General features: G+C 33.2%; 56 protein-coding genes (2 of these 56 cut by a window edge). 33 read left to right on the top strand and 23 right to left on the bottom strand.

Translation table 11 applies throughout. From position 1 onward, the window contains the following. On the bottom strand, positions 1–802 hold the 5' portion of the coding sequence (locus NNH57_RS25015; protein WP_074406068.1) for a PQQ-dependent sugar dehydrogenase. The gene continues 329 nt to the left of window position 1, outside the view; only the first 802 of its 1,131 coding nucleotides appear in the window; it begins with the start codon at positions 800–802; its stop codon lies off the left edge, out of view. A gap of 273 nt (positions 803–1,075) precedes the next feature. Next, positions 1,076–1,711: a LysE family translocator gene (locus NNH57_RS25010; protein ID WP_074406069.1), complete on the bottom strand. Its 636-nt coding sequence runs from the start codon at positions 1,709–1,711 to the stop codon at positions 1,076–1,078. Between the two features lie 122 nt (positions 1,712–1,833). On the opposite strand from NNH57_RS25010, the gene NNH57_RS25005 reads away from it, so the two are divergent. Next, a complete protein-coding gene (locus NNH57_RS25005; protein WP_159099170.1) occupies positions 1,834–2,286 on the top strand; it encodes an Lrp/AsnC family transcriptional regulator in 453 nt (150 codons plus the stop codon). Here the strand turns inward: NNH57_RS25005 and NNH57_RS25000 are convergent. From NNH57_RS25000 to NNH57_RS24990, 3 genes are all read right to left on the bottom strand, one after another. Next, a complete protein-coding gene (locus NNH57_RS25000; RefSeq protein ID WP_108807492.1) occupies positions 2,283–4,667 on the bottom strand; it encodes a TonB-dependent receptor in 2,385 nt (794 codons plus the stop codon). The two genes, NNH57_RS25005 and NNH57_RS25000, sit on opposite strands and share 4 nt — an antisense overlap. Positions 4,668–4,815: 148 nt before the next feature. Continuing rightward, complete coding sequence (locus NNH57_RS24995; RefSeq protein WP_108807493.1) at positions 4,816–5,958, bottom strand: helix-turn-helix domain-containing protein; 1,143 nt, start codon at positions 5,956–5,958, stop codon at positions 4,816–4,818. 93 nt (positions 5,959–6,051) lie between these two features. Next, positions 6,052–6,612, bottom strand: a complete 561-nt coding sequence (locus NNH57_RS24990; RefSeq protein WP_074406073.1) for a Crp/Fnr family transcriptional regulator — start codon at positions 6,610–6,612, stop codon at positions 6,052–6,054. A gap of 332 nt (positions 6,613–6,944) precedes the next feature. On the opposite strand from NNH57_RS24990, the gene NNH57_RS24985 reads away from it, so the two are divergent. The 3 genes from NNH57_RS24985 to NNH57_RS24975 are packed head-to-tail and all read left to right on the top strand — an operon-like array spanning position 6,945 to position 8,944. Continuing rightward, positions 6,945–7,847, top strand: a complete 903-nt coding sequence (locus tag NNH57_RS24985) for a GlcNAc-transferase family protein (protein WP_132066033.1) — start codon at positions 6,945–6,947, stop codon at positions 7,845–7,847. Then, positions 7,828–8,424, top strand: a complete 597-nt coding sequence (locus NNH57_RS24980; RefSeq protein WP_074406075.1) for a 2OG-Fe(II) oxygenase — start codon at positions 7,828–7,830, stop codon at positions 8,422–8,424. Before NNH57_RS24985 ends, NNH57_RS24980 begins: the two co-directional genes overlap by 20 nt. 22 nt (positions 8,425–8,446) lie before the next feature. Beyond that, entirely contained in the window at positions 8,447–8,944 is a 498-nt protein-coding gene (locus NNH57_RS24975) for a hypothetical protein (RefSeq protein WP_254504280.1), read from the top strand. A 191-nt stretch (positions 8,945–9,135) separates the two neighbouring features. Here the strand turns inward: NNH57_RS24975 and NNH57_RS24970 are convergent, their stop codons facing one another. The 5 genes from NNH57_RS24970 to NNH57_RS24950 form a co-directional block, all read right to left on the bottom strand. Beyond that, positions 9,136–9,771: a hypothetical protein gene (locus tag NNH57_RS24970; protein WP_165944059.1), complete on the bottom strand. Its 636-nt coding sequence runs from the start codon at positions 9,769–9,771 to the stop codon at positions 9,136–9,138. A gap of 16 nt (positions 9,772–9,787) precedes the next feature. Then, on the bottom strand, positions 9,788–10,297 hold the full coding sequence (locus NNH57_RS24965) for a DinB family protein (RefSeq protein ID WP_074406078.1): 510 nt from the start codon (positions 10,295–10,297) through the stop codon (positions 9,788–9,790). 18 nt (positions 10,298–10,315) lie between these two features. After that, complete coding sequence (locus NNH57_RS24960) at positions 10,316–11,314, bottom strand: NAD(P)-dependent alcohol dehydrogenase (RefSeq protein WP_234423331.1); 999 nt, start codon at positions 11,312–11,314, stop codon at positions 10,316–10,318. A 249-nt stretch (positions 11,315–11,563) separates the two neighbouring features. After that, a complete protein-coding gene (locus tag NNH57_RS24955) occupies positions 11,564–13,390 on the bottom strand; it encodes a serine hydrolase (protein ID WP_159099171.1) in 1,827 nt (608 codons plus the stop codon). A 132-nt stretch (positions 13,391–13,522) separates the two neighbouring features. After that, a complete protein-coding gene (locus NNH57_RS24950) occupies positions 13,523–13,966 on the bottom strand; it encodes a GNAT family N-acetyltransferase (protein WP_074406080.1) in 444 nt (147 codons plus the stop codon). 475 nt (positions 13,967–14,441) lie between these two features. Between NNH57_RS24950 and NNH57_RS24945 the strand changes: the two genes are divergently transcribed. Both NNH57_RS24945 and NNH57_RS24940 read left to right on the top strand, forming a co-directional pair. Then, positions 14,442–14,681, top strand: coding sequence for a hypothetical protein (locus NNH57_RS24945; RefSeq protein ID WP_108807496.1), 240 nt, complete (start codon positions 14,442–14,444; stop codon positions 14,679–14,681). Positions 14,682–14,769: 88 nt separating this feature from the next. Then, positions 14,770–15,441: a DUF2293 domain-containing protein gene (locus NNH57_RS24940; RefSeq protein WP_074406082.1), complete on the top strand. Its 672-nt coding sequence runs from the start codon at positions 14,770–14,772 to the stop codon at positions 15,439–15,441. Positions 15,442–15,534: 93 nt separating this feature from the next. Here the strand turns inward: NNH57_RS24940 and NNH57_RS24935 are convergent, their stop codons facing one another. Further along, entirely contained in the window at positions 15,535–16,041 is a 507-nt protein-coding gene (locus tag NNH57_RS24935) for a hypothetical protein (RefSeq protein WP_108807497.1), read from the bottom strand. 572 nt (positions 16,042–16,613) lie between these two features. On the opposite strand from NNH57_RS24935, the gene NNH57_RS24930 reads away from it, so the two are divergent. Further along, positions 16,614–17,063, top strand: a complete 450-nt coding sequence (locus NNH57_RS24930) for a hypothetical protein (protein ID WP_074406084.1) — start codon at positions 16,614–16,616, stop codon at positions 17,061–17,063. A 45-nt stretch (positions 17,064–17,108) separates the two neighbouring features. Here NNH57_RS24930 and NNH57_RS24925 read toward each other — a convergent pair whose 3' ends face one another. Beyond that, positions 17,109–17,789: a sterol desaturase family protein gene (locus NNH57_RS24925; protein WP_159099172.1), complete on the bottom strand. Its 681-nt coding sequence runs from the start codon at positions 17,787–17,789 to the stop codon at positions 17,109–17,111. Positions 17,790–18,128: 339 nt separating this feature from the next. Here NNH57_RS24925 and NNH57_RS24920 point away from each other — a divergent pair, with 339 nt between their 5' ends. Continuing rightward, positions 18,129–18,308, top strand: a complete 180-nt coding sequence (locus tag NNH57_RS24920; RefSeq protein ID WP_132066037.1) for a hypothetical protein — start codon at positions 18,129–18,131, stop codon at positions 18,306–18,308. Positions 18,309–18,370: 62 nt separating this feature from the next. On the opposite strand, the gene NNH57_RS24915 is transcribed toward NNH57_RS24920, so the two are convergent. Continuing rightward, complete coding sequence (locus NNH57_RS24915; protein ID WP_159099173.1) at positions 18,371–19,216, bottom strand: CPBP family intramembrane glutamic endopeptidase; 846 nt, start codon at positions 19,214–19,216, stop codon at positions 18,371–18,373. 210 nt (positions 19,217–19,426) lie between these two features. Here NNH57_RS24915 and NNH57_RS24910 point away from each other — a divergent pair, with 210 nt between their 5' ends. Further along, positions 19,427–19,750: a hypothetical protein gene (locus NNH57_RS24910; RefSeq protein WP_108807500.1), complete on the top strand. Its 324-nt coding sequence runs from the start codon at positions 19,427–19,429 to the stop codon at positions 19,748–19,750. 74 nt (positions 19,751–19,824) lie between these two features. Here the strand turns inward: NNH57_RS24910 and NNH57_RS24905 are convergent, their stop codons facing one another. After that, complete coding sequence (locus tag NNH57_RS24905) at positions 19,825–20,391, bottom strand: hypothetical protein (RefSeq protein WP_074406102.1); 567 nt, start codon at positions 20,389–20,391, stop codon at positions 19,825–19,827. A 446-nt stretch (positions 20,392–20,837) separates the two neighbouring features. On the opposite strand from NNH57_RS24905, the gene NNH57_RS24900 reads away from it, so the two are divergent. Beyond that, positions 20,838–22,103 carry an NADase-type glycan-binding domain-containing protein gene (locus NNH57_RS24900; protein WP_108807501.1) on the top strand — a complete coding sequence of 422 codons (1,266 nt, stop codon included), beginning with the start codon at positions 20,838–20,840 and terminating at the stop codon, positions 22,101–22,103. A gap of 63 nt (positions 22,104–22,166) precedes the next feature. Here NNH57_RS24900 and NNH57_RS24895 read toward each other — a convergent pair whose 3' ends face one another. After that, entirely contained in the window at positions 22,167–23,522 is a 1,356-nt protein-coding gene (locus NNH57_RS24895; RefSeq protein WP_074406104.1) for a glycoside hydrolase family 113, read from the bottom strand. A 236-nt stretch (positions 23,523–23,758) separates the two neighbouring features. Between NNH57_RS24895 and NNH57_RS24890 the strand changes: the two genes are divergently transcribed. The 7 genes from NNH57_RS24890 to NNH57_RS24860 all read left to right on the top strand — a co-directional run bounded on the left by NNH57_RS24890 (position 23,759) and on the right by NNH57_RS24860 (position 28,500). After that, positions 23,759–23,980, top strand: a complete 222-nt coding sequence (locus NNH57_RS24890) for a (4Fe-4S)-binding protein (RefSeq protein ID WP_175392664.1) — start codon at positions 23,759–23,761, stop codon at positions 23,978–23,980. Between the two features lie 427 nt (positions 23,981–24,407). Then, positions 24,408–24,980, top strand: coding sequence for a hypothetical protein (locus NNH57_RS24885; RefSeq protein ID WP_074406105.1), 573 nt, complete (start codon positions 24,408–24,410; stop codon positions 24,978–24,980). 340 nt (positions 24,981–25,320) lie between these two features. Next, entirely contained in the window at positions 25,321–26,421 is a 1,101-nt protein-coding gene (locus NNH57_RS24880; RefSeq protein ID WP_132066039.1) for a helix-turn-helix domain-containing protein, read from the top strand. Between the two features lie 88 nt (positions 26,422–26,509). After that, complete coding sequence (locus NNH57_RS24875; protein WP_074406107.1) at positions 26,510–27,262, top strand: type 1 glutamine amidotransferase domain-containing protein; 753 nt, start codon at positions 26,510–26,512, stop codon at positions 27,260–27,262. 18 nt (positions 27,263–27,280) lie between these two features. After that, the gene (locus NNH57_RS24870) at positions 27,281–27,700 is read left to right on the top strand and encodes a nuclear transport factor 2 family protein (RefSeq protein WP_074406108.1); all 420 of its coding nucleotides are present in this window, start codon (positions 27,281–27,283) and stop codon (positions 27,698–27,700) included. A gap of 3 nt (positions 27,701–27,703) precedes the next feature. After that, complete coding sequence (locus NNH57_RS24865) at positions 27,704–28,156, top strand: YybH family protein (RefSeq protein ID WP_074406109.1); 453 nt, start codon at positions 27,704–27,706, stop codon at positions 28,154–28,156. 152 nt (positions 28,157–28,308) lie between these two features. Continuing rightward, positions 28,309–28,500 (top strand): cold-shock protein, encoded by a 192-nt coding sequence (locus NNH57_RS24860; RefSeq protein ID WP_074406110.1) that lies wholly within the window; start codon positions 28,309–28,311, stop codon positions 28,498–28,500. 86 nt (positions 28,501–28,586) lie between these two features. Here the strand turns inward: NNH57_RS24860 and NNH57_RS24855 are convergent, their stop codons facing one another. Then, positions 28,587–29,936, bottom strand: a complete 1,350-nt coding sequence (locus tag NNH57_RS24855) for a DUF5995 family protein (RefSeq protein ID WP_074406111.1) — start codon at positions 29,934–29,936, stop codon at positions 28,587–28,589. A gap of 303 nt (positions 29,937–30,239) precedes the next feature. On the opposite strand from NNH57_RS24855, the gene NNH57_RS24850 reads away from it, so the two are divergent. From NNH57_RS24850 to NNH57_RS24840, 3 genes are all read left to right on the top strand, one after another. After that, positions 30,240–30,995 (top strand): AraC family transcriptional regulator, encoded by a 756-nt coding sequence (locus NNH57_RS24850; protein ID WP_108807502.1) that lies wholly within the window; start codon positions 30,240–30,242, stop codon positions 30,993–30,995. A 56-nt stretch (positions 30,996–31,051) separates the two neighbouring features. Then, a complete protein-coding gene (locus tag NNH57_RS24845) occupies positions 31,052–32,353 on the top strand; it encodes an aspartate aminotransferase family protein (protein ID WP_108807503.1) in 1,302 nt (433 codons plus the stop codon). Positions 32,354–32,504: 151 nt separating this feature from the next. Next, positions 32,505–34,205, top strand: a complete 1,701-nt coding sequence (locus tag NNH57_RS24840; protein WP_108807504.1) for a patatin-like phospholipase family protein — start codon at positions 32,505–32,507, stop codon at positions 34,203–34,205. A 72-nt stretch (positions 34,206–34,277) separates the two neighbouring features. On the opposite strand, the gene NNH57_RS24835 is transcribed toward NNH57_RS24840, so the two are convergent. Both NNH57_RS24835 and NNH57_RS24830 read right to left on the bottom strand, forming a co-directional pair. Further along, on the bottom strand, positions 34,278–34,982 hold the full coding sequence (locus NNH57_RS24835; protein WP_074406115.1) for a LytR/AlgR family response regulator transcription factor: 705 nt from the start codon (positions 34,980–34,982) through the stop codon (positions 34,278–34,280). Then, positions 34,979–36,040 carry a sensor histidine kinase gene (locus NNH57_RS24830; protein ID WP_082994730.1) on the bottom strand — a complete coding sequence of 354 codons (1,062 nt, stop codon included), beginning with the start codon at positions 36,038–36,040 and terminating at the stop codon, positions 34,979–34,981. The genes NNH57_RS24835 and NNH57_RS24830 overlap by 4 nt, the downstream gene beginning before the upstream one ends. Positions 36,041–36,276: 236 nt before the next feature. Here NNH57_RS24830 and NNH57_RS24825 point away from each other — a divergent pair, with 236 nt between their 5' ends. The 11 genes from NNH57_RS24825 (at position 36,277) to NNH57_RS24775 (ending at position 50,082) form a co-directional block, all read left to right on the top strand. Next, complete coding sequence (locus NNH57_RS24825; protein WP_234423332.1) at positions 36,277–38,661, top strand: TonB-dependent receptor; 2,385 nt, start codon at positions 36,277–36,279, stop codon at positions 38,659–38,661. Between the two features lie 12 nt (positions 38,662–38,673). Then, on the top strand, positions 38,674–39,471 hold the full coding sequence (locus NNH57_RS24820) for a DUF6503 family protein (RefSeq protein ID WP_074406117.1): 798 nt from the start codon (positions 38,674–38,676) through the stop codon (positions 39,469–39,471). A 335-nt stretch (positions 39,472–39,806) separates the two neighbouring features. After that, positions 39,807–39,983, top strand: a complete 177-nt coding sequence (locus NNH57_RS24815) for a hypothetical protein (RefSeq protein ID WP_159025710.1) — start codon at positions 39,807–39,809, stop codon at positions 39,981–39,983. Positions 39,984–40,189: 206 nt separating this feature from the next. Beyond that, the gene (locus NNH57_RS24810) at positions 40,190–41,296 is read left to right on the top strand and encodes a type 1 glutamine amidotransferase domain-containing protein (RefSeq protein WP_074406118.1); all 1,107 of its coding nucleotides are present in this window, start codon (positions 40,190–40,192) and stop codon (positions 41,294–41,296) included. A 107-nt stretch (positions 41,297–41,403) separates the two neighbouring features. Next, the gene (locus tag NNH57_RS24805; RefSeq protein ID WP_132066041.1) at positions 41,404–42,453 is read left to right on the top strand and encodes a helix-turn-helix domain-containing protein; all 1,050 of its coding nucleotides are present in this window, start codon (positions 41,404–41,406) and stop codon (positions 42,451–42,453) included. 147 nt (positions 42,454–42,600) lie between these two features. Further along, positions 42,601–43,872, top strand: coding sequence for an amidohydrolase family protein (locus NNH57_RS24800; protein WP_108807506.1), 1,272 nt, complete (start codon positions 42,601–42,603; stop codon positions 43,870–43,872). A 219-nt stretch (positions 43,873–44,091) separates the two neighbouring features. Continuing rightward, positions 44,092–44,970: a sensor histidine kinase gene (locus NNH57_RS24795; protein ID WP_159099174.1), complete on the top strand. Its 879-nt coding sequence runs from the start codon at positions 44,092–44,094 to the stop codon at positions 44,968–44,970. Next, positions 44,945–45,655, top strand: coding sequence for a LytR/AlgR family response regulator transcription factor (locus tag NNH57_RS24790; RefSeq protein ID WP_074406122.1), 711 nt, complete (start codon positions 44,945–44,947; stop codon positions 45,653–45,655). Before NNH57_RS24795 ends, NNH57_RS24790 begins: the two co-directional genes overlap by 26 nt. A gap of 306 nt (positions 45,656–45,961) precedes the next feature. Beyond that, complete coding sequence (locus tag NNH57_RS24785; protein ID WP_108807507.1) at positions 45,962–47,941, top strand: LodA/GoxA family CTQ-dependent oxidase; 1,980 nt, start codon at positions 45,962–45,964, stop codon at positions 47,939–47,941. Continuing rightward, a complete protein-coding gene (locus NNH57_RS24780) occupies positions 47,928–49,034 on the top strand; it encodes an NAD(P)/FAD-dependent oxidoreductase (protein WP_074406125.1) in 1,107 nt (368 codons plus the stop codon). Before NNH57_RS24785 ends, NNH57_RS24780 begins: the two co-directional genes overlap by 14 nt. A gap of 256 nt (positions 49,035–49,290) precedes the next feature. Beyond that, positions 49,291–50,082, top strand: a complete 792-nt coding sequence (locus NNH57_RS24775) for an EndoS/ChiA family endoglycosidase (RefSeq protein WP_074406126.1) — start codon at positions 49,291–49,293, stop codon at positions 50,080–50,082. Between the two features lie 155 nt (positions 50,083–50,237). Here NNH57_RS24775 and NNH57_RS24770 read toward each other — a convergent pair whose 3' ends face one another. The 3 genes from NNH57_RS24770 to NNH57_RS24760 all read right to left on the bottom strand — a co-directional run bounded on the left by NNH57_RS24770 (position 50,238) and on the right by NNH57_RS24760 (position 52,942). Continuing rightward, positions 50,238–51,110, bottom strand: coding sequence for a tetratricopeptide repeat protein (locus tag NNH57_RS24770; protein ID WP_082994732.1), 873 nt, complete (start codon positions 51,108–51,110; stop codon positions 50,238–50,240). Between the two features lie 106 nt (positions 51,111–51,216). Beyond that, the gene (locus tag NNH57_RS24765; protein WP_108807508.1) at positions 51,217–51,912 is read right to left on the bottom strand and encodes a LytR/AlgR family response regulator transcription factor; all 696 of its coding nucleotides are present in this window, start codon (positions 51,910–51,912) and stop codon (positions 51,217–51,219) included. 1 nt (position 51,913) lies between these two features. Then, positions 51,914–52,942, bottom strand: coding sequence for a sensor histidine kinase (locus tag NNH57_RS24760; RefSeq protein ID WP_074406129.1), 1,029 nt, complete (start codon positions 52,940–52,942; stop codon positions 51,914–51,916). 351 nt (positions 52,943–53,293) lie between these two features. Between NNH57_RS24760 and NNH57_RS24755 the strand changes: the two genes are divergently transcribed. Continuing rightward, positions 53,294–53,476, top strand: a complete 183-nt coding sequence (locus NNH57_RS24755; RefSeq protein WP_132066256.1) for a hypothetical protein — start codon at positions 53,294–53,296, stop codon at positions 53,474–53,476. Between the two features lie 114 nt (positions 53,477–53,590). Here NNH57_RS24755 and NNH57_RS24750 read toward each other — a convergent pair whose 3' ends face one another. After that, positions 53,591–55,825, bottom strand: coding sequence for an NAD(P)-binding protein (locus NNH57_RS24750; RefSeq protein ID WP_108807510.1), 2,235 nt, complete (start codon positions 55,823–55,825; stop codon positions 53,591–53,593). 13 nt (positions 55,826–55,838) lie between these two features. Beyond that, on the bottom strand, positions 55,839–56,699 hold the full coding sequence (locus NNH57_RS24745; RefSeq protein ID WP_108807511.1) for a hypothetical protein: 861 nt from the start codon (positions 56,697–56,699) through the stop codon (positions 55,839–55,841). Between the two features lie 137 nt (positions 56,700–56,836). Between NNH57_RS24745 and NNH57_RS24740 the strand changes: the two genes are divergently transcribed. Beyond that, positions 56,837–57,671, top strand: partial view of a sensor histidine kinase gene (locus NNH57_RS24740; RefSeq protein WP_108807512.1) — the 5' portion only. 1,202 nt of this gene lie beyond the right edge of the window; only the first 835 of its 2,037 coding nucleotides appear in the window; it begins with the start codon at positions 56,837–56,839; its stop codon lies off the right edge, out of view.

Raw genomic sequence — 57,671 nt, 5'->3', positions numbered from 1 at the left:
CGGCAAAAGTCTGTTCGTTGGGAGTATCGATTTTACCTTTTACAGCAGGCCATCCATAATTTTTCCCAGATTGTATGATATTTACTTCATCATCAGAACTGGGTCCGTGCTCAGAGCTATACAGCTTGCCATTAGGATGCAATACCAGTCCTTGTGCATTTCTATGCCCTAAGCTATAAACATAACTGTTTGTGAAAGGGTTGTCAGAGGGAATAGAGCCATCTAAATTTAATCTTAGGACTTTACCTCCCAGAGAATTCATGTCTTGAGAAAGGTTGGTGTTACCGGCATCACCTGTGGTCATAAATAAATGCATATCTGGCGCGATTAATAAACGAGAGCCATCGTGATTAGAGTTGGCAGGGATTTGATCGATAAGTACAGTTTCGTTAGACAAGGTGTTATTTGCATATGTAAATTGAACCAATCGTTCCAATAAACCACTTCCCCCGTTATAGGTGTATGCCACATATACATATGGATTGGTATCGAAGTTAGGGTGAAGTACCATTCCCAATAATCCACTTTCTCCAACTTGTGATACATTAGGGATCGTAAATACCAGTTGTTGCTCTCCGTTATCGGGGTTTATTCTACTAATTTTTCCATTACGTTCGGTAACCCATAAGAAATTATCAGGACCCCAAATTAGCTCCCAGGGAACGCTTAAGGTTTCTACCAATGTTTTTGTTGCTTCTACTGGTTCACCTGTACCAGGATTTGTAGCATCATCATCTCCTGAACAAAACCATAACAAAAATGAAATTAATACAATACTTGTTAATTTTGATATTCGCTTCATAATATTTCTTTATAAGTTAACAACTGAATCTTATATAAGGTAATGATTTTCAATGATTTACGTAATGATTGATAGTTGTGATTTCACCTATCAATTATTCTACATGTTCTTATGAGAAAACAACATAACCAACTTTATTCTCAAAAGCCAATTACTTTCTCTTAATTATACAACGGTTAACTTACACGATACCCTACTTTTTTTTCAATTTTAAGTGTTTTTTAAGAATAGTTTACATTCTGTTATGAAAGGTTTTAACACTTATCTGAAGTATTATTTTTTACTTAAGGCTAATTTGATTCCTAGTAAAATAAAGAGAACTCCCGTAGTTTTATCCATCCAAAACTTCACTTTACTGTTCTCTCTGATCTTGTTTGCCAGCTTGGCAGAAAAGAATGCCAGCATCATGCACCATATTGTGCCTGTAGTTACAAAAGTTAACCCCAGAATTAAGAAAGGGATGGCACTTTTGGCATATTCGGGATTAATGAATTGTGGTAAGAATGCCAAAAAAAAGAGAGCAACTTTAGGATTAAGTAGATTGGTTAAAACACCTGACATATATACTTTTATGTAATTTTTGGTTGCTTCTTTTTCTTTAATTACTTCAGCAATAGCTGTTGATTTTGTTAATAATGATTTAATTCCCAAATATACAAGGTAAGCAGCACCGGCATATTTAACGATACTAAATGCAGTAGCAGATTTTGCTAATAGAATGGATAACCCAAGTGCTGCAAAAAGACAATGCAAAAGAGCTCCCGAAGAAATCCCAAAAGCAGAGACCACTCCAGATTTTTTTCCTTGTGAAATGCTACGTCCTAAAATATACATAGTATCTGCTCCAGGTGTGAGGTTAAGCAGTATTCCTGCTAAAATAAAGGTTCCAAAATTAAGAATGCCAAACATAGAATTGTATTAGATTTTGATTCAAAATTATACGAAACAAAGGAGACCGAGAAAACAAATCATTGGCTTATCTTTGTTTTTTCTGGAGAATGTATCTTAATTATGACTAAAAACCAATGATTATGGTGAAAGACGATTTAGACTGGAAGATTTTGGAGCTGTTACAGGAAAATGCACGCTTGCCATTTGCACACATAGGTAGAGTAGTGGGGCTTTCTCCATCTGCCGTGGCAGAGCGTGTACAACGTTTGGAAGATACAGAAGTGATCACAGGATATACGACACAGGTAAACCCTTCTAAACTGGGATGGTCTCTTTCTGCATTCATTATGATGAGTGTAAATAGAATCAATTTTAAGTCTTTTACCGATGCACTGGATGCGGATGCGTATCCTGAAATGGTAGAATGCACCAGAGTCACCGGTAAAGACTGTTTAATCATGAAGTTTCATGTAAAGGACAGTAAACATCTTGAAGAAGTCATCAATCGTTTAGCGCAACATGGAGATCCAACAACATTATTGATTTTGAATGAGTTGATGAAAAATGGTGCGATAGGAAGATGTACCCATTAGTTACTTCTGTTTCTTTCCTCATCATTTCCAAAACCTCTTTGCTTCCCTTTTATCTTATTATTTCCAAATGTGTAGGATAGTGATATTCTGGCAAATCGAGGACTATAATTTTGGGCATATACCGTTTCTATGCCATTTACTACAGAGGCTAGCCTACTATAACTTGATGTATCTAATATGTCATTCAGTAATATCGACAGCTGTAGTTTATCTTTAAACATACTTTGTTTTACTCCTAGATTTAGGTTGTAGGTTTCACTAATATCAAACAAGTTAGCTTTATGTGGTGAATTATATACAAAGTTAAGCTGCAATTTGGTGTTTTTACCTAATGTAAATGTATTATTTGTAGAAAAATAAAGTTGAAATCCATCCTCGGCATTAGCATTTATAGCATCATCAATCACGGTTTTGTATCCAAGAACATATACCTGATTCTGACTTTTCCACCAGCGCAGTTTGCTAAATGAGAAGGTTTCACCAATTCCCCAATTATAACTTTTATAATAGTTTTCTCGTATTACTGCCTGTACTTCGGTCTCCTGATCTGCTGTAAAAATTGTACCAAAACCATCAGTGGTAATAGTAAGGAAAGCATTGGTAGTTAATGTATTGTTGTAGGTGTGATTAAATTCGAAACTATCTGTAAATGAGGGTTGTAAAAAAGGATTTCCTTCAGAAAAACTATTGCTGTTCACATAAATTCTGAATGGATTTAAATTTCTAAAACCTGGTCGGTTAATCCGTCTTCCGTAATTAAGCGAAAATACGTTATTATCATTTTTTTGATATGATATATATGCTGTCGGAAAAAACTTTAAGTATTCGTTTGTATTGGTTTGATTTAAGGTTTCTGAAAACCCTTCGGTAAATGTATTTTCTACTCGTAACCCCAGTTGAAACTCCCATTTGTCATTAATCTTCTTAGAAGTATTTACATATAACGCCTGAATATTTTCTGTGTATTCAAACTGATTGGAAGATATAGGGTCAAAAACCGGAGTACCTGTCTCTGTAGTAAAGTTTTGCAATCCATTTACGGTTTTGATAAAACTAAGCTTACCACCATATGATAAATTAACAGAAGGAAAAGGGTGCTCGACATCTATTTTTGCACTAAAATTATCTATACGTTGATCCGATAAGTTCATAGCTGCATAGTTGATCCCAACAAATTCACCGTTTGGTAAGAACGTATTTACTACATTGTCCTGTTTCAGATTATTGTCATAATCAAAATAATCAATATCAAAAGAAATCTTTCTGTCCAGGGTATCTAATGTAGTAATCATATGTAGGTTATACAGGTGGCTATTTACCTTTCTATCAAAAAAACCTGTATTATCCAATATAGAATCTAGTTGGTTGGTTGCATTAAAAATTTGAGTAGTGGATTGTACAGTATTATCAGGAGTGTTTTGATTACCCAGGTATTGTGCTCCTATGATAATATTATCTGTAATGTCATAATCTATTGATAAACGTCCTGATATATTGTCTTTGTTTGCTTTATTATCCATATCCAGCACCCATGGGCCATTAGGGTAATACACATCTACTTCTTCGATTTCTCTATTATTTCCTTTAGTACCATTGGCAGTTGCAGAAAATCGCAATTTGTTTTTGTTATAAAAAAAGTTGTTACGAAGTGTAGTAAAATGATATGCATTCTGATTGTAGGCCAGGGTAGTGGTGTTTTTCCAGGAGTTACGTACTCCTTTTTTATACACAATATTAATGAGTCCACCATTCCCTGCAGCTTCATATTTGGCTGGTGGGTTCGTAATGATTTCTATTTTCTTAATATCACTTGCTGCTATACCATTTAAAAAGTCTATCAATTCTTCTCCAGATAACTGCAATATCCTTCCGTCTACCATTACACGTGATGCACCTCTGCCAATCATACTCAAGGTATTATTCTGAACCGTAACCCCCGGTGCTATCTTAAGGGCGTCTAAAGCATCTCCGCCACTGGCTGCAATACTATTTTCTACATTAAACACCAAACGATCGGGTTTACGTTCAATTACTTTTTTGGTTTTGGTAATTACCACTTCGTCAAGACTGGTAGTGCTGCTCTCAAGGGTTATAGTACCTAAATCTACAATGTTGTTTAATACAATGTCTTTTTGCCATTCGGTATATCCCATAAAACGTATTGCCAGAGTATAAGTTCCTTCTTTTGCCATTAGGGTGAAATTTCCATTTTCGTCGGTAATTGCACCCGTGATTACTGTACCATCAGATCCTGGTGTAGATAAAATAACATTAGCAAAAGCTATGGTTTCTGTTTTACTAATTACTTTTCCTTTGATTTCTAGTTGAGAAAAGCATAAGAAAGGACATAAAAACAATAAAGAAATAAAAATAGATCGCATCACAATTTTATATTTAAGATTAATTATGAAGCAAATATCATTTTTGAATACAACCTGTGCGACCGATTAAAATAATCGAACGCTTTTGATCACCAAAAATGAGTTCGACTTTTTACAGGCAAACGTTCGACTTTTTGCAAAAGACTGATTATGAGTTGTTTTTTCTGTACTGAGTAGGGGTGACGCCAGCGTATTTTTTAAAAGAAGTATTGAAAGAAGATTTAGAATTAAAACCTACTTCATACAAGATTTCGAGAACAGTTACTTGTTTTTTAGTAGGATTTTTTAAAATATTCATCGCGTGTTGTATGCGATATTCATTTACAAAATCAAAAAAATGCTGATCCAGGTGATGATTGATCAGAATCGATACTTCTCTAACGGGTAGTTGAAGATCATCGGCCAGGTTTTGTATCGTAAGTGTGGGATTCAGATACGGTTTTTTATCGACCATATGCGCTTTTAATTGCTGTATTTGATCCTGAATCCCTTTATCATCGGGTAGGTTGATCACAGTTTCGTTTTTTGTGATCATATTTCCTACCGGAAGTAATTTAGAATCAATTCCTCTAAAAATTCCTGGATCATACAATGCTTTTAAAATTAACCAACATATAAAACATAGTACCAGAAACACAACAATGATTCTGGCGATATTTATGGTTTGAAAATCATCATTGAAATACTTAAATATCGTTTTAGAAGTAGTGACCACAAAGATAATAGCAGAAATAACGTTTAACTGAAACAACCATTTATGTTTTGCTGTGGTTGCATTAGAGTAATTCTCCAACATTACTCTTTTTGATCTTTTTAGGATAACAAAAATGGCAATGATATAGGTAATAACTTGGATATGACCGATAATTAAGGAGAATAAAGATTCTGGAGTATCTATATAATTATTCAAAAATGAATACCTGGCTTCTGGGCTTGCTAAATAAAACCTAGGTAAAAATACTATGGTACTCATTACAAATGGAAGGCCATGTAACAGATGTTTTGGTTTCAGCTTAAAATCAACATAGATAACCGATAAGACAAACAGATAAAGCACTGGGCTAGAAAAAAGAGGTAGATCCATACGTATCATTTCTAGTGTTAAAGGCATATCTATAAACCGATGATAGAAAAAAGAGCTGATATCGATAGCTACAAGAATGAGAAAAGCAGCAATAAGTCGATTACTGGTTTTGTTTTTGGTTTTTACGGTTAGTAAGAAGATGGCAAAAAGCGATGATATAAAAACAATCATCAGGCTTATAATGCTAAGAATAGCGTAGTTATCCATTTAATAATTTAATTCTTGCGTTTACCTTTGATGATATATAGGTTTTGAGAACCATACGGGATTCTCATAATTTCATCAAATATACTAACTATATTAAGATATCTCATGTAGTGCTCTATTAAGACTGCGTAGTGTTATTCCTAAATAATCGGCTATATCTTGTTTAGAAAAAGCCATAGCTTCATCAGAAGAAAATTTCATTAATTTTTTAAGGTTATATGCAATAGGATATGATTGCTGTTGAGAGGCTCTAATCGCGGTATCTCTTACTTTATTGGCTAGTGCTTTTAATAACAATACATTAAGTTCAGGGTGATTTTCCAGTAGCGTATAAAAATCTTTAACATCAATCTGGTATCCAGTAACCTCTGTTATCGTTTCTGCATTGCAAAAGCTAATAACATCATTTAAGATTTCTAATTCTCCAAGGATTTCACCAGTGCTAAAAAACTCCTGGATAAAATCTCTACCATTATCTTCGTTTACATAACATTTTACCACGCCACTTTTTATAATGAATATAGAAGGAACATATTTTCCTTGAATAATAATTTTTTCTTTTGAAATAAATCTCTTCTCCTTTACCATGGTATTTGCCGAAGATTCTGATAGTTGCGAAAAGAAATTTAATAATTCTTGATTGATCCTAATCATTTGAAAAATGCTTATACAAATAGTTTTTTGAGTTAAAAAAATGAAGCACTTGCAATATACTAAAGAACTAGTATGATTAGATAGATATTTTGATTCAATTATAGATTCTGCATCAGGTTACAAAAGTCGGGTTAACCCATCTTAATAAGAGTATATCGCTACTTTAGTCTCTCCCAGGTTTACCCCATTAAACCATACCCAAAAAGGGTAAATCCCTGACTATTAATAGGTAAATCCCCCTTTTTTGAGAGGAGAACCCATTGTATCTTGATAAAAATTTAGTTGTACAGATAAGTATAGCGATACAACATACAACTAAAAAGAAAATAATAATGCTCGAAAAGATATACATACAAATACCAGCATACCGTGATAAAGAGCTGTCTAACACAGTGATTGATCTTAACAAAAAGGCTAAACACCCCGAGAGACTAAGAATCGTAATTGCATGGCAACATGGAAATAAAGAACAACTTAAAAAAGAAGTTTTTGACTACAGTAATGTCGAAATTCTTGATATTCATTATAAAGACAGTAAAGGGTGTAACTGGGCACGTAATTTACTTCAGAAACAATGGAAAAATGAAGCCTATACCTTATACCTGGATTCTCATCATAGGTTTGTAAAAAACTGGGATGAGGAAACTATAAAAATGTTTAAAGCCTTAAAAGATGAAGGTATAAAAAAACCAATTATCACGGCATACCTTCCTTCTTATGATCCCGAAAATGAACCCGACGGAAGAATGAAATACCCACTTAAAATCTATCCTTTAGAGCGGGATAAAGGGCTTCTTACGAAGTTAACAAGTTATCCTATTCCTCATTGGAAAAAAATTAAGAAACCACTTGTTGCACAATTTATCTCATTACACTTTTTGTTTGCCGATGGCTTCTTTAATAAAGAAATTCATTTTGATCCAGAGATCTACTTTTTTGGAGACGAGGTATTAACCAGTCTTAGGGCGTATACATATGGATATGATTTGTTTCACCCTCATGTTATTTTAGGGTGGCATTTATACGATAGAAAAACAAGAACACCCCATTGGGATGATCATACCTCATGGTATAAACAGGAGGAGATATCTTATAATAAAATGAAAATAATCTATACAACAAACATGACTTCTAATACTATACTTGGTCCTGAGAGGAAAGTGATTGAATATGAAAAACATATTGATCTTAAGTTGTATGATAATGGTATAGAAAATGAAGCAATCTGTAGCTGAAATATTAGAAAAAGATAAAATTGTATGTATTGATGATTTTGTACCTGCATCGATGTGTACGACAATATTAGAAGAACTCGAATATTCTTTTTGGAAACATAGTACGGTAATAGACCCAAGGATACATAAGAGTCATCTTAGCAATACCCGGATTAGTAAAAGTGCAGACCAGGAGTTATTTACAGATACACTTATAGGGGTGGTAAAGAAAATAGAGGAAGATATTACAGCATTATTTGATGTAAACTTAAATAAATTAGAGCAATGGCAAGCCACAAAATATGCCAAACACGGTAAGTTTGATTATCACTATGATAGTGGGGCCTGGGGCGAGCATTATGCAGGAGAACGAAAGAAAACCTATTTGTTATACCTCAATAGACCTAAAAAAGGAGGAGCTACACATTTCAAAAATTTAGATATCAAAGTCAAACCAAAACAAGGAAGGTTATTGGTCTGGGATAATTTACTGCCAGACGGAAATTGTAATTATAATATGTTGCATGCAGGATTACCCATTGTTAATGGTAAAAAAACAACATTGGTTACCTGGGAAAGACAAAAAGCAATACGATAAAAACTCTAAAATTGAAACGCATATGACAAAAAAAATCAAAAACTTAAAAGCTGAAGGTTCTAAACTATCTCATATACGAGATAAGAACCTTATTGTTTCTGTAAAGAACCAGGAGAAAATTATAAAGGATGTTATAAAAAAGCATGGACCCATTATAGATCTTGAAAAAGATCCACAATTACTAATTGATATTCTGGTTAAGTTTAAACCTCAATTTTATGGACCTGATGGAGGGTTACCACCGGGAGGAGTACCAGATCCACCGCCACCTCCAGGTCCAGATTCTTACAGAGCAATTGAAAATGTTCATCTTATGAAAGAAATTTTAAAACTGAATAAGAAAATGAGTAGTATAAAAAAAACGACTCAAGTAAGCTTTAACCTGGATTGTGCAGTAGATTTTCTAATGTATAATTCGGATTTGCTATGTATTAACCTGAGTTCGATTAATCTGAAATGCGTCAGTTTAAGTGAAATTCTGTTAAGAATTTTGTATCGAAAACAAGCATTTCAATGTTAAAAACCTATTCTCGATACAAATTTTACTCATTCTAATCGTAAAATTCACTCGAATTGACAGTTTTTATGCCCCTGAAATATTAATCAGATTATTAGTGTCAGACCGAGCTTTTCTAAACCTATATAACCATCAAAATAAGTAAACAAACCTTCAGAAAGGCCCGGTTTGATCAATTCATTTTAAAAAATGTATTATTGCAAGGTATTCTCTTTGGGGTAATACATTCTTTTTCTTTTTAGCCCTATGATTAATCCAACTATACCAACCAGAAAGCAAACTCCTGCCCAAAAGAAAGGATCATAACCGTCAACTAGTATTCTATAGATAAAAGTGAATAGAAATAAGATAATCCCAGTTATTTCCCAGGTTTTATCTTTTTCAAATCTTTTCTTTTTATCAAATATAGGAGGGAGGTTGATTATAACCTTAAGCTCATTCCAATCCCATATAATCAGTAGCATATTTGCGAATAGCATTAATCCTGTAACCACAGGAGTATAGGCAAAGTAATAGGATAAAGTAATTATAAATATATTGGCGATTATAGGTAGATTAAGTAGCGCTCCCAGTTTAGCATACCTTTGGGTCATGAGTAAACATCCCGCGATGAGTTGGCCAATGCCAATAAATTTCCAATATACCCCAGATTGATACATGGTTTCAAAAAAATGCCAGGCAGTATCAATAGGTTCCGATGCTCCACTTACCGATGTAAATCGTTTCCCTTTGATTTTGATAAGACTAGCAAAAACAAATGCCCCACCGATCATATATCGGGTATAAATGATAAAAATCTGTACCCATAGTTTTTCCTTAATGCTATTCATGATTCATTATTTTGTTTTATTTCATCTTTAATTCTTCAATAGCAGCTATGTGGTGATCATCATGCTCTGCAACAAAAAGAAATAAATCCATAGTACGCATTGGTGTTTTTAACCTGGGGTGCAATGCATGTTTATAGATTTCTTTTTCGGTAAGTTGATAAAGTTGGTTTACAGTTATCGAACGAATATCAGAGAACTCACTAAGCAAATCATTACTATCTCTAAGGTTATGTTGTGCAAAATCCGTTTTTTTGTTTTGCAGATCGGCAGGTCTCAATTCTATTTTACCGGTTAAAATATCATTGAGTCTTCCTTGCCAGATAGGTTCTAAATCGATCAGGTGACCCATGTTTTCCTGGATAGACCATTTTCCGTTTTTTTTATGAGTTAGCTTTTCTTTTGTGACAGAGTTTATAGTATCCCTAAGGATAGAGGGAGCTTCTTCGAGTCTTTTGAGTAGTAAAGGGAAGATGTTTTCTTCGAAAGAGAAGTCAAACTTTCGATCAAACCATTTTTCTCGTTTCATAGATTTATTCTTTTTAATTTAAGCTTCAGATGTAATGATAATTTTTCCCAGAACAAGTCCTTCTCCAAAATACTGAAATGCTGCTATGCCCTGGGATAGTGGATAACATCTATCAATAACAGGTACTACTTTTCCAGCATCACGTAGTGCCAGCATATGACCGATATCTTCTTTATTTTGTTTATGCATCAGGAGTCCCATTTTCTTACTAGTGGTTTTTGAGATCAGAGGACCGCAAAAGAGAACCTGTAAAAGTCTACGCATAGAACCACCTGCCATAACATAAGCTCCTTTAGGTTTTAATATACGCTTGAAATCAAAAATCGAACGACGTCCCACAATATCAAAAATCAAGTCGTATTGCTGCTTGTCTTTAGTAAAATCTTCTTTGGTATAATCAATAACATGATCTGCGCCGACCGATCTCATCAGATCTAGTTTTCTCCCACTATCTACACCAGTTACTTCGGCACCCAATGATTTGGCAATCTGTATTGCAAATGTACCTGCACCGCCACCAGCGCCATTAATCAAAACTTGTTGTCCGGGTTTAATCTCTCCGTTGTAGTGAAGTCCTTGTAGCGCAACAACACCTGCCTGAGGTATGGCAGATGCTTCTTCGAATGTCATATGCTCAGGTTTTGACAATAATAGATCTTCGTGAACACATACATATTCTGCAAAACCTCCCCACTGTTCGAATATATCTGCAAACACAGCATCACCAGGTCGAAATTTACTAATGCCTTTACCAATACTAACAACTTGTCCGGCAATATCAGAACCTAGAATATGATATTTAGGTTTTAGAAGCCCCCAGATACGAGCAAAGAAAGGTTTTCCTCTCAGGAGTTCCCAATCTGATGAGTTGATAGCAGTTGCACGAATTTTGACCAGCACTTCATTTTCTTTGGGAATAGGTATTGGAATTTCTTTAAAAGTAAGTACATCAGATGAACCGTATTTATAATACATCAGAGCTTTCATTTGAGCATCCTTTTCTATACTATACCCCATACGTATTTATGATTTATGATTTATGATTGGTGTGTATGTATAGGACGATTACCTCTGGATATTGTTACAATACTACTTTTGATACTCACAATTAGTCTTTGACAACACTTCGACACTTCGACAGGCTCAGTGTGACAGCTCACTAATGACAGCTCAGTGTGATATGTTTTTGATTGTACTTGTCGGTTAGTTTAAAAACAAGCTGCCATTATTTCAAAAATAATATTGTAATATGTTGAATCATGATATTTATTCGGCCTGGTTTTGTTTTTTCTGCTCTATTTTCTCGATCATGTTTAAGGCATTTGTATTTTTCTCATTGAGGCTATACGATTTTTTATAATTTTCAATAGCCAGATCAAGGTCTCCGATCTTCATACAGGCTTCAGCATAACTGTCATATACATTAAAACTTTCTGGATAGAGTAGCATATTAACTTTAAATATATTTTGCGCTAATTTTAAGTTTTCGGTACCCATAAAACGATATCCTAATCGGTTTAGGTTATTTTCTGAAACCGCAGGATCATCCGCATTGGTTTTCATTATTTCCTGATATGCTTTCAGACCTTCTTCAAAATTACCTTCTTCAAGGAATTCAAAAGGAATTTTCTCATCCTCTTTCATCAATACCAAAGTAGATTCCACTGTTTTTTTCATAGGATGTATGAGTAACATATTCAATTGTCCACTTTCTGCATCGGTTGTAAACTGAACAGGTTGATTGTTTTCTCTACTAATATACGTGCTATCAGATACCTTAAATAAAGCTACTGGTTCTGCGCCCAGATCTTTTCTGAATAGTTGATTGTTAGCCTGGTATATCTTGATGAGGTTATCATTTTTTAAACGATATCGACCACTAATTTCCTCTAGCTGAGCAGCATTCATTTCCATTTTTTCATATGTTGGTACAAAACCATCCCACGAATAGGAAAGTGCTACCGATCGAATCAATTCTGAAATAAAATCAGGATGATTAGAGTTGGTTAATACAACTACTCCGTACCCTTTATCTTTATGCGCTATCATTTCACTAGAAAACCCTTCGTCCCAGCCTCCGTGGCCAAAATAGATTTCGTCTTCCATTTTATTTATAAAGATGCCTAATCCACTAAAATCTTCTACAAACGGAGTTAGCATTTTGGTAGTCATATTCTGGGATAATGCAGCTTTACTTTCTCCTTTTAATGTCTGTTGTATATTAACTGCAAATTTAGCCAGGTCTTCTGCGGTAGTCCATAGTCCTGCTGCGGCCATTTCTGGATAAGTATGTCGTTTCCCTTTGGTCATAGAACCATCAGGTAGGTAACCGGTTGCAGCCATTTTTAATTGTTCACTTTGTAAGGGTTGATCATATGTACTATTACTCATTTGTAAAGGTTGCAATACCAATTCATTCATAAGTTGCGGAAATGGCTTTTGAGCTACATCGATCATCATTTGTTGCATCACTGTATATCCTCCTCCAGAGTACCGAAAACTCTTTTCCGGGATTTTATTTACAAAGATAGCTCCAGAATTGGCTGGAGATTCCCCGTTTAAAACTTGTACTAGTGTAGGTACAGGCAGATCAGGGCTATACCCTAAAAAACCATGTACGGTTAATCCTCCAGAATGATTAAGAAGGTGCTTAAGGGCAACTTTCTTTTCTTTGGTAAATTCACTGTCTGGTAATTTCCAGGATTGTAAATAAGTATTTACATCTTTGTCGAGATCAATTTTACCTTGTTCTACAAGTGTTAATGACCCATATGCTGCTACGGGTTTACTAATAGATCCAGCTTGAAAAAGTGTTTGATCGGTAACAGGTGATTTATTTTCCTTGTCTGTGATACCATAGCTCTTTATCCAATCGATTTTGTAGTCTTTAATAACAGCAATGCTCACTCCCGGAACTCCGTAATGTTTCATACGTTCTTCTATAGTCCATGTCGAATCCCCCTTGATATATACGGGATGACTAAGATTGGTTTCTACCAATTTTACATGATCTGGTGCAACGACTGCTTCTGGAGTAGTAGAACAAGAAATAAAAAAAGAAAGAACAGGGAAAAGGAATACGAGTTTTTTCATGATGATTTTGATTGTTGTGTGGTTTGACTGATGATTGTATTTGACTCGGTTAAAGTTAGTAAAAATAGTATAGGTAGTTGGTATGATAATCATACATTTCCTTAAAGCAAGATTTAGAGCGAAGAGGGAGTGTTACTCATATTTTTTTAGATCAAAATTAATAAGCACAATGGGATCTTTGTCTTCTATTCCTCCTGCAGCGCCATATGCTTTTCTTGCAGCGATATTAGAATGTTCTGTTGCCAGCCAGGCTTCCTCACAATCTAATTGTTTTGCATAATCACATAAATACCTGGTGACTTTGCGTCCGATACCTCTATTATGATATTCATCCAGTACAGAGACTTCATCGATAAAGAATACAGGATCTTTGTCGGGATGAACATAATGAAACCCCGAGGCCATTCCTACAATTTGTGCACCATCATAGGCTAATACCATGTGGTGTCTGGGATCCTTTAAAAATTCTTTGGCTCGATTTGTTTTTATAGGGTAATCAAATAAGGCATCTCCTACCTGCACCATTGCAGAGAGATCAGCTTCGGTAGCCAGTTTTAGTGCTATGTGTTCTACCATGTTGACAATATATGTAGCAACCAATGTACCATTTTTTTAAGTACAGGTGCTTCTTTTTTTCTTACAAATCAAAAACTTAACATTGGGTATTTCTTGTTACTTATGTTATAACACGTATAGACCAATAAATGAGTTCCCTCATCAAAAAGAGGAGTTCCCTCATTTATGATTTTATTGCCATAAGCCGTGTGGTATTTTTAAGTATAACTTAAACCTGGATTATACAGTAGAAAATCTATTACGCTTTGAAACTACTTCAAAATAGTTCTACTGCATAATTAGGGTTAAAACAACTCACCATGAAAAATTCAACACACTACAGTAGTACAATTCATCGATATCTTTTCTCAATACTATGTATGTATAGGATATGAGTACGTAATCATATCACCGTAATATAGTTTAGCATAACAATCTCACTGTTACAGAAAGGGAAAGGATTGTTATTAGGTATAACATATAAAGAGAAACGTATATGGATTGTATGATCAAACATATCAAAATCATAGAACGAATGGATCAACTTATTCGTTTACAAGCCACCGGATCACCAGAAAAATTTGCACAACAATTACGGATTTCAAGAACTAAACTTTATCGAATGATTAAACTCATGAGAGCATTCAACGCTCCGATCGAATATGATACAGCTATTCAAAGTTATGTATATACAGAAGTAGTTGGGTTTACTTTTGGGTTTTATAGCAGAAGATGAAAATGAGTATGTATCAATATACGTGATGTTTTAGGATGAATTCAATACTAAAAAATGTATTTTCGCCTTCTTTTAAAACAATTGATATTTGGCTACAACCTCTCAGAATATATTTCTAACGAAGAAAGAAAAACTTCGATGTATACAATGTGGTAAACGCATTCTTGTAGGAAAATCATTTGTCGCAGAAAGCGAAAAACACAAAGGAACCTGTTTTAGCTGTTCTCCGTTTGGTGGGTATGTATTGTTACCGCCAGGAGATGCTGCAATGACCCGTAGATCTAAGAAACATTCTACCTTATGCGGAGTGGTATGGGCATGGAATCAACGTCGTAAACGCTATGAGCGACAAGGACAATTGGTGGAAGAAATGGCAATAGAGAAAGCAAAAATAGAATGTCAGAAAGATCAGGATATTCGCGCAGAAAAAAATAGAAAAGCAGCTATAGTGCGAGAACAACAGGACAAAGAATATATTATTAATTTTGCCATTGCTATTAGAAGACGGTACCCCAATTGTCCTGTAAAACGGGAGTTTGATATTGCAAAACATGCATGTGAGAAATATAGTGGTAGAGTAGGACGTACAGCAAATGCTAAGGGATTTGATGATAAAATGATTGATCTTGCAGTAGAAGCTCATATACGACATGCCGAAACTAATTATGACGATCAATTTGGTAAAGGGAAACGTAAAAAAGAAATCCGAAAAGAAGTACGATCAGATATCAATCAGGTATTAAAACATTGGAAAAAGTAATGTTCAAAAAAGAGGCATGATTACAGAATCAAATAAAAAAAAGCAGACTTCGTATAGAAGCCTGCTTCTTTAATTATGTATACTGTAAATTCTCTATCGGTATACTGTGTAAGCTATTACACAAGAATTGCTTTCTCTTTCATTACATGTCCAGAATACAATGTTGGCACTAATAAAAGCAGCTCCGGTAGAACTGGTTAATTGGTCTACGTGTGCCTGTAGATCATCTTGATAGTGATCTAAATTGATATCTCCATCACCGTCAACATAATAGATCATACTTTTGTAATGCGTAGAAACAGCTCCTGTTGGTGGCCATACACGAGGATACGTAGTACATTCTTTTACATAACGTTCGAACTCTGATGAAGCATCTTCGCTACATCCTTCATCTCCGCTAAGTGTACAATTAGCCTTAGCTTGAGTAGGAACAAGTTTACCTAATTCCTGTTCTGTAGCCTGACGATATTCTACAGTACCCACTAGTTCTAAATAAGGATTAGTCTTTACAATTTGTAGTTCTTCTGTATCAGTTTCGCAAGAGGTAAGTAGTACTAGGAATACTAATAGGCTTGATAAGATTTTTGAGTGTAATTTCATTTTATATTTTTATTGGTTAATGCTTCTACTAAATAACTAATTATCTGTCTGATAAGATTCGGTTTGTATTTTAAGAATATGTAAAGAAATCAATTCAATTTACAGGGAAATTTCACCTATTTGTAATGATAAATTAACAAGTAAATAATGTACTGTATTTTGAAGAAAATATTTAGACTAAACATTTGATGGCCAGCAGTAGTACTATATAAAGTTGTGTTTATACAGAAACGGTAGGGTTTATTTTTTGGTTTTATATTAGAAGACACAAATAATTATAATGAGTATAAATAAGAGTAAATATGCAGCTCGTTTTTTCAGATTGCAGATTAATTATTATATTATGGCTGTTGTATATTTAGGGAACACTATAAAAAGAATTACTACGGGTATGTTATTTCAATAATTGGAAGCAATACGTATTTCGAAATGCTTAGCACAGCAAGGCTGTTGAGCCCTTCCTTCGCATAGAATGATAAGGATTTTTATCAAAAAGAGTATCTAAACACACAACTGGCACAACAACTTATATAATGTGACGTTTAAAGGGGCTTAAAATATATACACATAGTATGGGATATATAAAGGATTCTCCTTTCTACAAGGATGCGATACACGAATTTAATTTTTCTAGCGGTAATTATTACCTATTTGATACTTTTGTAGTTGCAGAGATTAACGAAGGAGTACTATTTACCTGGGAGGATCATGCCAAACCCATTACCGAAGAGTTTGCTCATCTGTATGATAATAACGGAGAAGATATTGTATATATATCTAATCGTGTGAATTTATATTCTGTGAAACCTAGTGATTGGGTTAAGTTTTTTAGAAATGGATATAAACTAAGAGGGTATGGGGTGGTAAGTTATACCTCGAGAGGAATTTTTAATTCTTTGATAGAAAAGCTCTTTATGAGGAATAGCTTCCAGAGTTTTGATAACCTTAGTGATGCCATTTCCTGGGCAAAACAACTTGCTCAAAATACAGAAATGGATTCTGAAAATGAGAAAAGCGCATAAGTATATACTTTCTTTTTTCATTAAAGGAATATTGGAATTGATAAATTAGTTACGATCTGCACTATAATAGGTGCCAAAAATCCTATCCCAGATCACAGTATAAAATCCAAAATTGTATTTGGAGTATTCGTGATGATTTCTATGAAAAATATTATTACCAAATAGTACAACTCGGGTATTCGAAGATGTGTTTAGATGTGATACTACTCCGATCAACCAATTAAAGAATAGAAAGAAAATAAAACTATAGAAATTAAGAGAGATTACCAATGGAAGCAGGGTTAGTATACCACCAAAAAGAATAGCTTCCAGAGGATGCATCACATAGAGACTAATCTCATTAAAACTATAGTGCTCATGATGTTTTTCATGTGCTAACGTAAATGGCCATACATAGTGAGAGGCATAATGAAATATGTACATTACAAAATCAACAACCACAAAGAGTAGTACAAAATCCCGTATAAGATTAGTATCGGTAAACGTAATGTTGGAGTTGATAAACAGCAGGTATCCAGGAATTGCAACCAGTACATTAATCACCATAATTGCAATAGATAGCGTAACATCTTTCTTTTCGATGGGTAATTTTTGATGTCGATAAAAAGAAGACCAAAGATAGCTAATCAGTATGGTACATAAGAACATGATTACATTAGCTATAAGTAGAATCCCCCAGAAATAGAAGGGATTATACAGTTCATGAAGATGATCTATAGTTTGCAATAGTATTGATTGTAGTTGATATACAAATCTAATGGTTTTTTTCTTTATTAATGTCCGGGCTTCGGCTTCGTGTTTCCTGAGCCTAGTCGAAGGGCTCAGCCCTCGAAACGAATAAAACAACGAATCCCGAACCCTGAGCATAGTCGAAGGGTGAGCTGTCAAACTGAACTGTCACACTGAGCTTGTCGAAGTGCTGTCGAAGTGGCGCCGAAGGGTGAGAGCCCAGTATAAAGAACCAGACAATTTTATTATCAAAAAATGACATGGATCATTATTCTTAAACCAGGTGTGTTGTATTTTTGTCAAAAACAAAGAAGATAAATAAAAACAATATCGATTATGGAATTTATGGAAATCAAAGATAACCAGGGAACTATTCATTATATCAATCCAAGTCATATTTCGGCTATTTGCGAAATAGATGGTCAGTGCAAAATTAACTTGATGGGACAAGATTATATGTTTACTCAGGACACTTTAAAAGAGTTCAAGCTGCATCTTACTTCTTTTAAACATTAGTAAACCAACCGAACCCTGAACTGTCACACTGAGCTTGTCGAAGTGGTGCCGAATGGTGAGTACTACAATTTTGAACCCTGAGGCACTCGAAGGGTGAGATACCTAAGTATAATCATAAACACATAAATCAGTGCGGTAAACATAAGGTTAAAAACAACGATATCAATCCCTTTTGTTGTTGTGGGTTGAAATATCATCGTACTTGCTGTAAGAGACATATGCATAAGAATTATGATCCATAAACTTTGGGTGTGATCATATACCCAGACCATCAAAATCCTAAAAGCAGGTAAATGTGTAACGAGTTTTATGATCAGTAAGATAGCTAATGGAACATCTCCGTCGGGATCTTTGTCCATAAAAAGAGGCAAATGCCATATTCCCCATATCACACCAACGATTAACCCTGTAGTGAGTATATTGAAACGCGCCCTCAATTTTGGTACAGCAAACCCTGTCCAGCCAATTTCTTCAAAAAAACCGGCTACGATGCCACCTAGAATTCCTCCAAGAATTAAAAAGAGAAGATCATCGGTAGAAAGAAGGATAGGAGAAAATTTAGAAGAAAATGAAGAGAGTAGTATATAGGTAAGCCCAAAAAGTAGCGGAGCAGAAAAAAGAGCTATGACATACCATCGGGTACCTACTTTCCATTTACCCATTCGAGTTTTTAGTTGTTTAAAACTGGCTTTACCATTTTCAAAGTAGTTAACTAACAACCCTGCTATAAAAGGCCCTGCACACATAGCCAAGAATAGTAATGGAATTTGACTATCCGGTACTTCTTTCTTTCCGGTAAATCCGTCAATACCCATAATAAAAACAAGGCCAGTCCACGAAATCAAAAATGTGAGTAGAAAGTATACCAACAAAAGATATTTTGCACGTATACCTGAGTTGTTTTTCATGCTAACCATAGTTTTATGTTGAGTCTCTTAGATTAACCCACTTATCGAAGTATTTATAGTACTAAAATAATGAATCTTTTATTATATTTTCAACTTTTAGGAGTATACTCGTGTCATATAATTTTCTTAGGTTTGATCATATTTACAACTACACTAGGCCATAGTCTTTGATTTATGTATAGATTACTAAATAATAAGAATATATAAAAGATGAGTTTAATAGGAACTGCTGTATACTCTAAAACCCCTTTTGGTATTGAAGCTATTTGGTGTCATACTAAAAATGATGTGGTGACTTCTGGTACAGGTAAGGGAAAGAAAAAGGATGATCTCAATACAACTCAACAGTTTGAAGGTGATTATGAGGTCACTTATTTTGATGATAATGCAGTATCGTTAGGTACGTATCAACTCACGATACGGTATGAACAAAATGCTTATCATTTAAAATGGATAGAGGATATGAAAGTGGTTTATGTTGGAGTTGGAGTAGAATTAGATAACAAATTACATTTTGGATATCGTGATGCTTAATAGAAAAACCCTATACATCAAACAGATATATAGGGCTTGTCATGTGTTGTCTTATAGCAAGATCAAGATGAATCTTAATTGCCGAGAATAACAGTATACGTGATATTAGCTACTTTCCAACCTCTTCCGCAACCATTAGACGCATTAGCACTTACCAGTGCTATTTTATTAGGAGCTATTCGCTGTGCGATATCTGCCACATGAGAGTCGAATTGATATTGATACTGATCCATGTTTATATCTCCGTCTCCATCGATATAATATGAATAGTTATAGGTAAACTGTCTGGATTGAATAGGGATGATCAATGTTCCTTTGCTAAAAGAAATACAGTTAGAAAGATTTACATATTCTTCGATCTCTGCCGAAGCATCACTACCGCATCCGATATCACTATCTAATGTACATCCAACCCTTTTGGCAGTTGCCTGATTGTTTTGATGTATCAGTTTTTCTACTAATTGTGGCATCGTAGGATCGTTTGATACATCTTTTACGCTTACAAACTGTTTTGAAGCATCTTGAACAGTTGCATTTTGTACCTCTTGTGCTTCGGGAGCATCAAGACCATCGTTTTGACATGCTATAAAAGTAACGGAGAAAAAAGCAAACAAGCCTAATTTTAAAATGGATTTTTTCATTGTGTAAGATTTTAAGAATTTGGTTAATGATGATCCAAAACTATTTAAAAAACAGTTGAGTTAGTTATTGCTTTTTAATTGTTTACAGAAACATAAAATCGAAGTATAAACCGTAAATAAATAATAATTTTCACTTTTTGGTAGTGTGGAAATTATTGGTTTCTCAACACTACTATAGGCTGTTGTGTTTACATGGAAGCGTTGATTTAACAAGAGGTATGTAACATACATCTGTATAAGATTTAGAAAGGATGTTGATAACATTTTTTATGGTAAAAGGATTTCAGCTATGTATTTCCTGAGCCAAACCGAAAGAACCTGCCCTCGAAGGAAACCGAACCCTGAGATACGATTGTTAACGTTAATTTATCACGGTAAACAGGGGAGGTAGTGGATGTAATAAATAATATATTTGTAGTGCATACCAATGATATACCATACATGTTATGAAAAATACACTTACCTGTATCATATTACTCATCACACTTTTTTCTAATGCCCAGGAAATAAAGGTGCTCACGCCAACACGTATCGAAGTACTGGACTTGAATACTACAGATGAAAAGGAATTTAACAGAAACAGAAAAGCTTGTGAAGCCATTTGGGAACGCATGTCAAAAGGACTAAAAAAAGAAGACCTTACCCAGGAAGAGAAAGCAGAATTAGATAAGATGGTTGATGAAACAATGACTAATTATTGGGATATTGAAGGCCAGGGGTGTAGTTGGTATTGTGGTGGTGGGCCGTTTAAAGAAACAGCATCATCACATTTGGCAGATCAGGGTAATATAAATTATCGCGCAGAAAATGCAATGGATCTTAACTATAAAAACGCATGGGCAGAAGGAGTACCGGGATATGGAGTAGGAGAGTATCTCGAATATAGTTTTTACCAGGGAAGGCCGCGGATAACAGAAATTATCGTTGTAAATGGACATGTGAAAAGTGAAACTGCCTGGCGAAATAATAGCCGTGTGAAAAAACTTAAAGTGTATATTAAGGATAAACCCTATGCCATTCTAAATCTTACCGATCAGCGGGCGGCACAACATTTTAAAGTAGATCCGATAGGTAAATTGGATAAAAGCATAGATTATATTACTTCAAAAAGTTTACCACCCTGGACCATGAAATTTGAGATTATGGAGGTATATCCGGGAGATAAATATGAGGATACAGTACTTTCTGAAATCTATTTTGATGGGATCGACGTACACTGTTTTGCTAAAGGGACTTTGATTACTATGGCAGATCATACTCAAAAACCAATAGAAAAGATACTACCGGGAGAGCAAGTGCTTTCTTATCATCAAGTTACAGATAGCTATATTGCTACAACGATTCAAGAACTGGCAAGTCCGATGCATGATACTTTGATTACTCTTTGGTTATCTGATGGTTCGACGATTACCTGTACCCGCGATCATCCACTTTTATCTTCTTCTGGAGATTGGTTGTCTTATTCTCCCGAGAAAACACAGATGGCATATCGGTTTGATGATGTTAAACAACTTCAAAAAGGAAGTATAATACGCACCATTTCTGGTGCGGTGAAAATTGTAAATATCAAAGAAATTGATACGGCACAACAAACCTACACTATCGTAAAGCTGGATAATGCCAACACTTTTATAGCTAATAATATTGTAGTTGGTACCGAAGAGTTACGTATGCTTAGAAAATGTGATACACATAAAATAATAACCGAGTAAATTGATCTTATCGTATGGTAATGAGGTGTTCAGATTGTTATCGTTAGGTATTAGTTTCTGTATTTATTGACAGGCATACCATTGTGCAATAGTATTTTGTGCTGGTTTGTAGCGTGGTGAAAAATCCAGGCTTGTAGGTGCACTATCGATAGAAGTTCTGGTGTCCCATTGCCATATATACATACCCGAAAACCATTCTTTATCCCATAATGATTCAAATAAAGCCTGGTATGCAAGCTGTTGGGTACGATCAGATTTTTTCTGATATAGGATACCAAAGAGAGATTGCCACTCCCAGGGTTGTATTGCAGCAGAAGCTTCACTTTTATACCCCACTTCTGTAAATAGTATTGGCTTCTGGTGTGTTTGAGATAAGGCTTCTAATTTTGTGATGTGAGTACCCCATCCCTTTTTTAAGGTAACCAGGTCGGGGTGAGATTTCTTAGTAATCGGGAAATAAGCCTGTATACCAATATAATCTAATTCTTGCCAGAAATCGACATGTTTAAATTCTCCATCCCAATTGGCGGCATACGTAAGCTTGCCATGATATATAGTCTTGATTTCCTGTACCAGGGCTTTCCATCGATCTGGCTGATGTTGTACTGATGATCGTAACTCGGTCCCTACGCAGAATAGTTTAACCCCTGTTTTTTGAGCCATGTGTGCATAATGGATCATATTACTACGATAAGAGTCAAACCAGGTATCCCAGTCGATGGCAGATGGTAATGAAATATCTGAGCGCCAGCCCTCGCTCATCCATAAATGTGGTTTTAGGTGTACATAAACTCCCTTTGCTTGCAGTTGTGCAATACTGTTGATAAAAACAGAATCTCTGCTAGACCATTGCCCAATAGCCTTTGGAGTATTCATTTGTATGGTATGTTGATCTTTCTGGTATAAAAAAGGAATAACAGCCACCCACTCTACATTGTTTTTTACTAGTGTAGCAATAGATTTTTTGTTATGAGAACCCCAACCAAATACACTCATTCCGCGATGTTTCCCATCGGTTTTATAAAGATCATTTGTAGTGTCATTAGTGTTTTCTACAGAATGATCCCACTCATAAGTGAACTCTTCTGTACTGTTAGTATATATAATAGCTTTATAGATGCCCAATAGGATAAAAAAAGGAATTATTACACCAAATACTACTTGCTTTCCCATAATAATAAAACCTTTACGACGGTATATTCTTATGAAATATCGAATGAGTAAAAAGAGTATATAAAAAATGGCAAATGCGATATGAGCACTTATTAAAAATGTGGCATTCGGAAGTACTTCTAGTAAGCTTTCAGCAGATCTTTTAAAACTAATATCTGCTCGTAATGATAATGAAAGGAACAATAATACGATCAATATCCAGGTACTTACATATACCTTAGCAGCAGTAAAGAATTCCTTTTTCATTCTTAATAATCTAAAAACTAATATCTATTAGAAGAATAATATCCAAAAACGTTACATCCTGAATTTAGAATCGATCTAAGAAATGAAGCCTGAAAGAGCCTAATAAAATAGTGTATATTGATTAATTATCGAATATGATTCGGATTTGCTAAGAAAACCATTCGGTTTTATATTGTATTTAAAAGGAAGCTATATCTTTAAATAGTAGTATAATCCACACTTTAAATCATTATATCATGGCAAACGAGATTAGAAAAGAATACAACAACGGAGAGATTACAGTAGTTTGGAAACCTGGAAAATGTACCCATGCGGGTGTTTGTGTAAAGACCTTACCAGAGGTATACCAACCTAAGGAAAAACCATGGATCCGACCAGAGATGGCTACTTCTGAAGCATTAAAAAATCAGATCGAAAAATGTCCTTCTAGAGCGTTGACATTTTATGAAAATGCATAGTAGTTATACCCTGGATTAATAAGGTACACGCCAGTAAAAAAGCATCTTGTTACAGAACAAGATGCTTTTTTAGAATCAAGCTAATTCAAAAATATGAGTCCCTGCAACAGGACTTCTCTTTACTTCTCGTTTGATAAGCTTATCAAAAGCCAATTGACTATTATGTTCACTTTATCATTTTAAAGATCTAAACTCATCGATCAAAGTTAGCATACAAACAGTACTCATAAAAGAGTGTAATACCTACTATAGGTAGGTTGAATCCCCCTTTTTTAATAGTAATTTTACTGTTATATGATACTCTAATCTTATGTAAGGTTGATATCTCAAGACAACAAGAGTAAGAAAACAGTATTGTGAATAGATGTTAAAAACTTGTTTTTACTTTCTGAAAAAATTGTGATTTCTTTGCCACCGGGAAAAAAACATGCATTTGGAACATCAGGAAAAAGAACACGTTAAGGTATACACGCGTTATAACTTCTTTAATAAAACGTATTGTGTATTCAGAGGAGCTTCGCTACGCGAAATCACGAGAAGAAAACCAAATTACAGAAGTGAGTCGGGGAGTACCTATTATTATACAAAACATGGAGTATATAGAATGTCTAACCATTGGGGTAGAGCTGCAAAGTGCCAATGGAGACTAGTGTCTGATTTTCCTCCAGAAATTGACGACTTACGATTGGGATATGCAGATTGGGTGGATTTTAGAGAAAATCTGGATCCCGATGTAGATGCCTACTATATTTCGGTCGATTTTGAAACCAAAAAGGTCAGCTATATGCATAAAGATAACCCTGATTATGATCAGGTTGCCGTGCTACGTTCTGCAGATGCAACCCGAAAACTTATCAAGCAAATCAAAAACCTTCTCGAAACCTACAAGTGGGCCAAATATTATGATTATGATGATCTGGATGAATTTCGTGAAGAAGTGATAACCAGGTTAATCAATAGCAACATCTCCTTAAATGAATTAAGACGTGAACTGGTGTAGTTTAATCAACTACAGTATACTCACAAAATGGTAAAATAAGTATGTGATTCCAGAATTTACAAAGAATAGTAAGATAGAGGTAATGTATCTGTAATGGAAATGAAAATTATAAATCATTTTTAAATATTTGCTATATATTTACTTTATCTGTTGTGCATTTTGATATTTTTGAATACCAAATTCGTCAATTCGAGTGCTTCGGTCATAGGAAGAAGCGTATAGAGTCCTTCGATACACTCAGGATGACAAGGATTTGGGGTCAAAAAAGCTATTCTCGATACAGTTTTTCTCTACGTCATCTCGAGCGCAGTCGAGAGGTCACTATGAAAAACCACTCGAATTGACGGTTTTTTATAGTATTGATTTTAAAATACACAACGGGTTTACTTTTTATATTTTCATGGATTTAGAACGTCAATTATTATTTCTTTTTAGTGCACTAGGAGCGTTAAATGGTTTTTTATTAAGTTTTTATTTTGCTTTCTTTTCTAAAAAGAGAGGATTATCTAATTATTTCCTATCAGCACTTTTATTTGTATTAAGTGTACGAATACTAAAATCTGTTTTCTTTTATTTTAATCCAGAATTATCTGAAGTATTTATACAAATAGGACTTTCGGCTTGTGTTCTAATAGGTCCTTTTTTGTACCTATATACCAAAAGTCTGATAGTTGAATCTAAACGTAAAGGCTGGTGGTTATTTCATGTTATTCCCGCTTTGGTAGTAGTCATTGTATTAAGTGTTATATATCCCTATTGGGAACATAAAAGATTATGGTCAGGAAACTTTGTCAAAATCATTTATTTGCAATGGTTGTTGTATATCGTATGTACGGCGATTCGATTAAAATCGGTTTTTAATACATTGTTTTCCAAAGAACATAAAATCAAACAAATAGAAATTTGGGTGTTAAGTGTATTTGGTGGAGTATCTATTATCTGGATGGGTTATAATATCGGATCTTATACATCGTATATTGTAGGTGCACTTTCGTTTTCGTTTGTATTTTTCCTTTTCATTTTATTTTGGGTATTGAAAAGAAATAAAACGTCTTTGTTTTTTGAAGAAACGATTAAATATGCTGATAAAAAGATTGATCTTGATGAAGCAAGTGAGTTTCAAATCAAATTAGATAGGATGATTAAAGAAAAGGAGCTATTTAAAAATCCAGATTTAAAACTTGCAGATGTTTCTAAACAACTACATGTTTTACCACACTATTTATCTCAATTTCTAAATGACAATCTAGGCAAAAGCTTCCCTTTATTTATTAATGAATATCGAATCCAAGAAGCTAAACAACTTTTGATTAATGAAGACAATTACACTACAGAAGCTGTTGGTTATGAATGTGGGTTTAATTCGAAATCAACATTTTACACTACCTTTAAAAAGATAGTGGGTAAAACTCCTGCGGCCTATAAAAAAGAAGTAGCATAGTTCTAATTTATAAATCAGTACTTCTGATTTATAATACATAAACCTATACAGGTAATGATTTTTCAAATTTGCTGAAAATTAATTCAGTATGAGAAATTGTATACTACCATTTTTGATGATTTTTCTTTTTTTGGGGTGTTCGGCTTCTTCAAAAGATAAGATTTTGTTTGTTACCTCTAATCAACGCACCTACGGTAATACAGATCTGAAAACTGCAAATCATTTTGCAGAAATCGTTTTGGCCTATGATGTATTTATAAAATCGGGTTATCAGGTTGATTTTGTAAGCCCAGAAGGTGGCGAAATTCCGATAGGGTATATAAATACTTCAGATCCTATTCAAAAAAAATATTTAGACGACAAAGATTTTATGAATTTATTTAAAAATACGTACTCACCAGAAGCTATTGATGCAAAAAACTATAAAGCAGTCTATTATAGTGGTGGTGGGGCTGCTATGTTTGGAGTTCCTGAGAATAAAGCTATACAGGGTATTTCAAGGGAAATTTATGAGAATACAGGAATTGTATCAACCATTTGTCACGGAACCGCAGGAATCGTAAATTTAAAGCTTACAAATGGAAAATATCTGTATGAAGAAAAAGAGGTAAATGGTTTTGCTGATGCTTTTGAAAATAAAAATAAAGCGTATTATAAAACCTTTCCCTTTTCTATTGAAGAGGCCATTACTAAAAATGGTGGAAATTTTACCTATTCTAAAAAAGGATGGGATAATCATTATATTGTAGATGGTAGATTAATTACCGGACAGGATCCTACAGCTTCTGTATCCGTGGCAAAACAAGTTGTAGCAATGCTTCAGAAAACAAATCATAAATAACTTAAAATAAATAAACAGATGAGAACAATACTTTATATCCTACTCGTATGCATTAGTACTTCTTCATTAACTTTTGCTCAAGAATCTGATAAAACACTTGTAGAAAAGACCGTAACGTATTACCTGGATGGTGGTACAAACAATGATTTTGAAACCTTAAAAAAAGCATTTCACACCAATGCTACGATGAAATTTATTTCAAAAGACGGTTACAAAGAGGTAAATGCTTTAGAATTCTTTAAAAAAGTAATGAAGCCCGGACCGAAACAAAACAGGAAAACAAAGATTACTACTATAGATATAACAGGAAATGCAGCACAAGCAAAACTTGAAATAGAATATGAGACATTTACATTTATTGATTATATGAATTTGTTAAAAGTAGATGGAGAATGGAAAGTAGTTAGTAAGATATTCTATAGACAACAAAAGAAATAGAAAATGAAATCATTTTTATCAATTTTACTTCTGATATTTATTTGCAATCAAGCAATTGGGCAAAACTATATCGGAGAAAAAGCAGAGATCAAACAAATATTAGAAAACGGCAAAAACTTTTCTAAATATGTAAATACTTCAGATTATAAAATGATCGGTGAATCGTATACCAAGGATGCTAAAATATTCCCTAATAATCTAAAAATTATTGAAGGAACTGAAGGTATATTAGGCTATTGGAGGCTTCCTGAAGGAATAAAGATCATTAATCATAGAATAGATCCAATTGAAATTAAAATCATTGGTAATGAAGCATATGATTATGGTACCTATCAAGGCACTACAAAAAAAGCTGATGGAGAAGAAATTACCTGGAAAGGTAAATATGTAATCGTCTGGAAAAAAGTAGGAGCTAACTGGAAAATATATTTGGATATATGGAACTCTATTAAATGACTTTTGTGTTTTGATAATGACAGTTTCTGTTTAGTAGGGTTTTACTGTCAATTTGATATATAATTGAAAATTAATGAATTAATTTGTTATTTATCAAATAATTGACACCATCTTTGCAAAACAAATTATATAATAAATTTAATTACATTACAATGAATAAAGGAACAGTAAAATTCTTCAATGACGCTAAAGGTTTTGGATTTATCACTGAAGAAGGTGCTAACAAAGATCATTTTGTACACATTTCTGGATTAGTAGACGAAATTCGTGAAGGCGACGCAGTTGAATTTGATCTACAAGAAGGTAACAAAGGATTAAACGCGGTAAACGTAAAAGTTATCTAATACTTTCAAGTTTAATGAAAGCCCATCATTATTGATGGGCTTTTTTTATTATGTATACTATTGTTACTATGTAATAGTATAAACTATCATTGCTTATTCAAGATTTCTACTGCTTTTGCCCAATCATTCTCTAAAACCGAATGCACCTGCTTTTGATCTGATCGAACAGTATAATCACCAACAAATTGGGTGCCTAACAAATCAATATGATACAATGCTTTGAGCCCATTATCATAAATCACAGCAGGATACACATCATGTTCTCTAAACAAAAAAGAAAAAGGTCCAAAACGAACATGGGCATCTACAATTACTCCTTTGCCATTAGGAGATAAAAGGTAATCTTCTTTAGAAATAAAAAGGGTAAACCAACCTTTATGAATTCGGAAATCATTTTTGGCAACACCTGCTTTTCCTTCATCTGGTAAAGGAGTAATAATTGATTTGATAGCCGCATCTCCAACTATTTTTTGAAATAACCCCATCATAGTAAGCAATATCTTATTTTTAATACTAATCGAAGCTCTTAGCATTTTAGACCAGCTTTTTATTTTAAAATTAAAATTACCGGTCCATTCTCCTTTTGCTATTCGAAAGTAATATATTTGGTTAGGAGCATTCTTAAGCGCTTCTGGACTTAGTATGATACCTTGTTCTTGTTCTATTAATTCAAGTAATTCGTTTCCAGCATTTAGGGTGTCAATAATCTGATCGACATCTTTTACTTCTACAGAATTAATAACCTTCAAAACAGAGGATGCCAAAAAACCAGGGTCAATAATTTTTTCACCTACCTTGGCTATATCTACATTTTTTTGTTCAATAACGACTTGTTGATCTTGTATGGTAAGAGGCGCTAGTTCGGTAGCGAGTTTCCAGGCAAAATCTCGTGCGATTTTCATACTAAAATTAATAATCGCCTCTTCTTCTTTTTTTGCAATATCCTCTAATAAGTATAATAATGGAGAAAGTTCACTTAACTCCTTCAGAACAGTTGGGATAATAGATGCAAGAATAGTATTTACCTTTTGAAAATCATCATGCAGATCATGAATAGCTGCTCCAGGAGCAATTTCTGCAGCAGCAGCTCCCAAATCAATATTGATATGTGGATTCATGCCTAATAATAAGTGTTGAACAATAATGAGCTCATGATCAGATATTGCATTAAAAGCAACTGCCCATGCTTTGGGCATGGTAGGATCATTATTTTGAAATTGTTCAACTACTTTAAAATAGCGCGCTGCAAAATGAATATCTAACTCTTCAAGTCGTTTATCATCATCAAAATACCCGGTACCTAATTTGTTTTTAATGGTTTGGGTTACTCGCAAATATAAACTAGCGAAATAGCCCACTCGACTAGAGTGTTCTTTTGACCACTGTAGAATAGATTCTAATTTTTCGATTACTTCATCGATAGAAGCTGGATTCATAATAACAGATTTAGAATACCGTTAGTCCATATTTAGCTTTACTAAAGTTATAGAATTCATAATCAATTAAAAAGAGTTAAAACCCCCAATTTATAGCGGGTTTTCTACCTAAAATTGATAAAAATAGCGCGTGTTTGAGGTCCGCGATCTTCATTATCAATACTTAAGAATTCTTCAATTTCTAAAATAGAAATGCTCAAAAATTCAATTTAAGAAACACTGGTATTGTCGTTATAATGACTAATTTTATGTTAAGAGTACGTATATTTTTTACTTACCTTCGTATTATAAATTACCTATAACATGGAATGTGCGACCATATGTTATGATAAAAGACATTTTTTTCCGATGCATTTGCATCCGGATCGCTATACATTTTCTTATATCATAAATGGAAGTTCGAATCTTATATGTAAAGATGCTATATTTACCTTAAAAGCAGGTGATTTGGTCGTAATCCCTCCCTATGTGGCACACCAGACATTAATAGAGAACTTTTTTCATTATAAGGTGATACGGGTTCCAAAATTATACTCTTTCAATACTATTTCCAGTAACAGATTAGGCCTAACGATAATACAGAATTGCTATTCGTATAAACATCATTTTGATGCCTGGTTCGAATCGATCAGGGATACCAATAAGAAGAATTTGGGTGCTACAAATAGTGAAGAAACCAGAGTGCCGGATGTATTTAAGCATTTTTTGATTAGTACTAGTGCTAATTCAACAAAGTCAAAACTTATTTTAAAAAAGGCACTGGTACATTTTGAGCATAATTATAATCGTACCATATTGGTAGAAGAATTATTGGATCTAACCTGTTTAAGTGATAGTCATTTTCAACGTCTTTTTAAAACCAATATTGGGATTTCGCCTATTCGCTATCTACAAAACCTACGAATAGAAAAAGCTAAAGAATACATAAAGACGAGAGATAGTTTTACTGATATTGCTTATGATACGGGCTTTTTTGACCAAAGTCATTTTAATAAATACTTTAAAATGAATGTTGGGATGATCCCAAAAAAATATGCCGACCTGGTTAAAAATGATTGAATTTTACAATTTTAGGGTTTAAAATTGATCGAACTTGCTATCAAAAGTAAAACGTTATGCAAGATTTAAACCCAAAAGAAGTAGAAGAAGCCCAGGAAACACTAATACGGTATTGTGGTGAGTTTTCACCTTTTATTGCCGAAAAAGCTTTTGGAAGCTATATCTATAATAAAAAAGGAGATGCCATTCTGGATTTTACTTCTGGTCAAATGTGTTCTGTATTTGGACATAATCATCCAAAGTTTGTTGAAATATTAGAAAAGTCAGGTGATACAGCGATTCATTTACTAAGTTCTATTTTGTCTCCTCCGGTTATTGATCTTGCCAAAAAATTAACAAGTAAACTCCCCGATAGCCTATCCAAATGTATATTTCTAAATACAGGATCCGAGTCGAATGAAGTGGCAATACGAATGGCAAAATTAGTTACTGGCAGTTTTGAAATCATAGGGTTTTCAGGGTCCTGGCATGGTATGACGGCCGGAGCACAATCGTATACCTATTCAAAAACAAGAAAAGGATATGGACCTGCGATGTCGGGTAGTTTGATGATACCGGCACCTTATGAATATCGTTGCCCAATTGCACATTGTAAAGGGAGTTGTGATCATACTTGCCTGGAGGTAGGTATGAAAATGGCCGATCAGCAATCGGTTGGTGAATACGCTGCATTAATAGCCGAACCTTTATTGAGTGCTGCTGGGATGATAGAATTAAAACCCGACTATGTTAAAAGGTTAAAAGAACTATGCGATGAACGCGGATTATTACTAATATTTGATGAAGCTCAAACGGCATTAGGACGTCTGGGGACAACTTTTGCTTTTGAACAATATGATGTTGTTCCCGATTTCTTAACCTTATCAAAAACACTAGGAGGAGGACTTCCTTTGGCAGCAATGGTTACCACAGCAGAAATAGAGGAAGAATGTTATAAAAAAGGGTTTGTTTATGTGACTTCTCACGTATCCGATCCATTTTGTGCATCTTTTGGCTCGGCTGCTTTCGAAATACTCGATGAACAACAATTAGCCAAAAATGCTTTAGAAAAAGGGAAGTACTTAAAACAGCAATTGCTACAGCTACATGAGAAATATGAATGTATAGGGGATGTAAGAGGTAGTGGACTTTTATTAGGTGTTGAAATTGTAAAGGATCGGGAAACAAAGGTGCCAGATGATGATCTGGGTCAAAAAATATGCAGTAGATGCCTGGAATTAGGGTTAAATATGAATATAGTTCGAATGAAAGGCTACGGAAGTGTTTTTAGAATTGCTCCTCCATTAACAATAAGTAAAAAAGAAATAGATTTAGGAATAGCGATTTTGGATGAAGCAATACAGGATTGTATTCAATAAAAAAAACTACTTATAGTATGTTTGCTTAAAAACAGGTATTTTTACCTATTGTTAGCTATATAAGTTCATCTTAAGTTTAAACATCATAATCGTCATTTTTTAATTCCCCACATTAAATTTTATTAAAATTATGCTATAAAATTCTGGAATTATGAGTGAAGACAATAGTAGTACCGAAAGTACCTTTATTCCTTTTCAAAATATAGGCTTGTGTTTTAGCGGTGGTGGTTATCGAGCAACATTCTATTCTTTGGGAATACTCTCATATTTAAATAAAGTCAAATTTAAAGAAAAACCTCTATTAGAGTATGTAGAAGCTCTAAGTTCTGTTAGTGGCGGGACTCTTTTGGCAGTGGCTTATGCCAAATCTGCACAGGATACGAAACACAGTTTTACAGAATTTTTTAAAGAATTTTACCAAACCTTTGAACCCAAAAATGATAGATTATTAGATCGGGCAATTAAGAAGCTGGAAGATGATACCGTATGGAAAAACAATGCATACAAGACACGTTCCTTGATTAATGCATTTGCATTGACATATGCCGAAATGGAAGTTTTTAAGGGTGATTTTTCTATGTTTGAGAATCCGGCATCAAAACATTTAAAGCAAGTATGTTACAATGCTACAGATTTTTCGTTTGGACTTACGTATAGGTTTCAAAACACAGGGGTTTTTGGTAACTCCCCACTTTCTAATACATCTGTAGAAAAGCTTAAATTTAAAGTGCAGTTGGGAGATATTATCGCTTCATCTTCCTGTTTTCCTCTTGGGTTTGAACCGTTACAATTCCCGGATGATTACTTTAAAGATCATAATACTACAGATTATAAAGCATTGAAAAGCCTCGATAGATTTATTGATGGAGTAGGGATCATGGATGGTGGTATTGCTGATAATCAAGGGGTAGGTAGTATGATTCGAATTAATGAGAGAATGAAAAATGCACTTAGTCTTATCATCGTAAATGATGTTGGAAGTTTTAAAATGGTGCCCTGGCATCAGGATAATAGTTTTGAGAAAAAAGGAGTTTCTTTAAAACAATTTGTAGCGAAAGCCTTAGCATATTTCAGGATTAAACCATTGTATTGGATACTTCTTGTAATAGGAGTACTTATGGTAGCAATAAATTCGATGAAAATTTTCAATAGTTGTGATGATTGTGCATGGCCTGCAATCTATATCATTGGCAGTATATTAATTGGTATTGGTTTAACGCTTACTATATTGGGGGGATTTGCCTCGGTTGTACTGAAATTTTTTAAAAGTAAGATGGCATCTCTTTTTAAAAAAAATGTGCCAGAACCACTTGTAGATGACATCCTGAGTTTTAAAAAACTAGATATTGGATTGGTGCAACAGATGCTTACAAATCGATTAACATCTGCAGTAAAAATGATCAATGATGTTTTCTTGAAACAAATGCGCAGGCTTAATTATGATTTGTTTTATTCTAAATATTCACTTCAAAATAAACGTATAACTACCACAGTGTACAAGCTAAATGGTCAAAAAACACCTTATTCTGGTAATGAACCAAATTATAATAAGGAGATAAAACCTGCACCTAGCAAATTGTTAATGAGTATAGGATTAACCGCATCAGAAACTCCAACAACATTATGGTGGGATAAAAAGGATATTGCCAAAAATAGAATGGATACATTAATCGCCTGTGGCCAATTTACGCTCTGCTATGAACTTATGGAGTATATTCTGGAACTCAAAAAATCAGAAGATGATTTAAAAATTGATTTCACCGAAATTGACGAGCTATATAAACAGCTAAAGAAGGATTGGAAAGAATTTAATGAAAATCCATTTTTCGCACTAGAGGAATTAAAAAAATAAGTATTTAGAATAGGTTTTTAAAGTTGTTTTGATATTTGTATACCTGTTTTTTGTAGGAAAATTTTATACAAGTCATTTAAAAAAAGCTAGCATATTATCTTTATAACTGTTTCCAATAGGAATTTCAATTCTTCCTATTTCTACATCATTTTTTGTATATGCTGTAATTTTTTCGCTATTTACAATATAAGAACGATGTAAACGAATAAAACGTTTATCAATACGTTTTTCGAAACTAGAGATACTTTCTTTAATCGTTAGTGCTTCATTCTCTAAATGAATTTTAATATAATCCTTTAAGCTTTCAATATACAGAACATCATCAAAAAGTACTTTTATTTGTTTTTTGGCTTTGTTTACAAAAACAAAGTCCGTTTTCTTATTGGTAGTATCTTCTGAAGAATCAGACAAAATCGATTTTCTTTCCTGTTTTAAAAACTTCTGAATAGCTAAGAAAAAGCGTTCAAAAAATATAGGTTTCAATAAATAGTCTACAGCATTTAATTCAAATCCATCTACTGCATAATCGCGATAAGCTGTAGTAAAAATTACCTGGGGTTTGTATACAAGGTTTTTAAAAAAATCGGTCCCTTTTAATACAGGCATTTCAATATCTAAGAAAAGTAAATCTATTTTTGTTGTATTTAATATCGAACTGGCCTCTATAGCGCTTGAGCACGAAGCAATTAATTCAAAATCCGGAAGCTTATTTAAATACGTTTCGATTAATTCTCTGGCTAAAGGTTCATCGTCTATAACTAAGCATGTATAGCTCATATAATATCTAATTTAAGATTAGCAGAAAATGAATTTGATTTGTTTTCAATAATCAAATCATATGCTTTGGGATACAGTAATTCTAATTGTTTTTTTATGTTTTTAAGACCTATAGAATCTTTATTCATAGAAATATCAACTCCCATCGGCTTACTGTTTTTTACATTAAAAACTAATTGCTCTCCCTTTTTAGAGATGTTGATTTCGATACTTGCTTGATTTATTTCTTCTTTAACACCATGTTTAAAAGCATTTTCGATAAATGTGAGCAATAATAAAGGAGCTATTTTTTCCTGTCCTGTTACATGCTTACTAAAAGAGATTTTTACTCTATCGGCATAACGGATTTTTTCTAAGGATAAATAGTTCTCGATTAAATCAATCTCTTTATCTAATGATACATAATTTTCATTACAGCGATATAAGATATAATCGAGGATATTAGAAAGCTTTTGGATTACTTTGGTAGTGTCATCAGACTTTTTTAAGGCTAATGCATGTAAATTATTTAATGTATTAAACAAAAAATGAGGGTTTAATTGATTTTTTAAAGCAGCAAGTTCGGTTGTTTTTTTCTGTTCATTTAACTTTAGTAAACGTTGCTTCTCTGTATAAAGTTTTAATACCAGAATCAAAAATGTTGGATATAGTAAATACAATGATTTTGATATAAATTCACCTATGTTGGTAAACCTCCCTAGAAGTGAAGTATCAGTAAAACGTTTTATATAATTTACATACGTTGCAGGGAAGGTAGGTTCAAAATAATGTATATATGTTAAGGTGCAAATAAGGTAAAAAGTAAGTAATGTTATTATGATTGATATCCAAAAAATCAGGACTTTACCTTTATTTAGAAGATGTACAATTAAGAATTCTATAATCACATAGGACATGGCAATTTGCAGAATAGCTCTTATACTGTAAGTGATTAACAATTCTTCAGTTGTTGCATAATACCAACTAGCTGTAGAAGCGGAAAAGACAAAAATCAAAAGCCCAAATATAAGATACTTGAATCTTGAAACTTCCAGAAAGCTTTGGATTTTATGTAGCATATCGTTTTCTATTTCTATTGATTGTAAAGGTACAAATTTAAAGAACCCAAGTTAGTATAGGACACCAAACTGCAGGTTTGTGGTGCCGAAAATCTATTTACCGTAGACAAAATCATATATCGGCTGTAACCTAATCTATAGCATCGCTTATACTGCTTCTGTCTGCTTTTTTTATACGGGTTTACTCTTCTTATAATTTAGCCGCTTAAACCATAATTTTTTTGAGAATGAACTTTATGAAAACAATGTTACTTTACCTTTTAAAGAATAAAAAGCATGCATTTATATTCCTTTTCCTTATTTCTATAGGTATGTATGGACAATCAGGTACAGTTACGGGAGAAATATTAGATCAAAATACACAAGAACCTATACCTTATGTGAACGTAATTGTTAAATCTGGAGATAAGATCACAACTGGTGGGATTACAAATGACAAGGGAGTATTTTTTGTAGATAAAATTCCTTTTGGAGCATATGATTTTGAAGTTCAGTTTATTGGGTTCAAAACAGTTACAAAGGGTGTTACAATCACCAAATCAAACAATAAAATCGATTTTGGGACCATTTTAATAGAAGAAGAAGCTGTCGCTCTTGAGGGAGTCGAAATTACAGCCGAACGTTCAACTATTGAACAAAAGATTGATAGAAAGGTAATTAATGTAGGAAAAGATTTAACTACTGCCGGTGCTTCGGCTAGTGATATCATGAGCAATATTCCTTCGGTAAGTGTTAATCAGGATGGTGAAATCTCTCTTCGTGGAAATGAGAATGTTCGTATTCTGGTTGATGGAAAACCAACCAATATTAGCACTACAGATCTATTACAACAGATACCATCTACATCAATTAAAACCATAGAATTGATTACTAATCCTTCATCAAAATACAATCCCGAAGGTATGAGTGGAATTATTAATATCATCCTAAAAAAGAGCACCCGTTTAGGGTTTAACGGATCAATAAGTTCTGGAGTAACTTTTGGAGAAAAAGCACGATTCAACAATTCATTAAGTCTGAATTATAGAACAGGGAAAACTAATTTTTATGGTAGTTATGGCAATCGTTTTGGTGAGCAAGTAACAGATGGTACAGTCACTAGGACGGTAGAGCAAACGAATCAATTAACCAAAAATTATAATGGTCGTACGTCACATCTATTTAAAGCGGGTGTCGATTATTACATCAATGAGAGAAACACATTTTCTGTATATACCAATCAAAATTTGTTTAATGCAGATACTGAAGGTAAAAAAACACTTACTTTTTTTAATGATACTCCTTCAAATTTTGCGCAATTTGATGCTATAACAAGAGATAATATAAATTCTACTTATAATGTTGATTTTCTACATTCGTTTGCAAAAGAAGGACATACTATAGAACTCGAATTAGACTATAATACGCTACAAAGTGATATTGCTAATGATTTTAAGTTTGCAGGAAATTCACCTGTGAACAATTATACCGAAGTTGTTGATGATAAACGAACAAATACGATAGTAAATCTTGATTATGTAAATCCTCTTAGTGAGAAATCAATCGTAGAAATTGGAGTAGAAACACGTCTGCGACGTACCGATAACTCTTATGAAACGAGTCGTATTGATTTTAGAAATTCAACTTTTTCTTATGATAGAGATATCTATTCATTTTATACAACGTTTAGTCAAAATTTTAATAAATGGCAATATAATGTAGGGGTTCGATTAGAAGATTATAGCGTAACGACTCAATTTAATGAAGTAGAGGAACCACAGGATAGTTTTAAAGATCATCTTTTTAATGTATTTCCTTCTGGGTTTTTAAAATACACACCCGACGAAGAGCAGAAAAACTCGTATCAATTAAGTTTTAGTAGACGAATTGATAGGCCATCACTAAACCAGATTAATCCTATACGACGGATTAGTACTCCCCAGATTATTATCGTTGGTAATCCAAACTTAAGGCCGCAGTTTACTAATTCGGTCGAACTCAATTATAACAGAAAAATAAATAAAGGTAATATAACATTTGGTGGTTTTTATAGAAAAATTGAAGATGAAATTAATAGAATAGGCTATTTTGATCAAAACAATCCAACACTACTCATTCTTGATTATGCAAATTTTGATAGTAATGATGCTTATGGAGTTGAATTTTCTGCAAGTTACCGACCAACAAAATGGTGGAATTTTAATGCAAACTTTGATGTGTACACCAGAACACAAAAAGGAGTTATTGAAGGTCAAAATGTAAAGGTTAATAACACTTTATTAAATGCAAAGATTAATAATAGTTTTAAAGCTTCTAAAAACTTAACATTCCAAATCTTTACTTTTTATAGTGGTCCGCAAAAAATATTACAGTACGAATTAAAGGATAATGTTTTCGTAAATGCAGGTGCACGTTACAATTTTGCCAAAGGGAAAGGAACTTTTAGTGTTAATTTTAATGACATTTTTAGAACGCAAAGATTTGCTTTTGAAGCCTATAGAACTATTATTCAGGATGGTGAATTTAGGCGTGATAGCCAATCTGTTTATTTTGGACTGTCTTACCGTTTTGGCGGAGGAAAAAACAAAAGACTAAAACGTAAAAAACGTGACAAAAATGAAAAAGCCGATAAATTCTTATAAAATTACAAGATTATGAAATTGAAAATATACATTACATGCATAGCCTGTATACTGGCTAACATAACCTTTGCCCAAAAAAAGGAATTATCAAGTAGTGATTCTGCTAAAGCGCTAATAGAAAAAATGGTTGCTAAAACAGGAAATTATGAACTACTTAAGAAATTAAAAGACGTTGAGTTTACCTATGATTTTTATAGTCCAAAGACTAAAAAAAGTGATATTTCTATAGAGCGTTATATTTTTGATGGAGAAGTGTCGTGGGGACAATATAAGACGCATAATGTATTTGTACTTCCTAAGAAGGGAGGAACGGTTACTCAATATTATGAAAGTACTGGTAATTCGTGGATAGCTTTAGAAAATACTAAGATGACAGATAAACGGGCATTGCTAAGTTCTGATTTTTTGCGTAGGGCCAATTATTATTGGTTTACCATGATGCCCAAGTTATTAGATAAAGGTATTGTTTATACGCAGCTGCCTGATAGAATACATAACAAGATCAACTACAAAATAATAAAAATAGGTTTTGAAAAAGGAGTAGGGGATGTTCAAGATGATTTTGTACTGTATATTAATCCAACTACTTTTCTTGTAGATAGATTTTTGTTTACTGTAAAAGGAAGTGCATTAGGAATATCTCTTATGGAAATAGAATATGAAACCGTGAACGGATATACTTTTATGGCAAAGCGAAAAGTAATTCCAGCAGATTGGGACGGTAATATTAAAGGTAAAGTATTGTATGAACAAACCACTACAAATGTCAAATTTAATAACGGGTTTAAAAGAGAATTACTAGCAAAATAAAAACCTCATATTAGTAAGAAGCATAATGCAGTGTAACAGTAATACCATATCAATTGTATATGGTAATGAATTAGCCAATTCTATCTGTAAAAGGGCCTATCAGTTTAATGATAGACTCTTTTAATTGTGATCTTATCTTGTTTTGTATGATTTAATATTCAAGAACCCATAATGATAATAAGGTTCCTGCCCTTGTAAAAGAGATAATAGAGTAGGAGAATACTTGTAGAATAAATCAAGAAATTTGATTAACGTGATTGAATACCATATAAAAAACATTAAATTTATATAGATTTCTATTTAAAAAATATTCTCAAAACCTAAAATTCTGAATTATGAAAAAAGCACTTTTAAATGTAACAGGATCTAAAGAGTTATCTAAAAATGAACAAAAAAGTATTGACGGAGGCGCAGGCCCAAGTCGTCCATGTGGTGGAGATGGCTCATTTATATATGTAGATGGTGTTAAGGTATGTTGTTATATACCTTGGAGCGGTCATTATATATGCTAACTTTTCTCTAATTATGATATTAAAATTCTAATCGAATTTATTTTAGAATATTCAAAAGAGATCATCTTTATAGATGGTCTCTTTTTTACTTACCTAGTTACTACATAAGGTGTTCAAAACATAATTTAATCTGACGGAATTATCATTTCGACAGTTTATACAATGATTTTGGTATTACTTCGCACTGTAATTCTAAAAATCATATTATGTTTAAAAAATATCCAATCCTTAAATGGAGCCTAACTGTCCTTGGTAGTGTAATCGTCTTACTTTTTATTTTTGGCTGGTGGTTTATAAGTTTATTACCCTCATCAGAAGAAATAGGTCCAGATGTATCTACTACACAAACATTTGATTTGCCATATTTATCTGAAGACATCCAACCCTCACGAGGAAAAATCTTAGCTATAGTAACAAGCACAGCTACTATGGGGAGCACCGATAAAAGTACAGGATATGAGTTAACCGAATTATCGCGTGCATATTATGTATTTATGGCTAATGGCTTTGAAGTTGATATTGCAAGTCCGTTAGGAGGGGAACCACCAGTTGTGATTGATGATGATGATATGGGAAAGTATGATTTTGCATTTTTAAACGATAGCATTGCTCAACATAAAGTAAAACATACCATAATGGTAAAAGATATTAACCCAGAAGCGTATGAGGCCGTATTTTTTGCAGGAGGAAAAGGAGCAATGTTTGATTTCCCAGAAAACAAGGCTATTCAAAATATTGTACGTCATTTATATCAATCAAATAAGGTTATAGGAGCGGTATGTCATGGTCCGGCAGCTTTGGTAAATGTAACTCTCGATACTGGCCGCCCGCTACTGGAAAACAAAAAAGTGAGTAGCTTTACCAATGATGAGGAATTACTACTCATTCCTGATGCTGAGACTATATTTCCCTTTTTTTTACAAGATAAATTAACAGCTCAGGGTGCACGTTTTAGTAAAGGAGCTATGTACTTAGAGCATATTAGCCGTGATCAAAACTTAGTGACAGGCCAAAATCCTTGGTCAACATGGGGACTAGCCGAAACGATGATTTCGGCATTGGGATATACACCAAAACATAGAAAAATCACAGCCGAAGAAAATGCAATGAAGGTATTAATAGCTTATGAAGAAGGGGGGACTCAGAAAGCCAAAGAAGTAATTAAGCAGATATCAACTGTCGAAAATAAACCTTTGGCCAGAGAACTTATAGCGGTACATGGTGCCGTTGCAATTATGAGAGGTAGTATTGGACGGTTTTTTAATCTTGTTAGTTTAACATCATATGCAAAAAGCGAATCCAAAAACATATAGAAATATATAGCATGCGCTGCATCTATCTCAGGTAGAAAGTACAAATCAATACTAATTTGTACTTTCTTTGAATTTTAAATATCCCTACATTTGGAAAAAAAGATCTATTGAGTTTTTTAGATATATTACTTATTATTGTTAGTAGTGCAGGGCTTTTGCATGGAGTATTATTTGCCTTCTACTTAACTGTCTTCAAAAAGAAAAAGACACAGAGCAACCTTTTGCTGGGATTGATTCTTGTATGTATGGCATTTAGAATAGGTAAATCGGTTATGTTAAATTTTGGAGATGGTCTGGAACCGATATTTATTTTTATAGGATTGGCATTTCTTTTACTAATCGGACCGCTTTTAAGGTGGTATGTTTTAGGAATGACACGTCCTAATTTTAAATTACCCAAGTATTACATTTCAGAATTCATTCCATTTGTTTTGATTTTTATCGCTAGTCTTTTTGTAACCAAGGAGTGGTACGAAAATAGTAAGCTGGTTATTATCATTTTTTCGAGTGGTCTTGTTTTTATATATCTGCATTTCGCTTTTTATATAGTTTTATCCTGGAGAATCTTAAAACGTGCAAAGAAATATTATAAGCAAGAGCAACAAACAAAATCTCGTAGCGCAATATTAAATTGGTTACATCTCTTAATTATTGGTTTTGTGGTCATCTGGGGATCTTATGTTCTAAACATATTAGATGAAACCGTACCTTATATTGTAGGCCCAATATTATATTCTGTAATTATCTATTTTTTAAGCTATAAGGCATTCCAGCTTAAAGTAACAGATCTGGATGGTGATGTATTTAAGGCAAACAACAATAACCTCTTATTTGATGAGATTTCAAAACTGGTTATTGATACTAAATTGTATCTTGAACCAGATGTATCTCTAGCAAAACTGAGTACCATGATAGGAAAAACCACACAACTAACATCATCGGTTATTAATCAATATGCCAAGCGAAATTTTAATGATTTTATAAATTATTATCGAATTCAAGATGCAAAGAGAATGCTTTCAGATACAGAAAGCGATAAATATACCATTTCATCAATTGCTTTTGATACAGGTTTTAGCAGCCTTTCCTCTTTTAATGGCGCATTTAAGAAATTTGAAGGAATAACACCATCGTCGTATAGAAAAGGCCGAGTTTGATTTTAAAATGCTATTTACTAAGATTTTTAGAAAAGCCTAATCTATTATATATTACGTTCTGTCTATTATTGTTTTCCGCCTGGCGATTAATTTTTCATATCGTATTTGTATACAATTACTTTATAGTAAAATTAGATCTCATAAAGGATGAAAAAAATATGTACACTTGTTTTAATTGTATTTTTAGGTTTTTCTTGTAATTCTCAAAAAACGGATACTACCGCTCACTACGCAAGAAAGAATACTAATAGTCAGATTGTTAAACTTGTAGGTGGTAATTGGTTCAATGGAGAAAGATTCGAAAAGAAAACGATATGGCTTAAAGATGGTTTAATCTACTTCTCGAATACTGAAAAAAAAATTGATACTATCGTAGATGTATCCGGTAAATATGTGATTCCTCCATTTGCCGAAGCTCATAATCATAATCTTGAAAGCAAACATGAGTTAGACAAGCGAATTAAATCTTACCTGGATAATGGAGTATTTTATGTTAAACTTTTATCATCTATAAAAAAAAGAATTGATCCTTTAATGCATCATTATAACAAACCAGATGGAATTGATGTAAGCATGGCACATGCTCCTTTAACAGCTAATGGTGGGCATCCAATACGTTTGCGTAAAAAACACCTTAAGTATGGATACTTTAGGGGGTTGTTTAATACAATAGAAGAGATTGAATTTCATGGTTATGTTACAATAAACAAACAGGAAGATTTAGATCATAAATGGAATAAGATCTTGTCATTTTCTCCGGATTTTATCAAATTAAACCTTCTTTATTCTGAAGAATATGAAAAAAGAAAAAATGACACTTTATATTTTGGCAGAAAAGGATTAGACCCCAAATTAGTTCCAGAAATTGTAAAAAAAGCTCATGCTAATAATTTAAGAGTAAGTGCTCATGTAGAAACTGCATATGACTTTCATATTGCAGTCAATGCAGGTGTTGATGAAATAGCACACCTTCCTGAAATATCTAATGGGAAACTTATTAATAAAGAAGATGCTATTTTGGCAAAAGAAAAAGGAGTAACTGTTGTGACCACAGTATCTCTGGTTCTAAAAAAACAAAAAAGAAAAGGCTATCAAGATTTAGTCAAAAATATAGTATCAAACTTAAGACTATTACATCAAGAAGGTGTAACAATTGCAATAGGTTCTGATCATTACAATGGAAACTCAGTTGGTGAGTTTCAGTTTTTGTATAAACTCAATATTTTTAGCAATCATGAGTTACTTAAAATGTGGACAGAAAATGCAACGAGAACTATTTTTCCGAACCGTAAAGTAGGAGCGCTAAAAGAAGGTCATGAAGCTAGTTTTTTAATATTAAATAAAAACCCATTAAAAGATATTTCTAATATTAATAAAAGTATTGTAACTCGAGTTAAACAGGGATCATTCTTAAAATAATGTTATATTTTAGGTCTCTTACCTTTGAATTTGCCTTGATTTAGATAGATTATGAACTTCGGTAAAGTTGTCAAGCATATTATTTTTTGGGGTCTGTTTCTCCTATTGTGGAGTGTACACGATCTTAATTATCATAAAGATATATTGGCAAATCTAAAGACCAATGTATTTACCTTTATCCCGTACACTATTTTGGTATATTTCAATCTTTATATTTTAATGCCAAAATTCTTATTAAAAAAAAGGATTATAAATTATGTGGTATTGTTGATCTTAACTGTTACTATTGTGACCATTATTACGTCTTATTACTTATCTTTCTATTTTAAATACATAAACATCTATTTACCAACTTCGGATTTTTTTGGAAGCATTCCAGGAAAAATTGCTATTGTAACCGAGGTTATTTTATCATTAGGCTTATCAATGACTTTATTTCTAACAGATGAGTGGTATCGAAAAGATCAATCGATGAAAGAAATAGAGCAAAAGCAATTAGAAACAGAATTGAACTTACTAAAAAATCAAATCAATCCACATTTTCTTTTTAATTCCTTAAACAGTATTTATATAATGTTAGATAAAAATTTAAAGAGTGGTAAGAAAATGTTGCTTCAATTCTCAGAAATATTAAGTCATCAATTATATGAAGCGAATAAAAAAAGCATTGAACTAGAGCGCGAATTTGAAAACTTAACGAATTATATTGATATAGAAAGGGTAAGACATGAAGACCTTGTTATGGTAAAGTATTCTTTTCCGGATCATCAAGAAAAATTTACTATATCACCAATGCTTTTACTGCCTCTTGTTGAAAATGCTTTTAAGCATGGACAAAGCAGTAAAGGATATCGGATACATATCGAATCTACAATTGAATATAATAATACATTGAATTTTAAAGTTGAAAATACGGTTTCAAAAGAAAGTGTTAAGAAGTCATCAATAGAAAATAAAGGTATCGGATTAGCTAATGTGAAAAGGAGATTAGAACTAATTTATCCAAATAGACACTTATTAAATATAGAACGTAATAATTCTATGTTTATAGTGCATTTAAAAATACAGTTAAATGAAAATGAGATGTTTAATAGTTGATGATGAACCTCTTGCAAGAAAAGGGCTAGAGGATTTTGTGTCTCAAACTCCATTTTTAGAACATGCAAAATCATTAGCTTCTGCAATAGAAACGATAGAGTTCTTGAAACAAAATTCTATAGATATTCTGTTTTTAGATATACAGATGCCAGACATGACGGGAATAGAACTTTTAGAATCATTTCAAGATCCTCCTCAAGTAATATTTACTACCGCTCATCGCGAATTTGCATTGGATGGTTTTGAACTCAATGTTATTGATTTTTTATTAAAACCCTTTTCTTATAGTAGATTTCTTAAAGCTGTCAATAAAATAGTAGTTAATGATGATAAAAGAGAGAAAAGTAAAGTTGCTAAAAATTATATTTTTATTAAGTGTAATGGGATGATTATCAAAGTTTTTATTGATGACATCACTTTTATAGAAACAGCTAAAGATTATATTCAGATTCATACAGTTCACGATAAATATCTAACATTAGTTTCTTTAAAACATATAGAAGAAGAACTACCAAAAGAAAAATTCATAAGAGTACATCGATATTATTTAGTAGGATTAAGTCATATAAAAAAACTTGAAGGGAATTTAATTTATATCGGAGATGATAAAATTAAAATTAGTAGGACACTTCGAAATGAAGTTTATAAATCTATTATTGGTAACAAGTTTATTGGGCGTTTATAAGTATGGTTTTGTATGGAGAATATGCAAGATAAAAATTAAACATTTTATGGTAAGCAGTATCTAAAGTTTTAAGTTTAATGAATGGCTTAAAAAGAAATAATAAAAAAAGCTTTCCATTTTCAACTACACATATCATTTTTCCTTTTCCTGAAATAAAGTTTTGATACAATGCATAGGCGCTTTAAGTATTATTAAAACTTTATAAATAACTGTTAATTATTGAATTCATTCAAAAAACAGGTATAAATACGTGTAAAAAATAAATTTAAATTTCTCAATTTTATGAATGAATAAATAATGCTAACTATGAAAACAAATGACATAAATTATGTAGCTGTATATCCACCAATTGGTATAGCACGTATAGGAAATTCTCCCGAACATTTTTTAGCTTCAGATTTACCTGGAGTTTCAGAAGTTCCAAAAGGAGGGTATAAAGATTCTTTAGGTCGTGTTAAAAAAGAAGTAGCTCGATTTAGAGTTTATGCCTTTAATAAAGAAGGAGAGGTAATAGAAGAGCTAACAGTTAATGAAGCTAGAATAGAATGGAGGGTAGAGGTTGCCAATGTAAAAGCAGCTTGGTATGAATTTAACAATGCATTAGATTTAGGGAAAAAATATGCAATCCCTTCAATACATAGAAATAATGATGTAAAAGGCGGTTATAGAGAACAATTGGCGATTAAACCATCTCCAAAATCAATTTCGGGTAAGAATATTAATGATGACAAACATAATTTTGATGATGGAAAATTTTACGATGCAAATGTAGATTTAGGACATTTACAAACTGACAATGAAGGTAGGCTACTTTTTTTTGCAGGAGATGGAGACGCTCAATCATACAATAATCAGCCGATAACAACTTTTGCTAATAATAATGGATGGCACGATGATACATGTGATGGCGTTATTAGAGCAACTGTTCATATTAATGGAAATGAGTTTGAGGCTAAGCCAGCTATGATAGCTGTGACTCCACCCAATTTTGGCCAAGGACTATACGGTGTAGTGACCATGAATGATGTTGTTCAGAATTTGTTTATTACTGAAATGGGATATCCCAATCCTTCAGAAAATGGAGTAGAGTTTTGGAGAGATATTTACCCAATTTTAGAACGTATGACGAATACACAATGGGTGAATCAGGGATTTTATATGTTATTTGGAAAAAACTCTCCATCAGATTTCACAAATCCCGATATTCTAAACATTTTAAAGAATCCAGATGCGTCTTCAAAATCTGCCAGAGTTCGTGTTTTTGAATGGTTTAGAGATCCAAAATCAACTGAGTACACACCTGCTAAAGTTCCTCCGTTTTATGGAGATGGCTTTGGTAATTATGAAAAAATAGCTTTAGATGATTTACCAATTACTGTCACACAGTATAATCGTTTGGAACAATGGATGTTAGGTGATTTTATAACCGGTACTCCAAAAAAAATAATTCCATTCGAAAAACTTTCGCCAGCAGAACAAATTAATTCCCTAAATCAAGCACCATTAGAAGATTGTTTAGGAGGACCATTTCATCCTGGAATAGAATTAACCTGGACAATGCGTGTTAAAAACATGTGGAAAGAGCCATATCGCCTTAATGTTCTTCCTGAAGGTGAACCTATACAATTAGATTTTGGAGCCATATTAACGCCTGAAATTGCGTTGGCAAAAGATGGTCCCTGCTCTGTAAATGGGCCTGGATCGTTAACCAGGTGGATGGGAGTGCCATGGCAAACAGATGAGGCTAGTTGCCTGTCTGGATATACCGTTTCTACATACCTTCCATTACCTTCTTTTTGGGCAGCCAGAGTTCCTAATCAAGTATTTGCCGAAGATGGGTATTTAAGACTTCAGGCGGGAAATGTCAATACAGCACAACGTTTAAAACACCTCGATTATAGGCAAGATTGGTTACGGGATATCGAAGCAGATCATTTAAAAAGACTTGAAAACATGGTTGAGGAATGGAATCATTTAGGAATTATAACAAAACAAGAAAAACCAATTTCAAATAATGAAGAAGGATATCTTCCTGAGGTTTCTTGGGTCGAAATGGGTAGAAATTTTGATAAAGAAGATCCTGATCCAACTTTTGCTCAGGTACTCTATGCAGAAGGAGATAAAGACTGTGTGATTAAGGTAGATGAGATAGATGATATTAGTATAGTAGGTTCAAAATATTTAGTTGAAAACCTAAAAGATGCTGAAGAGAAAGTAGCAGATATTAGAGCTGAAGCCCCACAAAGCACACGAAAAAGAAGAACAATGAGGCGTGACGAAAGATAATCAAGAATATCAAGTTATAATAGTTGGTGGTGGTCCTGCTGGGATTGCCACTGCCTTAACGCTATCTGCAAGAGGAATTTCAAATTGTGTTATTGAAGCACAACAGACACCTATAAGAAAATTTGGCGAAGCAATTCCACCTAATGCTAAACCACTTTTAAAAAAACTCGGGATATTTCATCTTGTAGAAAATGATAACCATACGGTTTATTACGGAAATAAGAGTTGTTGGGGATCCAACACACTAGAGCAAAAAGAATTTATTAATTGGGTTTATGGTCATGGTTTTTTATTAGATCGTTTGTATTTTGAAACGCAACTTCGTACACACCTAAAGAACAATGGGGGGCATTTCTTGGCTGGATATAAACTTAGAAAGGTCATTTGTGATAGATCCGGGATAAAAGTCAGTATTGATAATGGAAAGACAACCTCTACATTAAAAGCAACCTATATTGTGGATGCAACAGGAAGAAAAGCCTCTGTTTGTAATCAATTGGGAATAGTTAAAGACACTTTAGATACTCAATTTGCAATTACTTTTAAAGTAGTTTTAACCAGACCTATTGAGCATCAAATCATGGTCGAAGCCACTAGAAATGGTTGGTGGTATGCAGCACCTCAGAATGAAAATGAACTAACACTTATGTTTTTTACTATACGAGAGCTTCTTCCAGATAAACAAATGATGGAATCTTTTTTAAGAAAAGAACTCATAACCAGTCTCCATCTTACTAAAATAACAAGTACCGCAGATCTATGTTTTGACAACATTAAAGTAATGCCAGCCGGAACAAGTCGTTTAGATATTCCATATGGTGATCATTGGATTGCTGTAGGAGATGCGGCATTTTCATACGATCCAATTTCATCATATGGTATTACATCAGCTTTGGCGTCTGGATTTTATGCAGGACATGCATTGGCTAGTGCACTATCTAATGAAGATAATGCGATGTCTACTTATAGATATATTGTAGATAATGCATTTGAAACCTATATGAAAAACCTAATATACCATTATGCAATAGAAAATAGGTGGAGAGACAGTATCTACTGGAAAAACAGATTTAACAAATTGGCATTTGCCTGATTGGTCACAAACATATATCTTATACTAGATCACTATTATTACAATAAAATTGTATTCTTAGCTTTTTTTCTTCCTAAAGGCTTCTTTAAGAATGTTCTATAATTCTAATCAATTAATTTGAGTTAATACGCACAAATATGTATAGATTCTAAGGGAATATACTTAGATTGAAAACACGTATATATACTCTTACAATTAACTGAAAAAAGGCATAAATTCCAGTAGTATTTTTTATTAATCAATAAATATTATCAATATGAATACTTCTAATGAAAAGTTCGTTGTCTATTGGTTGGGTTATAAGTCTAACCCACCAGCCCTTCAATCACTACCTGCAGGGATCGATATTATCAACTTGTTTCTGTTTAATCTAGAATCTACTACTTCAGGAACCAGTATAAACTATGACTACCTTACCTCTCGAGGTACTTCCTGGAGCGAAATCCAGACACAAGTTGCAGCAGTGAAAGCTAAAGGAGTAAAGGTTTGCGCTTCTATAATCCCTCCTAATGCTACTCTTATCTGGAATACCATTCCTGATCCAGATACTTTTGCATTAAATCTATATAATTTGATCGTATCATGGGGTTTTGATGGAATTGATATCGATCCTGAACAAGGAGGAGGTGTAACACCTAATCAAAACTTTGTAGACGTTATGGTTGCCTTGGGAAAATATTTTGGTCCCAAGTCCAGTACGGGATTGATAATGAGCTATGTTGGTTACCAGATATACAGTGATAAGATTGTATTGAAACCAACTGTGGGTATATTCGATTATGTGATGACCATGGGGTATTTTTGGGATTATAACACGATGATTACTCAATTTGGATATTATGCAGATATTGTAGGAAATGAAAATGTTTTGATTGGAATTGGAGGTGATCCTTGGCAAACACCACTTTCTGAAACCAAACAACTAGCAACTTGGGAACCAACCAACGGTAACAAGGGGGGTATGATGGAGTTCAACATTAATGACGACACCAATTTTGATGCAGCCAATACGATCATTAATAGCATGGCATCGGTTGAAATGAAGTAGTCGGAGCTATAATGTATGCAGAATGTGATTGTTTTGTCTGATTTTTAGATGATTATGAAAATTAAAATGTATGAAATTTCTTTATCAAAATAATCCCTGAACTACACTTCAGGGATTATTAATTGTTTTCTATCATTATTAGAACAAGACCCGCTTTACAATTTTGATGATTGTATCGAATCTAATTTTGCTGTAACAATTTCAGATATTTTTCCTAACATCTCACTGTTTTTATACAATTCGCCATACGTGCTTACAGTTTCAATATAATCCTTGGTTTTTTTATACATTTTATTTCTGTTATAAACCATTGCTACATATTCAGCATAGTAAAAGTCATTTTTGGCATTAGCTCCATATTGTATTGCTTTTTCGAGATACTTTAGTGCTTTTTTATAGTCTTTCTTTGCGTAATACATAACCGACATAAACTCATAACCTTTGGGTAGATTTGGTATTAATTCTGTACTCTTTTTGTAGCATTCTAAGGCCTTGTCAAATTCACTATTGTAATAATATGCCATACCTAAAGACCAAACAGCCGCAGCGCTGTCTGGATACATATCCACTACTTTTTGAAAGTATTCTTGAGCTTTAGAATAGTCTTCCTTTACCAATAGATAATACTCTGCCTGCATAATATCTCGCTCTGATTTTAATGTTGTTGCTTTAGAGAGTTCAAATGCTTTAGTTACTTTTTCTTTATATTTTTCTGGGTCTTGTTCATAAAACCCTCCCATTAGAAAACCACTAGGATAATTGGGGTCTAATTTCATAATCTTTGCCGCTTTCTCTTCAAACTCTTCTTTATCTCCGTAAAAATAGAAGTTCTTCGACAAATCATTAAAGAGTTGATGTACCTCTGATATTTTTGAGTCTACAGGCAGGGTAAATCCATGAGTATTTAAATTAGAAGGAGCATACTTTTTGACAAAATCGTCCTCAATTTCACGTTCTGTTTTCTGGGATTGGCAAGATGAAAAACTTACTAGAAGTAAAAAAACACTTAGATGTTTAAACATGTTCATATCTACATTTTTGAATTAATTTATGGTAAAATTATATTCGATATGAATACTATTCTTAAAAAATAGATGATGCTAGACTAACCAGTGATAAAAGCGACAAAAGTGTCTAAGTATGTGATAATAAAGAGAAGACTTTGCCAGAGTAACTAGATCCGATTGGGATTTCTATAGTACCTATTTCTATATCTTTTTGTGTATACGCCGTGATTTTATCAATAGCAACAATATAAGAACGGTGGATACGTAGAAATAGAGTTGAAGGGAGTTGAGTTTCTATTTTACCAATGTTACTTTTAACGACCAATTTTTGGTGAGTAGTATGGATTTTTACATAGTCTTTTAGGCTTTCAATATATAAAACTTCATCAAATACGATCTTAATATGTTTTTTATTCACGTTTACATAAAAAAATGTATCGTTCTTTTCGACAATAGCCAAAGGAGGAGATTGTACTCTTTCATAATAGCGATCAATGGCTTTTACAAACCGATCAAAAGAAATAGGTTTTAATAAATAGTCTATAATATCCAAATCGTATCCTTCTATTGCATATTCTCTGTAGGCTGTGGTAATAATCACTTTAGGAGGGTGTTGTAATGTTTTTAGAAAATCCAGACCTTTTAAAACGGGCATTTCAATATCTAAAAATAACAAATCGATTTCTTCTTTTTTGATGACCTCAAAAGCTTCTACAGCACTATAGCAGCTGGTAACAATTTCTAGATCATCAAGTATTTTTATATGATTTATTAGCAAATCAATTGCAGGAGATTCATCATCAACAAGTAAACATCGTACCATATTAATTTGTTTTTAATGTCAGTTTTAAACTAAAAAACGTATCAGATTCATCTATCTCAAATTTGTGTTTTTCGGGATAGATTAAATCCAGTTGCCGTTGGATATTAGCAAGGCCAATTCCGCTTTTATATTCTTCTGTTTTATGATTGTATTCGGTTTCGGGTTTTGTATTCCAGACACCAAACTCTATATATCCGTCAAATTGCTCAACCGTAATTTTTATTTCTGGTTTTTTAATATTTCCTCTAACTCCATGTTTAAAAGCATTTTCGACAATAGATAGCAACAATAATGGAGTTATTGACTGTTCATTCTTAAAGTGATTTTTTTCAAAAACAACATGTAATCGTTTGCCATATTTAATTCGTTCTAACGCTACATAATTTTCTATAGTATGAATCTCTTCGACCAAAGGAACTGATGTTTGCTGACTTCTATATAAAATATAATCCAAAATTTCTGAGAGTTGTAATACCATATCTGGCGCTTTAGGAGATTTGGTAATCACATAAGAATATAAATTGTTTAATGTATTGAATAAAAAATGAGGATTTAACTGCGCTTTTAAGTATTTAAGTTCTGTAGCTATTTTTTCTTTTTCTAATTGATATACTTTTTCTTTTTCTAACTCTTGCTCTTTATTGGTTTTGTAGAAATACATAATCAAGGCAGGAAAATGAAAAGATAACATATAAAATGGAAAATCGTCTAAACTAATTAATGGGTAAGGACCATCTGCACAATATTTGTCCAGATGATAATATCCCATTATACGAAATAGTAGAACTAATATGATAATCATAAAAATCATGGATAATCCAAAAGCAACATATTTTTTATGTTTTAAATAGCGTGGTATTTGCCAATAATTAAAGGTATAGGCAGCTATCATCAATATTGGGAGTTTAAACAAAGTTGTTTCTATAGATTGTTGAAACAATTCTGGATTAGTAGAAGAAAAAATGTAGAAAAGAAAAATTCCGACCCAAAATATAATATGACTAAGGATTCTTTTTTTGTTAAAACTCATAACTGGAAATATAATCAAATTATCATTTTCTTATCAAAAAAAGAGCTGTTTAGGAGCTATCTGTATATAAAAGGAGAGTAACTGTAGATAAAAACTCGAAAAGAATAATAAACGATTATGGGAATAAGTGTGCTATTGATGAAAAATGATGCAGTTTATCAATGTGAAAGTCTTTCAAAAATTTGTTGATGCTAAAAAAACAAGTGTTTCTACCTATTTTATATCCAATACGTATTTGCTAATTTTAGGTACTTCAATCGTCATTTTTATTCCCCATTTTTTTGATTATCAATTTATGTGATACGTGTTTTGGATGAATTCTATTTGAAAGTAATATTAAAAACAAAAGATATGGGAGATTCTTGGTTTGAAAGAGAGGATAAAGCAAATGATTTTGAAGATGCTCAAAGGTCACAACGTAAAAATGACTACGGCAGAGGAAATAAAAACAATTCATCAGGAGGAGGAGGAGGAACAATGACGTTAATTATTATTGGGATCATAATTTTTATCGCCTATAAAGGCTGTGGTTAAGAGTAATGTATCCATTCTAGTATTTTATCGTGTGGGTTTCTAGATTATAATCATAAAAAAGGTCGATTACAACTTGTAATCAACCTTTTTGTATTGTGAAAGTATTTTGGTTTACTATTTCAATTTCACTCCAGAAAAAATTTCTGTTTCACTTGACAATTCAAGTTTATCTCTAATTGCCTGACCCGCTTGAAGACCTGCAACGATAGCTCCTTCATAATACCCTACATTAACACCAAAATTGATCCAGTCTCCGGTAAGGATAAGATTATCAAAACCAGACTCATTAGTTTTAAGACGGTATTTATTAGAACCAGGAAGTGATAGTGTGTATCTATCTGTAGGGTTTACATTAGCACGAAAAAACTGTGTTTTTAACCTACTATAATCAGTTTTGGCATTTTTCGAGAAATCGTGAATTACGTCCAACTTCATTCCTTCTGGGTACTCCAGTGTAGTTGCATTCGGAAAAAACCAACCCATTTTATCTTTTAACCATTGTTCTGAAACACGCATGATACGTTCTAATTGCTCGTGAGGATACTTATGATCTGAGTATGGAGGTATTACTTCTGGGTCTAGAAACGATCCTGTGTAATATATCAAAACCCCAGGTTCATCACCTTTCCAATCTTCATATGGCATTACCTGCGACATATCTATAAATGAATATTGAGGGTCGGCATACGTAACCAGATTAGGTAATGATCCTTCAGGAAACCCCCAATCAGGTAAATTCATACCTAGTTCTTTTAATGTAGGTTTGATCCATAATTGCATAGACATGGTAGGAATACTTTTAACATGATTGTACATATTCTTCCATGCTTCATTATTATCAATAATCTCTTTACAGATCCCTTCATCACCACCTAAAACATCAATGGGGATACCTAAAACCACATCATCAAAATCTTTACCTTTTTCTAAAGATATTTTACCAACATTCTCCCAACCACACCAAGCTTCTTCAAGGTCATATTGGCCTTCTTTAAGTGCTTTGGCCTGTTGATCGTCTATTTGGTCATAAAGTGGCTCTCCAGGCCATACATCCAGATTTTTGAATTTATAAGTAGGAGTGTAAGTCTCAGTTTTTAAGGTAACCTGTTCGGCCATAGATATCTTTTTTATTTCTCCAGAATCAGAATAATGTACCTGTTCTACCTTATGGAAGAATTTGAATTTTACACCTCTGTTTTTAAGGACCAAATAAATTGGGGTAATCATAGTATCTGCAGTTCCTGCTTTGAATTTCCAGACAAAAGATCCTTTATACCCTGCAGAATTTGTTAGAAAATGAAGCCCAACTCCAGCTGCCAAACTACCCTGGTGATTAGACCCTGTAAGGTTGTGAAAGGTTCCTGTATAAAGAAATCTTACCATAGCAGAACTCAATAATCGTTCACTTGCTCCATGGTTTTTAAGCCATTCCCGGTAATCCAAATCATTGATACGTTCATAATCTAACTCATGGGTTTCGGAGTCATATACATCTTCAAATGTTCCCTTCATATTGACTAAACCAAATTCTACAAATACGGCTAACCAATAGAAATACTCGTTGTGATCTGCTATAGAATCAATAAGTTTAGTTACCCATTTAGAAAGTAAGTCGAGTAGCTCTTTGATTATAGAATGATGCTCTTTTCGTTGTGCATGATCGTGATTCTCATTGGTTAGGTTCTGAACCAATTCTGATATATAATTCAATAGCTTTTCACCTTCATGCTTAAAGAGTTTATCCTTTACAAACGCTTCAAATTTAGATTTAAAACTTGCCCAAAGCGGATGATGCTCAGGTAGTTTGATCTCCTTAGCAGATTCAGAAGCCATGCTTACCAGATTATCCTTATTTGGGTCTGTACCAAACAAAATTTCTGAGACTAGACCTACTGCTTTGTGAATAATGGCCGAAAAAGGCAAAGGGCCACCCTGGCCAGGTATATACTCATTAGATGGAAAAATGATATTTTTTTTAATCCATTGATTTGTTTTAGGATCAAAGTGGGTGAGTAGGGTGGTATCTTCCCGATCAAAAGCTTCTTCCCAGGATTTAAAGGGACTATCGGGCATTAGATTATGTTGCTCACATTCTTTGTAAGAATCCTGGATCAATCGGAAAGCATTTTCGTACCATCCCTGGGCAATATGAATACCATGCTCTTGAATTCTTTCATTAGGACCTCTACCCGTAGCGGTTTTTCCTCCTAGTCTCCAACCCATTTGATAAATGGTGATATCATAATGATCTTGCCAGTTTTCGTAAGAGCTAAGCTCATAAGCGGCTGTTAGTGACGACATACCACTACCTAGTATAGCTATTTTCTTTTTGTTTTCTGAGTTTTGCATTGGTTTATTAATTTTAAAGAGTATGGATTTTTTTAGTTGTTAATTTTGTGTTGAAATGTGCTGAACTAAATTCACTCTCACTAATCGGATAGAGCGGTTTATTATTTTTGATGTATTCTAATACTATTTGAGAGTTGTTCCATTTGGCGGCTTCGACATATAATTCATCTAAATGTGGTATGATAAAAAGCTTGTCGAAAACATCTTCAATTAATCCATTTAGATTATGTGCACGATGCGTAACATACTCAATGTCTTTTTTAGATAATGGATAATGACTTGGGTAAAAGGCTTCGATATCTGTTAGGATAGAAACTGCAGCTCCTCTCGGATTGCCAAATATTTTACCTAAAATTCCAAAACTCACACCTTCAACCATTGACTGAGCATACAATACGCGATAAAGTACGATATTCATAAAATATTGTTCATAAATATTTTCTTTAAATGCTAACGAATCGGCTACTTGATACCCAGCAATGATACTAGAGTTATGAGCACGATACCAAGAACATTCATTGGGAGTATGAATATACTCCAACCAAAAATCGACAGGAGCCGGTAGGTCCAGAAACGTTTCGCCAGATTCATAGATTAATTGTGCAAGTGTCGCTAGATACAAAAAATGACTATTTACTGATCTCCACCACAGACTACCAGGGTGTTGTGCGTTTATAGAATTAAGTGTACCCCTTTTTATTTCCCAATCCATAAATGCTAATTCAGAATTTCCCAACCCTTCTTTTCCATTAATGAAAGGTTCTCCGTATTTTTGATAGAATTCGTAACGTAATTTATAGCGATTCTGCGGAGTTTCGGAGGCTTGAAGTACAATTCCTTTGGCTTTTTCCTTAAGTATTTCGAGTTTGTTCATATATTAGTAAAAAAGGTTTATAAACTTACAAGTAAAATTATTATATACAATAGATATTTTAGGAAATTCAAGTAGTATGATGTATTAAATTTCCTTGTTGAGCAAAAAATGATTTCTCAAACTATTAAACATTAAGAATGACAACATATTTTAAATACTATTTGGGATTTTTATCGATTATATTATTGTCTCCTCTTAATGTATTTAGTCAAACTACTATTCTTCTAGATGGTGATTCGGCAGAATTGCGAGATATAGGTAAACAAACGCAGTATCTGGAGGATACTTCGCTTAAACTATCTATTGAAGAAATTACAGATAATAACCTTGAAACCAGTTTTAAAGCGTATACTCAAGAAACTATAAATTTTTCCAGTACAGCTTCTGCTTACTGGTTAAAATTTAGAATTACTAAGACTATACCGGGCGATTTTTACCTAAATGTAGGTTCGGCGTTCATAGATTCTATATCACTTTATGAATTTGATAAGACAAATCAATTAATTTCTACCAGACATACTGGTGATGACTTACCCTTTAATACTAGGGAAATCGAAGTAGGTAATTATCTATTTGCTCTTGATTTTGATGTAAATAGTACACGAACTTTTTACCTTAGGGTAAAGAGTGATCAACCTTTGTTTTTTCCGCTTCGGGTGGGAACACTTCCCAATTTTTTAGACTATGAGCATGATTTAGACTTTTTACAGGGGATCTATTTTGGATTTATGCTCTTGATTTTCCTGTATAATCTCTTTTTATATTTTTCGACCAGAGAGAGAATATACCTCTATTACATTGCTTATGTATTTAGTATTACCTGGTTTATGGCTTCAGTATTTGGTTATTTCTTTGAATATTTTTGGCCTAATACCCCTTTCATTAATCAAATTGTGGTTGTTAGTTCTGGCTTGACTATGATTACCGCCACTTTATTTACCCAAAAATTTTTAAACACCAAAGAATCTGGTT

The sequence above is a fragment of the Aquimarina spinulae genome, from assembly GCF_943373825.1.
In the GTDB taxonomy this organism is placed as follows: domain Bacteria; phylum Bacteroidota; class Bacteroidia; order Flavobacteriales; family Flavobacteriaceae; genus Aquimarina; species Aquimarina spinulae.
This window is presented reverse-complemented; position numbering and strand designations above follow the sequence as displayed.

What these genes read in the sequence shown, in the direction of transcription:
- NNH57_RS24935 (WP_108807497.1), bottom strand. Translation starts at nt 16,041, where the DNA reads ATGAAATTACACTCAAAAATCTTATCAAGCCTATTAGTATTCCTAGTA.
- NNH57_RS24955 (WP_159099171.1), bottom strand. Translation starts at nt 13,390, where the DNA reads ATGAAAAAACTCGTATTCCTTTTCCCTGTTCTTTCTTTTTTTATTTCT.
- NNH57_RS24915 (WP_159099173.1), bottom strand. Translation starts at nt 19,216, where the DNA reads ATGAAAAACAACTCAGGTATACGTGCAAAATATCTTTTGTTGGTATAC.
- NNH57_RS24830 (WP_082994730.1), bottom strand. Translation starts at nt 36,040, where the DNA reads ATGCTACATAAAATCCAAAGCTTTCTGGAAGTTTCAAGATTCAAGTAT.
- NNH57_RS24905 (WP_074406102.1), bottom strand. Translation starts at nt 20,391, where the DNA reads ATGAAAAAATCCATTTTAAAATTAGGCTTGTTTGCTTTTTTCTCCGTT.
- NNH57_RS24920 (WP_132066037.1), top strand. Translation starts at nt 18,129, where the DNA reads ATGGAATTTATGGAAATCAAAGATAACCAGGGAACTATTCATTATATC.
- NNH57_RS24980 (WP_074406075.1), top strand. Translation starts at nt 7,828, where the DNA reads ATGAAGCAATCTGTAGCTGAAATATTAGAAAAAGATAAAATTGTATGT.
- NNH57_RS24870 (WP_074406108.1), top strand. Translation starts at nt 27,281, where the DNA reads ATGAGAACAATACTTTATATCCTACTCGTATGCATTAGTACTTCTTCA.
- NNH57_RS24760 (WP_074406129.1), bottom strand. Translation starts at nt 52,942, where the DNA reads ATGAGTTTTAACAAAAAAAGAATCCTTAGTCATATTATATTTTGGGTC.
- NNH57_RS24990 (WP_074406073.1), bottom strand. Translation starts at nt 6,612, where the DNA reads ATGATTAGGATCAATCAAGAATTATTAAATTTCTTTTCGCAACTATCA.
- NNH57_RS24800 (WP_108807506.1), top strand. Translation starts at nt 42,601, where the DNA reads ATGAAAAAAATATGTACACTTGTTTTAATTGTATTTTTAGGTTTTTCT.
- NNH57_RS24875 (WP_074406107.1), top strand. Translation starts at nt 26,510, where the DNA reads ATGAGAAATTGTATACTACCATTTTTGATGATTTTTCTTTTTTTGGGG.
- NNH57_RS24785 (WP_108807507.1), top strand. Translation starts at nt 45,962, where the DNA reads ATGAAAACAAATGACATAAATTATGTAGCTGTATATCCACCAATTGGT.
- NNH57_RS24840 (WP_108807504.1), top strand. Translation starts at nt 32,505, where the DNA reads ATGAGTGAAGACAATAGTAGTACCGAAAGTACCTTTATTCCTTTTCAA.
- NNH57_RS24900 (WP_108807501.1), top strand. Translation starts at nt 20,838, where the DNA reads ATGAAAAATACACTTACCTGTATCATATTACTCATCACACTTTTTTCT.
- NNH57_RS24945 (WP_108807496.1), top strand. Translation starts at nt 14,442, where the DNA reads ATGGATTGTATGATCAAACATATCAAAATCATAGAACGAATGGATCAA.
- NNH57_RS24960 (WP_234423331.1), bottom strand. Translation starts at nt 11,314, where the DNA reads ATGGGGTATAGTATAGAAAAGGATGCTCAAATGAAAGCTCTGATGTAT.
- NNH57_RS24775 (WP_074406126.1), top strand. Translation starts at nt 49,291, where the DNA reads ATGAATACTTCTAATGAAAAGTTCGTTGTCTATTGGTTGGGTTATAAG.
- NNH57_RS24965 (WP_074406078.1), bottom strand. Translation starts at nt 10,297, where the DNA reads ATGAAACGAGAAAAATGGTTTGATCGAAAGTTTGACTTCTCTTTCGAA.
- NNH57_RS24750 (WP_108807510.1), bottom strand. Translation starts at nt 55,825, where the DNA reads ATGCAAAACTCAGAAAACAAAAAGAAAATAGCTATACTAGGTAGTGGT.
- NNH57_RS24795 (WP_159099174.1), top strand. Translation starts at nt 44,092, where the DNA reads ATGCCAAAATTCTTATTAAAAAAAAGGATTATAAATTATGTGGTATTG.
- NNH57_RS24770 (WP_082994732.1), bottom strand. Translation starts at nt 51,110, where the DNA reads ATGAACATGTTTAAACATCTAAGTGTTTTTTTACTTCTAGTAAGTTTT.
- NNH57_RS24860 (WP_074406110.1), top strand. Translation starts at nt 28,309, where the DNA reads ATGAATAAAGGAACAGTAAAATTCTTCAATGACGCTAAAGGTTTTGGA.
- NNH57_RS24825 (WP_234423332.1), top strand. Translation starts at nt 36,277, where the DNA reads ATGAAAACAATGTTACTTTACCTTTTAAAGAATAAAAAGCATGCATTT.
- NNH57_RS24985 (WP_132066033.1), top strand. Translation starts at nt 6,945, where the DNA reads ATGCTCGAAAAGATATACATACAAATACCAGCATACCGTGATAAAGAG.
- NNH57_RS24810 (WP_074406118.1), top strand. Translation starts at nt 40,190, where the DNA reads ATGTTTAAAAAATATCCAATCCTTAAATGGAGCCTAACTGTCCTTGGT.
- NNH57_RS24850 (WP_108807502.1), top strand. Translation starts at nt 30,240, where the DNA reads ATGGAATGTGCGACCATATGTTATGATAAAAGACATTTTTTTCCGATG.
- NNH57_RS24815 (WP_159025710.1), top strand. Translation starts at nt 39,807, where the DNA reads ATGAAAAAAGCACTTTTAAATGTAACAGGATCTAAAGAGTTATCTAAA.
- NNH57_RS24975 (WP_254504280.1), top strand. Translation starts at nt 8,447, where the DNA reads ATGACAAAAAAAATCAAAAACTTAAAAGCTGAAGGTTCTAAACTATCT.
- NNH57_RS25005 (WP_159099170.1), top strand. Translation starts at nt 1,834, where the DNA reads ATGGTGAAAGACGATTTAGACTGGAAGATTTTGGAGCTGTTACAGGAA.
- NNH57_RS24890 (WP_175392664.1), top strand. Translation starts at nt 23,759, where the DNA reads ATGGCAAACGAGATTAGAAAAGAATACAACAACGGAGAGATTACAGTA.
- NNH57_RS24855 (WP_074406111.1), bottom strand. Translation starts at nt 29,936, where the DNA reads ATGAATCCAGCTTCTATCGATGAAGTAATCGAAAAATTAGAATCTATT.
- NNH57_RS25010 (WP_074406069.1), bottom strand. Translation starts at nt 1,711, where the DNA reads ATGTTTGGCATTCTTAATTTTGGAACCTTTATTTTAGCAGGAATACTG.
- NNH57_RS24845 (WP_108807503.1), top strand. Translation starts at nt 31,052, where the DNA reads ATGCAAGATTTAAACCCAAAAGAAGTAGAAGAAGCCCAGGAAACACTA.
- NNH57_RS24745 (WP_108807511.1), bottom strand. Translation starts at nt 56,699, where the DNA reads ATGAACAAACTCGAAATACTTAAGGAAAAAGCCAAAGGAATTGTACTT.
- NNH57_RS24820 (WP_074406117.1), top strand. Translation starts at nt 38,674, where the DNA reads ATGAAATTGAAAATATACATTACATGCATAGCCTGTATACTGGCTAAC.
- NNH57_RS24790 (WP_074406122.1), top strand. Translation starts at nt 44,945, where the DNA reads ATGAAAATGAGATGTTTAATAGTTGATGATGAACCTCTTGCAAGAAAA.
- NNH57_RS24865 (WP_074406109.1), top strand. Translation starts at nt 27,704, where the DNA reads ATGAAATCATTTTTATCAATTTTACTTCTGATATTTATTTGCAATCAA.
- NNH57_RS24765 (WP_108807508.1), bottom strand. Translation starts at nt 51,912, where the DNA reads ATGGTACGATGTTTACTTGTTGATGATGAATCTCCTGCAATTGATTTG.
- NNH57_RS24835 (WP_074406115.1), bottom strand. Translation starts at nt 34,982, where the DNA reads ATGAGCTATACATGCTTAGTTATAGACGATGAACCTTTAGCCAGAGAA.
- NNH57_RS24755 (WP_132066256.1), top strand. Translation starts at nt 53,294, where the DNA reads ATGGGAGATTCTTGGTTTGAAAGAGAGGATAAAGCAAATGATTTTGAA.
- NNH57_RS24930 (WP_074406084.1), top strand. Translation starts at nt 16,614, where the DNA reads ATGGGATATATAAAGGATTCTCCTTTCTACAAGGATGCGATACACGAA.
- NNH57_RS24885 (WP_074406105.1), top strand. Translation starts at nt 24,408, where the DNA reads ATGCATTTGGAACATCAGGAAAAAGAACACGTTAAGGTATACACGCGT.
- NNH57_RS24895 (WP_074406104.1), bottom strand. Translation starts at nt 23,522, where the DNA reads ATGAAAAAGGAATTCTTTACTGCTGCTAAGGTATATGTAAGTACCTGG.
- NNH57_RS24995 (WP_108807493.1), bottom strand. Translation starts at nt 5,958, where the DNA reads ATGGATAACTACGCTATTCTTAGCATTATAAGCCTGATGATTGTTTTT.
- NNH57_RS24910 (WP_108807500.1), top strand. Translation starts at nt 19,427, where the DNA reads ATGAGTTTAATAGGAACTGCTGTATACTCTAAAACCCCTTTTGGTATT.
- NNH57_RS24950 (WP_074406080.1), bottom strand. Translation starts at nt 13,966, where the DNA reads ATGGTAGAACACATAGCACTAAAACTGGCTACCGAAGCTGATCTCTCT.
- NNH57_RS25000 (WP_108807492.1), bottom strand. Translation starts at nt 4,667, where the DNA reads ATGCGATCTATTTTTATTTCTTTATTGTTTTTATGTCCTTTCTTATGC.
- NNH57_RS24970 (WP_165944059.1), bottom strand. Translation starts at nt 9,771, where the DNA reads ATGAATAGCATTAAGGAAAAACTATGGGTACAGATTTTTATCATTTAT.